Genomic DNA, 54,996 nt, shown 5'->3' with positions numbered 1-54,996 from the left:
GTTCCGCAAGCGGGCATTGCCGTCGCCGAAGGCGCTGGAGAAGGCCGGCGAGAAGTGGCGGCCGTATCGCACGGTGGCGAGCTGGTATCTGTGGCGCGTGCTGGATCAGCCGACCGCGTAGCGTGGTGAAGCCGCGTTCATCTGCCGCCACTGGAGTGACACGTTTGCTATGACATAATCCGCGCATGGCCCTGTTGTTTTCCAATACCGTCGACCGTACCCTCGAACGACTTCGTACCGCCTTCGTCGACACCGCCCGCGGCGCCCGCGAGGCGGTGGGCGCCCCGCTGCGGCCCGATCTTCCCGACGACGATGTTCCCCGGCTGAAGAGCCGCATCGACGCCTGCCTTGAAGGCAAGGGCGGCGAGACCGCACGCCGCGGCCGGGCCGCAGAATTGGGACAGGCCTACCTTTCGCTCTCGGCCACCGGCCGCAAGAAGTTCCTGCTGACCCTGGCGCGCGACTACGGCCTGCCACGAGAGGCGGCGATGAAGACCGTCGACAAGTGGCGCGCGGGCAAGGACCCCGCCCGGGCGCTGCGGCGCGAGCTGGAACCGCCGGCGGTGAAGCTGTTGCGCGAGTTCGTGGGCGTGCCGCAGGGCGTGAAGTTCGTGGTCGACCTACGCGCCGAGCTGCTGACGCTCGGGCGCAGCGATGCCGCGGCCAAGGCGCTCAGCGAGGATCTGCGCTCGCTGCTGGGCGCCTGGTTCGACGTGGCCTTCCTCGATCTCGTGCGCATCGACTGGTCCTCGCCGGCGTTGCTGCTGGAAAAACTGGTGACCTATGAGGCGGTCCACGCCATCCGCTCCTGGCGCGACCTCAAGAACCGGCTCGATTCGGACCGGCGCTGCTTTGCCTTCTTCCATCCGCGCATGCCCGACGAGCCACTGATCTTCGTCGAGGTGGCGCTGGTCGACGGCATGGCGGGCAACGTGCAGCGCCTGCTCGATGCGCGCGACGAGACGCACGATCCCAAGCGCGCCAACACGGCGATCTTCTACTCGATCTCGAATTGCCAGCAGGGACTGGCGGGCATCAGCTTCGGCAACTTCCTGATCAAGCGCGTCGCCGACCAGCTCTCGCGCGACCTGCCCAACATCAAGGACTTCGCCACCCTCTCGCCGATTCCCGGCCTGCGCCAGCACGTCGAGTACCGGTTCAAGACCGAAGGCGATGGCGCCCTCACCCAGACCGAGATCGCCTCGCTGGGGCCGGTGACCGACGAGGCCTACGGCGCCGCGGCCGTCCTCAAGCTGCTGGCGCGGCCGAACTGGTGGGAGGTGCCCGCCATCGACAAGGCGCTGCGCCCGATCCTGACGCGGCTCGCCGCCGTCTATCTCACCGCCACCGACAAGGGTCGCGCGCTCGACCGGGTGGCGCACTTCCATCTCGGCAACGGCGCCGTCATCGAGCGGCTGAACTGGCTGGGCGACACCAGCGCCAACGGGTTCAAGCAGTCCTACGGGATGATGGTGAACTACCGCTACAAGCTCTCCGACGTCGACGCCAACCACGAGGCCTACGCCGCCGGCAAGGTCGTCGCGAGCCGCGAGGTCCGAGCGCAGACGAAGGGGTGAGTGCGTCTTAGTCGGTGCCGATGCAGCCTAGCCCATCGGGCATCGGCCATTCGGTCGCGGGCGGCAGGTCGGGGGCATACCACCGGCGAATGCATTTATCGCTGATTGCGTAGCCCCAATTGACCAGCGCATTGCGCACTGCGTCGCCGGGGTCCGCAAGGCGCGTGCCGACGCGTGAAAGCACGGCGACGGCTTCCGGACGGCAGGCCAGGCCGCCGACGCTGTCGTATTTCGCGGGATTGGTCCCGATCGACCAGTAGGTGCCATTCGCCTGGCCGGCCGCGCGGCCATCGTCGAAATACTTGATGAGGGCCCGGCGGCGCAGCGAGCGAACCTGATTGTCTTCCACGTCCAGCACCCGCCGCAATTGTGCGTACCAGTTGCCATAGCCGCTGTCCTTGATGGCATGCGGCGCGCCGCCGTCGCTCACCAGCACGATCGGCCAGTCGTTGACGGGCTCCAGCCCGTGATTGTCGTAGACACCGCCATCGCTAAGCACGGCGCGGCTACGGACGAACGACGGCACGGGCGGCGGCACCTCGGTCCGGTCTGCGCGGGCGGGCCAATCGTCGATCGTGTAACCGCCGAGGTTGAGGGTCATGGGCGACAGCACAGGCGGGAACGCCGAGGACGCCGCGACCGCCCGCGCCAGCGAAAAGCGCGGCCTGTCGATCCGCCCGACGCGATAGTCCGCCATGTACGGCCGCGAGAATCGCCAGAGCGAACCGGTCGTCAGGTTCGTCGCGCAAATGATGAATCGCGGCCCCTCATCGCCCGGCAGGTCCTGCAGGGTGGCACCGTGGAACAATGCCCGGTCGTAAACCCATGAGACGAGGCTGGACACGAGCCGACCCTGGGTGAGGAAACCGACTGTCGCGCAGTACCAGTCCATCGAGTGGCGCGAAAAGCGCAGTATGCCGTCGACATAGGCGTCGTTGAAATTGGTCGCGACACCCCTCGCCCAGGTGAGGCGCTTCCAGACCAGGCCGAGATACGCAGCCGATATCGAGCCGCCGGAAACGCTGGAAACCCGGCTGACCTGCTGCAGCAGGCCGAGTTCATTCAGCCGGATCAGTACACCGGTATGAAAGAGCATGGCGCGATAGCCGCCTCCGGAGAGGGCGAGTGCGATACCCGTGCGCTGTTGCGTCTGAACCGGCGCGGATTCTTCGAAAGCCATGGGCTGATCCTTGCTGGGTTGCACTTCCAATCCAGGGTGCCATTCGGAATGGACAGCCAGCAAGCGGCAACGGGGGCACAATTCGCCCCCGCGGCGACAGCGCTTCGCCCGAGCGTTGCCGGTAGGTGACGGCCTACTTGTTCAGATACTCGAGCTTGAGGCCCGGGCGCGGCCACTCGAAGCTGACCAGTTTGCCCGTCATCGACAAGGTGGCGTAGGCGGTTCGCAGGTCCGTGCCCCCGAAGCAGACGTTGGTGACCATCGCATCGGGGAACTTGTACTGCGTCACCGACTGGCCGTCGGGCGAGATGTCCGAGACGGCGCCGGTGATCAGGGTGGCGACACAGATGTGGCCGGCGGAATCGACCGCCAGCGAATCGAACATCTGGTAACCGCCGAGCCCCGCCACCACCCGGCCCTTCTCGCCGCGATAGGGCCCGTTAGCATCCTTGATGACACCCGGCGCCGACAGATCGAAGGCCCAGAGGCGGGCGGTCGGCGTCTCGACGACGTAGAGCGTCCTGCCGTCGGGCGAGAGGCCGCAGCCGTTGGGCCGCTCCAGCGGAAACACCTTCTGCTCGATCTTCGAGCCGTCGGCGCGGGCGTAGTAGACCGCCCCGCGATCGTTGTCGTACTCGCGCGTCTTACCCAGGTCGGTGAACCAGAAGCCGCCGGCATCGTCGAACACCAGGTCGTTCGGCCCATTCAGCTTGCGGCCGTCACAGCTGTCGTAGAGCGTCTCGAACTTTCCGGTCTCGGGATCGACCACCTGGATCGAGCCGCCTTTGTAGGAGACCGGCTGCGTGCCGGGAAACAGGCGGCCGTCGGGCCGCTCGATCCAGTTGAAGCCGCCATTGTTGGTCACATAGATCTTGCCGCCGGGCCCCATCGCCGCACCGTTCGGGCCGCCGCCCAGCTTGGCGATGATGTGCTGCTTGCCGTCCGGCGTGACCCTCGTGAGCGTCTCGCGCGCGATCTCGACCAGGATGACCGAGCCGTCCGGCATCGCGACCGGGCCCTCCGGGAACTTGAGGCCCGAGGTGATCTCCTTGAACGGCGTCGTCATGGTCGTCTCTCCCGTGGTTCCTGTCGTTTCTACTTGCCCTTGAAGGCGGGCTTGCGCTTGGCGAGGAAGGCCGCGACGCCTTCCTTGAAATCCTCGCTCTTGCCCAGCTCGCGCTGAAAATCGCGCTCGACGTCGAGCTGCTGGGAGAGCGTGTTGCCACTGGCGCGGTTCATCGCCTCCTTGATGCGCGCGAGAGACATCGTCGGTCCGTCCGCGAGGCGCCGGGCGAGATCGCCCGCCGTCTTCATGAGGTCGGCATCCTCGACCACGTCCCAGATCAGGCCCCAGTCCCTGGCCTGCTGCGCGCTGATCTGCGGCGCCAGCATGGCCAGCGCCCGCGCCCGCTGCTCGCCCACCAGGCGCGGCAGGAACCAGGTGCTGCCGCCGTCGGGCAGCAGGCCGATGCGTGCGAAGGCCTGCAGGAAGGAGGCAGACTTGCCCGCAATGGCGATGTCGGAGGCGAGCGCGAAGCTCATGCCGACGCCGGCGGCCGGGCCGTTCACCGCCGCCACGATCGGCTTCGGCACGCTGCGCATCAGGCGGATCACGGGGTTGAAGAACTTGTCGAGCGCCTCGCCCGAGTCCGACGTGTTGCCCCGGTCGGGATCGGCGAGGTCGGCGCCGGCGCAGAAGCCGCGGCCCGCCCCGGTCAGCAGCACTGCCCGCACCGATGTGTCGGCCGCCAGCTCTTCCCAGCACTGCTTCAACTCGGCGATCATCTTGCGCGACACGGCGTTGAGCCGGTCAGGCGCATTCAACGTCAGCGTGGCGAGACCGTCTTCCTTGGCGATCTGGATCTTCTCGTAGGTCATCTGATTCTCGTCTCTCAACGTCCGGTGAAATTGGGTGCACGCTTGGCGAGGAAGGCCGCGACGCCCTCCTTGAAATCCTCGCTCTTGCCGAGTTCGCGCTGGCGGTCGCGTTCGAGGTCGAGCTGCTGGTCGAGCGTGTTGGTGGCGGCCGCGTTGATCGCGCCCTTGATCGCCGCATAGGAGCGGGTCGGGCCGGTGGCGAGCTTCCCGGCGATCTTGCCGGCCTCGTCCATCAACGCCGCGTCGTCGACCACCTGCCAGACCATGCCCATGCGCGCCGCCTCCTCGGCCGGCACCGACGTGCCGAGCATTGCCAGCGCCCGGGCACGGGCATCGCCCACCGTATGCGGCAGGAACCAGGTGCCCCCCAGGTCGGGGATCAGCGAGATGCGGACGAAGGCCTGGTCGAAGCGGGCCGAGCGCGCGGCGATCACGATATCGCAGGCGAGGGCGAGGTTCGCACCGCCGCCGGCCGCCACGCCGTTCACCGCGGCGACGATCGGCTTCGGCAGGTCGCGCATGGCGCGGATCATCGGGTTGAAGATGCGGTCCATCGCGGCGCCGACGTCGCGCGGCCCCGAGGCCCCCGCGTCACCGGGACCGCCGGCTGCCAGGTCGGCGCCGGCGCAGAAGCCGCGGCCGGTACCGGTCAGCAGCACGGCACGTACGGCATCGTCTTCCCGGGCACGTTTCAGCTCGGCGTTCATGACGTCGATCAGTTGATGGCTCATCGCGTTCAGCCGCTGCGGGCGGTTGAGCGTGAGGGTCAGCACACCGCCCTCGAGGGCGGACAGAACGGGCGTTTCTTCCATGACCACAAGACTGGCATGGCCGAATCGGCCGCGCCATCCGGTCGCGTCGCATCGCGGCATTCGCTACCTTATCCGGAAGACATGGCCACGATCCTCATCCTGGTCGGCACCGAGTCGGGCAATGCCCAGATGGTGGCCGACGCGCTGCAACCCGTGCTGGCGAGTGCCGGACACGTGGTGGACGTCACCGACAAGGCGGCAACCGCCGCCGACCTGCAGGCGCACGACGTGCTCCTCGTGGTCTGCGCGACCCACGGCTCGGGCGACATCCCGACCAACATCCTGCCGCTGGTCGAGGCGCTGCAGCGCGACAAGCCCGACCTGTCGGGCCACCGCTACGGCGTCATCGCGTTGGGCGACATGACCTACCAGGACACGTTCTGCGGCGGCGGCAAGAAGGTCGACCAGGCCCTGGAGGTCTGCGGCGCTCGCCGGGTCGGCGACCGTCTCGAAATCGATGCCTCCGAGCAGCCTTTGCCCGACGAGGAAGCCCTCACCTGGATCGAAGGCTGGAAGACGAAGGTCTGAGCCTCAATCCGGCAGCGTGAAGATCTCCACCGGCTCGCGGACACCGCGCAGGCGGTGCTTGCCAAGCGACTTCATGGGGCGCGGGCAGTCCTGGTTGAATTCGGCAGAGGCGCAGACGCGGACGCCAAGGGCCTTGGTCAGGCCCTCCAGGCGGGAGGCACGGTTGACGGCGGAGCCGATGACGGTGAAGTCGAGCCGGTCCTCCGTGCCAATGTTGCCGAAGGTCACCGTGCCGACATGCAGGCCGATGCCGAACCTGATCGGCTCGGCGCCACCCGTGGCACGCGCTTCGTTGGCGGCTTCTGCATCGTCGATCAGCTGGCGCGCGGCATCGAGCGCGGCCGCCGTCACCATCGGCATGAACAGCGCATCCTCGGCCGGGAAATAGGCCATCACGCCGTCGCCGATGAACTTCAGGATCTCGCCACCATGCTTGGCGAGCGCGTCGCCCACCAGTTGGAAATAGTTGTTCAGCAGTTCGAGCACCTGGTCGGGCGGCAGCCGCTCGTTGAGGCCGGTGAAGTCCCGCAGGTCGGAGAACCACAGCACGGCCCGGATCTCCTCGCCGTCGCCGCGGCGGATCATGCCGTGCAGGATGCGCTCGCCGACCTGTCGTCCGAGATAGGTCTGGGCGACGGTCTGGGCGACGCTCTCCTCGATGTACATCTCGGTCACTGCGCCGATCATGTCGACGAGTCGCGTCAGGTCGTCGATATCGGCCTCGCTGAAGCCGCCCTTGCGATCGGTCGCGAAGGCCACGACCGGCAGCGGGCCGTCGCGGCGGACATGCATCGGCAGCGAAAAGTAATCGGTCCCGCCGCCGCTCCGAACCTCGTGCAGCACCTCGTGGTGGCGGTCGGTCAGGTCGTCGAGCCGGTAGCGGACCGGGGCACCGCCCTCCCGCACCTCCTTGAGGGGACTGCCAATATAGGCCGGCGTGAACTGTACGCCATAGGCGCGGGCGATCGTCTCCACCTTGTCGCCGCGGCGCCACAGATAGCCCATCGCCTGCAGTTGCGGATGGACGAGCTGCAGGCCGATATAGGTGCGCCAGACCGGGATGCCGGCCTCGAGCACGCGCTTCATCAGCTGCTCGAAGAAGGCCTCCGGACGCCGCACGAGCCGGCCTTCACGCAGCAGCCACTTCTCGACCGGCAGCAGGCGATCCGCTGCCGGTGTGGTCACGGGAGACGTCTCGCCGCTCAGGAGCCGCTCACGACGGCAGCGACTTCCTCGCCGGAGGTGCGGAAGACGCGATTGGCCGAGACGTCGGCGATCTTCTCGATATTGTCGGCCACGTCCTCGATGGTCGGCGCGCGGCCATCGATGCGCAGCCCCTCGGCCTCGCGATACTCGATGCGCGCGAAGGTGCCGGCGCCGGCGCTCCAGATGTCGCCGGTGCGCTGGCACTGCTCGCTGCACAGATAGGCGACCATCGGCGAGACGAACTCGGGCCGCAGCTTGGCCAGCGCCTCGGGCGTCATCAGGCTCTCGGTCATGCGCGTGGCGGCGATCGGCGCCAGCGCGTTCATCATGATGTTGTACTTCTGGCCCTCGAGCCTGAGCGCATTCATGAAGCCAACGACGGCGAGCTTGGCGCCGCCATAGTTCGACTGGCCGAAGGTGCCGTAGATGCCCGAGTTCGACGAGGTCACGACCACCCGGCCATAGGCCTTGGCACGCATGATCGGCCAGGCGGCATGGGTTACATAGGCGGTGCCGAGGAAGTGGACCTTCACGACGAACTCGAAATCCTCGGTCGTCATGTTGTGGAAGGTCTTGTCGCGCAGCACGCCGGCATTGTTCACCACGATGTCGACCGTGCCGAAGGCATCGACGGCGGTCTTCACGATGTTGGCAGCGGTCGCGGCCTCGGCGACGGAATCGTAGTTGGCGACGGCGACGCCACCGGCCGCCTTGATCTCGTCGACCACCTTGTCGGCCGCGGCGTGGCCGCCCCCCTTACCATCGACCGCGCCACCCGGATCGTTCACGACCACCTTGGCGCCGCGGCTGGCCAGCAGGAGCGCGTGCGAACGGCCGAGCCCGTTACCCGCGCCGGTGACGATGGCAACGCGATTGTCGAAGCGGATTGTCATGTCTGTCCTCTACTCTTTCCTGAGAATCACAACCGAGGCCACGGCCTCTTCCATGCCGATCACGCCGCCGCCGTTTTCGGCGAGCGCGACTTTTGCTCCTTCAACCTGGCGCGCGCCAGCCTCTCCGCGCAGCTGCGTGGCGAGCTCGGCCAGCATCGACAGGCCGGTGGCGCCGACCGGATGGCCCTTCGAGACGAGGCCGCCCGAGGTGTTGACCGGCAGCTTGCCGCCGGGACCGGTGGCGCCCGATCCGACGAACTTGCCGCCCTCGCCCTCGGGGCAGAAGCGCAGCATCTCGCACTGGTAGATCTCGCAGAAGCTGGTGGCGTCATGCACCTCGGCGACATCGATATCCTCTGGCCCGAGGCCCGCCATCCGGTAGGCCTTGTCGGCGGCCGCGCGCGTCAGGCCGGGCTCGTCGAGGTTGCGGTACATGCCGCCGGAGAACCCGACGCCCGCGATCTTCACGGCGCGGTCCTGCACGTCCTTCGGCTGCTTCGCGAGATACTCCGCCGAGCACAACAAGGCCGCGGCCGCCCCGTCACCGATCGGCGCGCACATGGCGCGGGTCAGCGGGAACGACACGGGCCGGTCCTCCAGCACCGACTGCGGAGTCATCTGGAAGCGGTACTGCGCCTTCTCGTTCAGCGCGCCGTAATTGTGGTTCTTGGCGGCGCCGGCCGCGATCTGAGCCTGGGTCGTGCCGTACTTCCACATGTGCCACTTGGCCTGCATGGCGTAGGTATCCATGAAGATCGTGCGGTCATCACCCGGCTTGAATTCGGAGCCGACCATCTTGCCCACCCGGTTCATCTCCTCGACCAGCCGGTCGTGCTGGCTGGTGATGTAGCCCTGGTTGAAGAGGCCGGCCGTGCGCTCGGGCGCTTCCGGGCTGAACAGCTTCTCGACGCCGAGGCAAAAGGACAGCTCGTGGGTGCCGGCCAGCACATCCTTCCAGGCGCCCATGAAGGCGGTCGAGGCGGTGGCGCAGGCATTCTCGACGTTGAACATCGGCACCCGCGCCGGGAACAGCCCCTCCTCGACCAGCGGCTGGAAAAGCGCCTGGCCGCGGATCGAGTTCTGGCCCCAGAAGCCCATGCCGCAATTGCCCAGCCAGCCGGTTTCGATGTCGCTGCCCTTGTCCAGGCCGGCATCCTCCAGGGTGCCGAGATAGGCCTCACGCGCCAGGTCGCCGAAGCTCAGGCCGGGGTGCTTCTTGAAGACGGTCGTATAGGCGCCGATCACGTAGACGTCGCGCATGGGGCGGTTTCCTCAGGTTGGCTTTGGCCGCATTTGAGCGTATCCAAACGGCTTACGCTAGGAGAACGAACATGGCTGTAGCGGCCCAGGCGAAAGCCCTCAACGTCGATGCCACGATCGCCGAGCTGAAGGCGCTTTTCGGCGACCGGGTCAGCACCGCGCACGCCGTGCGCGAACAGCACGGCAAGGACATTTCGTATCACGAGGCGCACCTGCCCGACGCCGTGGTTTTCGCCGAATCGACCGAGGAAGTGCAGCAGATCGTCCAGCTCTGCGCCCGCCATAAGACGCCGATCATCCCCTTCGGGACCGGCACCTCGCTGGAAGGCCATATCAGCGCCCCCAACGGCGGCATCTCTCTCGACGTCAGCCGCATGAACAAGATCCTGCAGGTCAACGAGGCCGACCTCGACGTGGTCGTGCAACCCGGCGTCACCCGCAAGCAGCTGAACGAATACCTGCGCGCAACCGGCCTGTTCTTCCCCATCGATCCCGGCGCCGACGCCTCGATCGGCGGCATGACCAGCACCCGCGCCTCGGGCACCAACGCGGTGCGCTACGGCACCATGCGCGAGAACGTGCTGTCGCTGCAGGTCGTGACTCCCGACGGCCGGATCATGCAGCTCGGCCGCCGCTCGCGGAAGTCGAGCGCGGGCTACGACCTGGTGAAACTGTTCGTGGGCTCCGAGGGGACGCTGGGCGTCATCACCGAGATCACGCTCCGCCTCTACGGCACGCCGGAATCGATGGTCGCGGCGACCTGCGCCTTCGACAGCCTCGAGGGCGCGGTGAACACGGTGATCCAGACCATCCAGTCCGGCATCCCGGTGGCGCGCATCGAGCTGATGGACACCTACACCGTCGACACCGTGAACCAGTATTCCAAGCTCACCCTGCCGCAGAAGAACCTGCTGCTGCTGGAATTCCACGGCACCGAGGCCGGCACCAGGGAACAGGCCGAGATGGTGCAGGCCATTGCCGCCGAGCATGGCGGTGGCGACTTCGCCTGGACCAACCAGGCCGAGGAGCGCAGCAAGATGTGGCAGGCCCGCCACGACGCGGCCTGGGCCGCCAAGGCCTACAAGCCGGGCTGGGGCATGTGGGCGACCGACGTCTGCGTGCCGATCAGCAAGCTCGCCGAATGCATCCTCGAGACGCAGAAGGACATCCAGGCCAACGGCCTCTACGCTCCGATCGTCGGCCATGTCGGCGACGGCAACTTCCATCTCACCATGATGGTCGACCCCAACGACCCGACCTACCTGCCCAGGGCCGAGGCATTGAACGACCGCATGGTCGCGCGCGCCCAGAATCTGGGCGGCACCTGCACCGGCGAACACGGCGTCGGCATCGGCAAGATCAAGTACCTGTACAAGGAGCACGGCGAGGCGATGTCGCTGATGCGCGCGATCAAGAAGGCGATCGACCCAGACAACATCATGAACCCGGGCAAGATCATCGGGCCGATCAACTGATCATCGCTGGGAGCGCGCCACTCCAGTGGCGCTCCTTTTTCAGACCATGACATGAGCGCCACTGGAGTGGCGCGCTCCCAGCAGAATCACCCGCCCGAGGCGACGACGCATTCCTTGACGCGCTTCCAGGCGGCGGGAGCGCTCTTGCCGAGGTTGACGTCGTCGCGATCCTCGCTGCCGCCCAGCAGCATGCTGTAGCCGCCTTTCGAGGCAATGATCTCGATGGCCGCCGGCGGCAGGATCGCCCACATGCGCTTCCCGTCGGCCTCGATCAGGAGGTCCCATTGCATGCCGTTCGCCGGTTCGCGCAGGGGGACGACGATGGAGTTGGGGAACTTGCCCTTGCGCCCTTCGGCGCGGACGCTGAGATAGGAGTGGCCGTCGGTGCGCATCGCCAGAATGTCGTCGCGGCCGCCGACGCGGCGGAAGGCGCGGCAGTTCGTGACGCCGCTCTGTTCCTTCACGCGCGTGAAGTTCCAGCTGTCGAAGCCCTTGCCGTAAGGCTGCGGGTTGTTCTGCGCCAGTGCAACCGACGACAGCCCCGCCAGGCACAGGCCCGCGAGTACGCTCTTTACTACCATCCACCCTCTCCCCCAGTGCGGGCGAATGGAAACCGACGAAGATCGTCATCGTCAACGCTACCCGGGGCCGCAGGAATCAAAAAAGGGCCGGCGGATGCCGGCCCTTTCATGTCAAACCAGACGCGCCTTACTTCGCGGCCTGGACCATGATCTCGACCTTGAGGCCGGGAGCCGCAAGCTTGGCTTCGACCGTCGCGCGGGCCGGGGTGTTGCCGGGGGAAACCCAGGCGTCCCAGACTTCGTTCATCTGGCTCCAGGTCGAGATGTCGGTCAGCCAGATGTTGGCCGAGAGCACCTTCGACTTGTCGGTGCCGGCTTCGGCCAGGAACTTGTCGACCTTGTCGAGGATCTGCTTGGTCTGGCCCTTGACGTCGGCGCTGGCGTCGTCGGCGGTCAGGCCGGCGAGATACACCGTGTCGCCATGGACCACGGCGCTGCTCATGCGGGCGCCGACGTTGATACGCTTGATGCTCATATTGTCTCTCCTCGATGAAGCCTGAAAAGCGGGCGGGACCTTAGCAGAGGCTAGATTGCCGCGACGACCATGATTTCGACCTTCATGTCCGGGTCGTTGAGACGGGCCTCGACGGTGGCGCGGGCCGGCGTATGGCCGGGCACGACCCAGGCGTCCCAAACTCTGTTCATGGCGGCAAAATCGGAGATATCGCTCAGCCAGATCGTAGCGGTCAGGATCTTCGACTTGTCGCTGCCGCCCTTGGCCAGCAGCGAGTCGATCTCGGCCAGCGCCTGCCGGACCTGGCCGGTGATGTCGAGGCTCGTATCCTCGGGGATCATCCCCGAGCAGTAGATGCGGTTGCCCAGGGTCACGGCCTCGCTCATGCGCGGGCCGACGTCGATTCGGGTGATGGTGCTCATGATCCGCCCGTCATAAAGCGCTCCGACCCCTCGCACAACGGATCGGAGCCGCACTCCGCGCTGCCCGCGCCGCCGGATCGCGTTACAGTCCCGGGAAGCCTACCGGAGAAACGCCATGACCATCCGCCGCCCCCTCGACGGGATGCTCGTCCTCGATCTTGGCCAGATCTACAACGGCCCCTATTGCGGCCTGCAGCTCGCCTTCATGGGTGCGCGCGTGCTCAAGATCGAGCCGCCGGAGGGCGACGTCGTGCGGCGCCGCAAGCGCGAGGTCGAACCCTATCCGCTGGTGATGCTGAACTCCAACAAGGAATCGGTCGTCCTCGATTTCAAGCAGCCGCGCGGCAAGGAGATCTTCCTCGAGCTCGTGGCCAAGGCCGACGTGCTGATCGAGAACTTCGCCGCGGGCGTCATGGACCGGCTCGGCCTCGGCTACGACGTGCTGAGCAAGATCAATCCGCGCCTCGTCTATGGCGGCAGTTCGGGCTTCGGCCTCGACGGTCCCTATCGCGACCTCGCCGCGATGGACGTCACCATCCAGGCAATGAGCGGCATCACCAATGCCACCGGCGATGCCGACGGACCGCCGACCAAGGCCGGCGCCGCGGTCTGCGACTTCCTGGCCGGCATCCATCTCTGCGCCGGCATCCTGGGCGCGCTGGTGCAACGCGAGCGCACGGGCAAGGGCCAGCGGGTCGAGGTCGCCATGCATGAGGCGGGCGCGATCTCGATCGCCTCGGCGCTGGGCGCGGTGATGGACGGCGACAAGAATGTGCCCGACCGCACCGGCAATCGGCATCCCGCACTGGCCATGGCGCCGTACAACACCTATCGCTGCCGCGACGGCTATGTCGCGATCTTCACCTCGGCCGAGCGGCACTGGGTATCGATGTGCGAGATGCTGGGCCGCCAGGATCTGCTGACCAATCCCGAGTTCGCGACGACTCCGGGCCGCGCGAAGAACATGGCCGTGATCGACGACATGGTCGGCGCCTGGACGCTCCCAAAGACAAAGGACGAGGTGCTGGCCGCACTCACCGAAGCGCGCGTCCCCTGCGCCCCGGTGAAGACCGCGCGCGAGGTCGCCTACGACCCGCATCTCGAGGCGCGCGGCTTCTGGGTCGATGTCGACCACCCGCGCCGCGGCAAGACCCGCGTGCCGATCTCGCCCATCCGCCTCCATACCGGCGGCAAGTCGGAGATCACCCGCCCGGCGCCGACCCTGGGGCAGCATACCGATGCGGTGCTGGGAGAATTGCTCGGCCTCGGCACCGGCGAGCTCGACAGGCTGCGCACGGATGAAGTCACCGTGCCGGTCACGGAACGGAAAAAGAAGTAACAAACGAAGAGGAAACGCCATGCCAATCATCGATTCCCAGGTCCACGCCTACGAGGCGAACACGCCGAAGCGGCCATGGGCCACGATTCCGAACTGGCCTCCGCACGTGACCGGCGACGAGATGGTGGCGGCGATGGACGCGGTCGGCGTCGACGGCGCGATCATGATCTCGCCCTTCGCGATGTACCGCTACGACGCCAGCTACGCCGAGGAGGTGGCGCGCCGTCACCCAACCCGCATGGCCATCGTGAAGCCGGTCGATCCCGATGACGAGAACGTCGCCGACGTGATCGCGAAGTGGAAGGAGACGCCGGGTGCGGTCGGCATCCGCATCTTCCTGCGCGAGGAGGAGAAGCGCGCCCCCGACCATCCCGGCCTCGACCGCATCTGCAAGGCCGCAGTCCGCTACGACCTGCCGCTCAACTTCCTGTTCTGGGGCCGGGTCGACGAAGGCATGCAGATCATCGACCGCCATCCAAAGACGCGGTTCATCGTCGACCATCTCGGCATCCTTCAGCCGCGCGTCCCGCCTGCGCCTGCCGAGCCCTGGGCCGACCTGCCGAAGATCCTCGACCTCGCGAAGCGGCCGAACGCGGTGATCAAGATCAGCGGCGCCTGCACCCTCTCGAAGCAGCCTTATCCGTTCCCCGACATCTGGGATCCGCTGAAGCGCATCTTCGACGCCTGGGGCTTCGAGCGCTGCCTCTGGGGCACCGACTGGACCCGCGCCTTCGCCGTCGTGAACTATGAGAACGCCGTGAAGCCGTTCCTGGAGACCAAGACGCTGAGCGACAGCGAGCGCGCCATGCTGATGGGCGGCGCCTGCACCAAGGCCTACGGCTGGTCGCCGAAGAGGTAGATCAGGCCGTCGAACGGACCAGCTTGCCCGGACGCGCGCCGGTCTCGACGCCCTTCTCGAAGATCGGCGTGCCGGAGCAGATCGTCATGTCGTAGCCGTCGACGCTCTGGACCAGGCGGCGGCCGCCGGCCGGCAGGTCGAAGATCATCTTCGGGCTGTGCAGGTTGAGGCCGTTGAAGTCGATGACGTTGACGTCCGCCTTCTTGCCAACCTGCAGGCGGCCGCGATCCGCGAAGCCGTAAAAGTCGGCGGTGCTGCTGGTCATGCGCCTGACCACGAACTCGAGGCCGAGGCGGGGTCCGCGCGTGCGGTCGCGGACCCAGTGCTGCAGCATCGAGGTGTTGAGCGAGGCATCGCAGATCACGCCGCAATGCGCGCCGCCGTCGGACAGGCCGAGGATGGTGTGCGGATCCTCGATCAGTTCGCGCACGACCTCGAGATCGCCATGCACGTAGTTGGTGACGGGGAAGTAGACCATGCGGTTTTCACCGCCAGTCAGGTAGTCATAGCAATATTCCTGCGGCGTCACGCCGGCGGCCTTGGCCAGCGCCTCGATGCTGCGCTCCGGCGCGGGCTCGTAGTCCGGCTTGTCGCCGAGCGGATACATGCGGTCCCAGCGCGTCGCGATCTGGCGCGACAGGGGCGGCAGCACCTCGAGCAGGCGCGGCGAGGCCTCCTGCGACAGGATCAGCCGGCGCACCTCGGGCGTACGCAGCCTGGCCAGCATCTCGGCCGGCGGCAGGTGGGCCAGCTCGGCATAGCCTTCGCGCAGGCCGAACGGATTGAGCGAGGTGTTGAGACCGAGCGTGAGGCCCACGGGACGTCCGGCGACCTGGGCATAGAGCGGCAGGTTGTCGGCGCGCGCGGCGCGCACGCCGTCCATCAGGCGCTTGTAGCGCTGCGGATCGTAGCTGCGATCGGTCAGCAGGAACCAGACCGGCCGGCCGCTGTGCCTGGCGACCTCGCGGATCCAGCTCCATTCCGCCTTCTCATCATTGAAATCGGACAGGAAGCCGAAGGTGCCGACGCCGGCGCGGCCCATCGCCTTGCCGATGGCGATCAGCTCCTCATGCTCGGCAAAGCGGCCGGGCACCAGGTCGCCGGCCAGGGTCTTGTGCTGGTCGCTGCGGCTGGTGGTGAAGCCGACGGCGCCGGCCTTCAGCGCTTCCTCGGTGAGCCGCGCCATCAGTTCGATGTCCTCGGCGGTCGCCATCTCGCGCTTGATGGCACGCTCGCCCATCGCATAGACGCGCAACGGATGGTGGGCGACCTGGGCACCGATATCGATGGTGCGCGGCAGGCGCTCCAGCGCATCGAGATATTCCGGGAAGCTCTCCCAGTCCCACTTGAGGCCTTCGGTCAGCGTGATGCCGGGGATGTCCTCGACACCCTCCATCATCTCGATCAGCGCCTTCTGGTGCTCGTTGCGCACCGGCGCGAAGCCGACGCCGCAATTGCCGAACACCAGGGTCGTGGCGCCATGCCAGGAGGACGGCGCCAGCACCGGATCCCAGGTGGCCTGGCCGTCATAGTGGGTGTGGACGTCGACCCAGCCTGGCGTGACCAGCCGGCCTTCGGCCTTGACCTCGCGCTTGCCCGGACCGGCCTTGCCGCCGACCCGGACGATCCTGTCGCCGTCGAGTGCGACGTCGCCCTGGAACGCCGGCGCGCCCGTGCCGTCGACGATGGTGCCGCCCCGGATGACGATGTCGTGCATGGCCCGTCCCGCTGTTCTGTAATGGGACGGTAAGACTTTCACACAAGGCCGGGCCCGGAAAGACCGGAGCCATGCGTTAGGGGCGTACTGCTATTCTGCCCGCAGCGTAATCCGTAGTGTCGTTCACCCACCACCTCATCCTGAGGAGGCCGCGCAGCGGCCGTCTCGAAGGATGGGCAACAGACGAGGTGCTCGTTCCCACCCTTCGAGACGCGGTCCGGTGGACCGCTCCTCAGGGTGAGGTGCTTTTTGGAAGCCTGATACTAAGACGCTAAGCGCGTTCGCGAATGTCGCTGAACTTCACCTTCGGGCTCTTCTCGGCGATGTACCCCAGCTCCCAGGCGTTGCGCGCGAGGAACACCGGGGAGCCGTCGCGGTCCTCGGACATGCCGCCGCGGTTGGCCGACATGAACTCCTCGAGGTCGGCCTTGGTCTCGGCCGAGATCCAGCGTGCGGTCTCGAACGGTGCGGGTTCGAGATCGATATGGACGTTGTACTCGGCCTCGACCCGGGTCTTCAGCACGTCGAGCTGCAGTTCGCCGACCACGCCCACGATATGGTCGCCGCCGATGACCCGGCGGAACACCTGCGTCACGCCCTCTTCCGCCAGGTCCTCCAGCGCGCGCCTGAGCTGCTTGGATTTCATCGGGTCCTCCAGCCGCACGCGGCGCAGGATTTCCGGCGCGAAGTTCGGGATGCCGGTGATCTTCAGCGTCTCGCCCTCGGTCAGCGTGTCGCCGACCCGCAGCACGCCGTGATTGGGAATGCCGATGATGTCGCCGGGCCAGGCCTCGTCGACGATCTCGCGCTCGCGGGCGAAGAACAGGATCGGCGAATTGACGGACAGCACCTTTGACGTGCCCATCTGCGTCAGCTTCATGCCGCGGCGGAACTTGCCGCTGCACAGGCGCAGGAAGGCGATGCGGTCGCGGTGGTTGGGGTCCATGTTGGCCTGGACCTTGAACACGAAGCCCGAGACCTTGGGCTCGGTCGGCTCGATCGGCCGCGGTTCGGCGGGCTGCGGCCGCGGCGGCGGCGCCCAGGCGGCGATCGCGTCGAGAAGCTCCTTCACACCGAAATTGTTGTAGGCCGAGCCGAAGAACACCGGCGAGAGATGCCCGGCGCGGTAACTTTCGAGATCGAACGCCGGATAGCCCGCGCGCACCAGCTCGACCTCTTCCGCGAAGTCGGAATCGGCGATCTGGTAGTTCTCGATCACCTCGCCGATCCGCGTCTTGTCGGTGTTGTCGAACACCAGCATGCGGTTGTTGGCGAGATCGTAGGTGCCCTTGAAGCTCTGGCCCGAGCCGGTGGGCCAGGTCATGGGCGAGACGTCGAGCGCCAGGGTCGAGGCGACCTCGTCCAGCAGCTCGATCGGGTCCTTGGACTCGCGGTCCATCTTGTTGATGAAGGTGATGATCGGCACGTCGCGCAGGCGGCAGATCTCGAACAGCTTGCGGGTGCGCGCCTCGATGCCCTTGGCGGCGTCGATCACCATCACCGCCGAATCGACGGCGGTCAGCGTGCGGTAGGTGTCCTCGGAGAAGTCCTCGTGGCCCGGCGTGTCGAGCAGGTTGAAGACGGCGCCGCCATACTCGAAATGCATCACCGAGGTGGTGACCGAGATGCCGCGCTGCTGCTCGATCTTCATCCAGTCCGAGCGCGCCCGCCGCGCCTCGCCGCGCGCCTTCACGGCACCGGCGACATGGATGGCGCCGCCGAACAGCAGCAGCTTTTCCGTCAGCGTCGTCTTGCCGGCGTCGGGATGCGAGATGATCGCAAACGTGCGCCGCAGCCCGGCCGGATGGCCGGCGAGACGGGCGTCGGAAGCTGGAAGAGCGGCGGAATCGGGCACTTTTACGGGGTCCTTCGGGGGTGGCGTGGGGGTAGCGGACGGGTCCGTTGGCGTCAACTCGTGAGGTTTGTTAGTACGGCGCCGGCTTTGACCGGCCGCGCCCTCCCAATGAAGGGGGCCGGGACCGAATGGATTGGAATCGATGGACGAGAAGAAGGCTGGCAGTACGCCAATCGCGCTACGCGTGCTGAAAGAGCTGGTGCTTCCGGTCGCGGGCGGTGTCGCTTACGGAACGCTCGTGGCACAGGCCAAGCAGATGCCGCTCGACGGCGTGACGGCGGGCGGGGTGGCGTTCTTCTGCGTCCTGGCGGCGCAGGGCCTGGTCCTGCGCGCCGCGCGGTCGGCGCGGAGTGAGCAGCAACCTGCCGCGCAAGCCGTGCCGGCTCCCGCGCCGGAGCCGCTCAAGCTGCCCGCACCTGAGAAAGCGCCGGAAAAGGAACCCGAGCCCGCGCCCACGCTCATCGCCACGCCCACGGTCGAGCCCATCGCCGAGCCTGTCGCGAAACCAGTCGAAGAGCCGGTCCCAACACCGGCTCCGCCGCCGCCTCCACCTGCGCCTCCGAAGCCCGCCCCCAAGCCCGCGAACGACTTCGTCAGCATCCGGGTCGGAATCGAGGAGCTTAAGGAACAAGGCGCCCTGCCCGAACCCGAGCCGGAAAAGCCGGAAGACGGCCAGCGCCCCCTCTTCCGCAACCTCGCCCACGCCCCCACCAAGCGGACGCCCGTCGAAGCGCTAGCGCCGAAACAGCTGCTCGACCTCAAGATGCCCTACCAGGCGGTGCTGAACGCCGCCGTGAACTTCGAACGCGAGGTCAAGCGCCAGGCCGACATGGAAGGCGACCGGACCGTCCCGCTCGAAAGCCTGTTCGAGGAACCGCGCTTCAACCTGTCGAAGGACCGACTGCGCCAGCTCGATACGCTGCGCCGCATCCGCAACAACATCCTCCACGGCTTCGAAACCCTGGTCGATCCGACCGAAGCCACCGCCCTCGTCGCCGCCTTCGACAAAGCAGCGACATGGTTCGATCCCGATAACATCGAGCCGGCGGAGCCCGCGAAGGCTGACGCCGAGACGCCCTCCGAGAACGAGGTGGAGAAGCCCGCTGAAGATGAGGCCGAGAAGGCTGTGAAGGCGGAGGAAGAAGAGCCGGCAGACGAAGGAGCAAAGGCCCCCGTCGAAGACGAGGCGGAGAAGCCCGCTGACGGTGAGGCCGAGGAGGCCGTGAAAGCGGAAGAAGAAGAGCCGGTGGACGAAGAAGCAAAGGCGCCCGTCGAAGACGAGGCGGAGAAGCCGGCTGACGGTGAGGCCGAGAAGGCCGTGAAGGCGGAAGAAGAAGAGCCGGCAGACAAAGAAGCGAAGGCCCCCGTCGAAGACGAGGCGGAGAAGTCCGAGAGGAATGAGTCCGGGAAGAAGGTCGAGGCGACCAAGAGCTGAGAGTTTGCGAGGGCTCAGCGGGGGACTAAACTCCCGCCCATGAACCCCGACCAGCTCAAGACCTTCATCGGCAGCTTCTGGGACGACCAGATCCTGCCGTCTCTCACCGAATACATCCGCATTCCCAACAAGTCGCCGTCCTTCGACCCGAAATGGGAGGAGAACGGTTACATGGAGCAGGCGGTCACCTTGATGACCGACTGGGCGCGGCCGCATGTGGCCGCCTTCGCGGGCGCGACAATGGAGGTGGTGCGGCTGCCGGGGCGCACGCCGCTGATCTTCATCGAGATACCGGGGGATGACAACGACGACACCGTCCTGCTCTACGGCCATCTCGACAAGCAGCCCGAGATGAAGGGCTGGGCCGAGGGCATGGGGCCGTGGATCCCGGTGCGCAAGGACGACAAGCTCTACGGCCGCGGCGGCGCCGACGACGGCTACGCGATCTATGCCTGCTTCGCCGCGTTATTGGCGCTGCAGCAGCAGAAGGTGCCGCGCGCCCGCTGCGTCATCATGATCGAGGGCTGCGAGGAATCGGGCAGCTACGACCTGCCCTTCTATGTCGATCACCTGCTCGACCGGATCGGCGACCCGTCGCTGGTGGTCTGCCTCGATTCGGGTTGCGGCGACTGGGACCGGATGTGGCTCACCACGTCGCTGCGCGGCATCGCGGCCGGCACGCTCAAGGTGCGCGTGCTGAACGAGGGCGTTCACTCGGGCGACGCGTCGGGGATCGTGCCCTCCTCGTTCCGGATCACGCGCGCGCTGCTGACGCGGCTGGAGGACGAGGCGACCGGCGAGATGAAGCTGCCGGAGCTGTTCGTGCAGATCCCGCCGCAGCGCATCGCGCAAGCCTCGGAAGCCGCGCGCGTGCTGGGCGACGAGGTCTATCGCAAGTTCCCCTTTGCCGGCACGACCAAGCCGATGGTCGAGGATCTCGGCCAGATGGTGCTGAACCGCACCTGGCGGCCGCAGCTCGCGACCGTGGGCATGGCGGGCTATCCCGAGCCGGTCGACGCCGGCAACGTGCTGCTGCCCTACACCGAGGCCAAGATCAGCGTGCGCACGCCGCCGACGCTCGACGCCAAGGAGGCCGTGAAGGCCATGAAGAAGGCGCTGGAGTCGGATCCGCCCTATGGCGCGACCGTCGAGTTCGACGCCGGCGAAGGCGGCCAGAGCGGCTGGCACGCGCCGCCGCTGGCGCCGTGGCTGGAGACGGCGGTGAACGAGGCCTCGCAGGAAGCGTTCGGCGAGCCGGTCGCCTACATGGGCGAAGGCGGCACGATCCCGTTCATGGGCATGCTGGGCGACAAGTTCCCCAAGACGCAGTTCGTGATCACGGGCGTGCTCGGCCCGCATTCGAATGCGCATGGGCCGAACGAGTTCCTGCACATTCCCACGGGGAAGAAGGTGACCGTCGCGACTGCGCTGATGATCGCGGCGCACTACGAGAGGAAGAAGAAGTAGCCTTTCTTCCTCCTCTCCCCCCGATAGGGGGAGAGGCTGGGTGAGTGGGCGACGCAACCCGTGTACCCCCCTCACCTAACCTCTCCCCCTATCGGGGGAGAGGAACATGAATCAGGAACTAAGTTCCTCGCGCAGCATCTCGAGTTCCAGCCATTCCGTCTCGGCGGCCTCGATTTCGGCCTGGGCGGCGCCGATTCGGGTGGTCCTGGCCTGGAAACCCTTGGGATCGCGGCGGTAGAGGTCGGGATCGGCCAGCGCCTGCTGCAGGGTCGCGACCTCGGCCTGCAGGGCCTCGATCTTCTTCGGCAACTCGACCAGGGCGCGTTCGCGCTTGTAGCCGAGGCGGGCCTTGGCCGGGCCGGCCGGCTTCGGCGCGGCGGCCGGCTTGTCCTTGGCGCGTGACGGCGTGACGCCCGTGGGCTCTGGGCGCGGGCCGCGCTGGGCCACGTAGTCGCTGTAGCCGCCGGCATATTCGACCGCCGTGCCGTCGCCTTCGAGCACGATGGTCGAGGTGACCAGCCGGTCGAGGAAGTCGCGGTCGTGGCTCACCAGCAGGACGGTGCCGTCATAGTCGTCGAGCGCTTCCTGCAGCAGGTCGAGCGTGTCGGCGTCGAGATCGTTGGTCGGCTCGTCGAGCACGATCATGTTCGACGGCGCGGCCAGCGCCTTGGCGAGCAGCAGGCGGTTGCGCTCGCCGCCCGACAGGGTGCGCACCGGCTGGCGCGCCTGCTCGTCGCGGAACAGGTACTCGCGCAGGTACGTCATCACATGGGTGAGATGGCCGCGCACCAGCACATGGTCGTTGCGGTCGGCCAGCGTCTCCCACGGAGTCTTGTCAGGATCGAGGCCGATGCGGCGCTGGTCGATCACCACCGGCATCAGGTTGGCGCCGAGCTTCACCGTGCCGCTGTCGGGCTCCAGTTCGCCCATCAGCATCTTGAGCAGCGTCGTCTTGCCGGCGCCGTTGGGTCCGATCAGGCCGATGCGGTTCTTGCGGAAGATGCGCGTCGAGAAATCCTGGACGATGACCTTGTCGCCCCAGCGCTTGGTGATGTTGCGCGCCGTGACGACCAGCGCGCCCGAGGCCTCGGCGCTGCCGGCCTCGATGGTGGCGCGGCCCACCGGGCCGATCTGCTGGCTGCGCTGCTGGCGCAGTGCCGCCAGCGCGCGCAGGCGGCCTTCGTTGCGTGTGCGGCGGGCGCGGATCGACTTGCCGGCCCATTCGGTCTCGCGCTCGATCAGCCGGTCGAGCTTGTGCCGCTCGGTCGCCTCGCGTTCGAGGATGTCGTTCGACCAGGCCTCGAACTCGCCATAGCCCTTGTCGAGGCGGCGCACGATGCCGCGGTCGAGCCACAGCACGGCGCGCGTCAGGTTGGTGAGGAAGCGGCGGTCGTGGCTCACCAGCACATAGGCGCCGCGCCACTTCGAGAGCTTGTCCTCCAGCCACTCGATGGTCGGCAGGTCGAGATGGTTGGTCGGCTCGTCGAGCAGCATGACGTCGGGCTCGGCGATCAGCACGCGCGCGAGCGCCGCGCGCCGTGCCTCGCCGCCCGACAGGGTGGTCGGATCGCGATCGCCGGCCAGCTTCATGTCGTCGAGGATGGCGGCGACGCGGTAGTCGTCCGGCCCCAGCGAATCGGTGAGCGCCGAGGCGACATAGGCGCCGACCGTGGCGTGGCCGGTGAAGTCCGGCTCCTGCGGCAGGGTGGCGACCGTCGCGCCGGGCTGGGCGAAGCGCTCGCCGGAGTCGGCGATCGGTGCGCCGGCCAGGATGCGCAGCAGCGTCGACTTGCCCGCGCCGTTGCGGCCGACCAGCGACAGGCGCTCGCCCGGCGCGATGCCGAGATCGACGCCGGCCAGGATCGTCTGGTCGCCGAGATGGAAACGGATGTCGCTGAGCGCGAGGAGGGGCGGATCGGCCATGGGAGCGGGCTGTATTGGCCGAACCTGTCCACATCGGCAAGGGCCGCAGCCGCGCTATGGTCGCGCCATGCTCGTCGTGGGGGAGCCGAAGCGGATCGACCGTGCCATCAGGCGCCTGCAGGGCGCGTTGCAGGGCGTTCCCGCGCGCGGCGTGCGACTGACCTGGCGCGGCGGCGAGTTGCGCACGACCATCCATTGGGCGCGCGACGATGCCTTCTGGTGGGCCTTCGAGCCGCGCCGTGCGCGCGACGCCCTGGTGCTCGGCCACGCCCCCGAGCCGCCGCCGCCGCGCGAGAGCATCACCTGCGAGATCAACCTGCCGCGCACCGGGGCCGACCGGAAGCTGGCGGGCATGATCGTCGAGGATGCAGCCGGGGCCCTCTATCTCGCCCATTCCGGGCGCATGGGCGGAGCGCGGCCCGGGCAGAGCAAGGATGGGTTCCGCGAATTCCTGGCCGACGGTGTGTGGCGGTCCGTGGAGTGGCCCGATGGCGAGGAGAGCGAGGCGCTGATCGTGGCGCCGCTCGACAGTCCCCGCCTCACCCGGCTGCTGGGCCGCTTCGTCGACGCCGTGCGCCGCTACAAGGCGGGCGGTGCGGCACCGCTGCAGACGGCGCTCTGCACCGATCCCTCGACACGCCTCCCGCCGGCCGCCGCCTGCGATCGCGCGCTGGTCGATGCCGCCCTCTACGAGGAGCTCACCAAGCGCGGCGTGTTCGGCGGCACGACCGATCTCTTCTCGGTCGGCGCCGACGGGCCGCGGCCGCTGTTCGGGCTGATCGCCGACGGCCAGCCCGAGGAGGTGGCGCTGGCGGTCGGCGCCCTGGCGCTGGCGGCCGCGCGGCTGGGCACGAAGGTGAAGCCGATCCTCGTCGCGCCGCTGGATCTGCCCGGCGTGGAGAACGGCGCGCTCGCCTCCCTGCCCTTCCCCTGCGTGCGCTTCCAGTGGCGGGGGGCGCGGGCGGTGTTTGACGGGCTGGACGACGCGCTGGCATGAAGAGCCCCTCATGGTGATGGGCCTCACGACGGGACTCTGGGTCAGCGCGCAGATCAGGCTCTGCGACCGCGCCTTCATTCCGGCCGCCGTCGTGCGGCGCGGCGATCCGGATGTCGGCACGGTGCTGCTGAAGATCAACCGCTTCGAGGCGGGCGTGACCGTCTTCACCCAGACCAGCACGCTCGGCGACGAGCCCGCGTGGAGCCGCGGCACGGGCCCCACGCCCGTCACCGAGCCAGAGGCCGACGCCTACATCGCCCGCCAGGTCGCCCGCGATCCCGACCTCTGGGTCCTCGAGATCGAGGACCGCAAGGGCGAGTACAAGATGGTCGGGAAGATCGTTTAGGCCGAGCGAAGCTCGCCCTATTGCGGGCCCAGCACCGTGGTCGGATCGATCGTCTTGCCGGCGCGGCGGACCTCGAAATGGAGCTGCGGCTCCGCGGTGCCGCCGGAATTGCCGACCTTGGCGATGGTCTGGCCCTTCTTGACGACGTCGCCCTTCTTCACCGCCAGCGACTCGTTGTTGCCATAGGCGGTGATGTAGCCGCCGGGATGCTCGATCAGCAGCAGGTTACCCATGCGGGCGACCTCGCCTCCGGCATAGACGACCCTGCCGCCCTCGGCCGCCTTCACGGGCGTGCCCTTGGCGGCGGCAATGTCGATGCCGTCGTTCTTCTGGCCGCCCGAGGTGCCGTAGCCCGAGACGACCTTGCCGTGAACCGGCCAGATCATCTTTGCAGCCGGCGGTGTGGCTGCCACGGAAACCGGCTTGGCGAGCGGCGTCGGCTCGCCGGCGGGCGCGGCGGAGCGCGGCGCCTCGCCCTGGCTGGTGCCTGGCGGCGGCGCCAGGCCCTCGCGCTTCACCGAGGAGGGCGCGTTGGGATTGGCCGCGGCGGTCTGCTGGCTGGCGGCCTCGCCGTAGCTGTCCTGGACGAAGCGGGCGCCCGGCATGGCGAGCGTCTGACCGGGCTTCAGCGTATAGGGCGCCTTGAGGTTGTTGCGGTCGATGATGGTCTGCGACGGCACACCGTAGCGGCGCGACAGGCCATCGACCGTGTCCTTGTCCTTCACGACATAGACGGGAACGGCGTTGGGCCCGGCGGCGGAGCCGGGATATTCCATGGTGCCTTCGCGGGCACCCATGACGGTGTTGCAGGCGCCGAGCGCGACCGACAGCACCGCCATTGTACCCAGCGTGTGCATGCGGCCGGCCCATCGCGAGGGGAAGCGAGGGGCGTTCTTCATGCTTCCATACTACTGCATTGGGATTCTGGCGGGAATAGGAGCCTCGGAGGGTCGTTCGTTCTTCGACGCTCTCGGACATTCCCCTGGGCAATGTCCTGTCGCTCCTCGGGCTGAGCTTCGCTCAGCCCTGACCCAGGACCGGCAACGGCCCCGCGACCAGCGGCACGAAGCGCACCGGCATCAGCGTGTCGCGCTGCAGGCCGCGCTCGCTCTTGACGATGCGCTCGACGACCTGCGCCGTGGGATCGCGGCCCACCGGAACGATCAGGATGCCGCCGACGGCGAGTTGGTCGATCAGCGCCTGCGGACGTTCCTCGGCGGCGGCGGTGACGATGATGCGGTCGAACGGCGCCTGGCCGGGCCAGCCCTTACTGCCGTCGTTGATGTCGACCACGACATTGTAGATGCCGAGGTCGAGCAGCAGCCGCTCTGCGGCCTTGGAGAGCGGCTTGAAGCGCTCGACCGAATAGACGCGGCGCGCGAGTTTCGCCAGGACCGCCGCCTGGTAGCCCGAGCCGGTACCGATCTCGAGCACCTTCATGCGCGGGCCGACCCGCAGCGCCTCGGTCATGGCCGCGACCACCAGCGGTTGGCTGATCGTCTGGCCGAACGCGATGGGCAGGGCCGTATTCTCCCAGGCACGCTCCGCGAAGGTCTGCGTCACGAAGCGCTCGCGATCGACCGAGGCGATCGCCGCCAGCACGTTCTCGTCCGTGATGCCCGAATTGCGCAGTTCGGCGATCAGGCGCTGCATGGCGGGGACGTTCACGGGGCGCCCTCTAGTCGAGGTCGACGGGCTGCGCCTCGAACTCAGCGACGAGCTTGCGGCGCATGCTCTCGTGGGTCAGGTCGAGGTGCAGCGGGGTCACCGAGATGTGGCCCGAGCGGACCGCGGCAATGTCGCTCGCCGCGTCGATCTCGCTCTCCTGCGGGGCGTAGCCGATCCAGTAGTAGGTGCCGCCGCGGGGATCCTTGCGCTCGATGATGTGACCGCCGAAGCCGCGCGTGCCGGTGTGCGTGACCCGCACGCCCTGCACCGAGCCCGCCACGACATCGGGGAAGTTGACGTTGACCAGCACATTGCGCGGCCAGTCGAGCGCGAGCACGCGGCGCGCCACGGCGGCGCCGTGGGCCGTCGCGGTGCCCCACTTCACCGGATGGTCGTGCATATGCGCCTGGCTGAACGCGATCGACGGGATGCCCAGCAGGCAGCCTTCCATGGCCGCGGCGATGGTTCCCGAATAGGTGACGTCGTCGGCGATGTTGGTACCGCGATTGACGCCGGAGAGGACGAGGTCGGGCCTGCGGTCCTTCATCAGGTGCCTGGCAGCGAACAGCACGCAGTCGGTCGGCGTACCGTCGACCGCGAACTTGTGTTCGCTCACCTCGCGCGCACGTATCGGCCGCGACAGAGACAGCGAATGGCCGGCCCCGCTCTGGTTGACCTCGGGCGCCACGATCCAGACGTCGCTCGAGAGCTGCGTGGCGATCTCGACCAGTGCCTCGAGGCCGGGAGCATGGATGCCGTCGTCGTTGGTGACGAGGATGCGCGCCTTGGCGAGGTTGGCGACCTTCATTTCCGGGTGGGCGCCGGAATGAGTTCGAGGCCGCCCATGTAGGGGCGCAGCACCTCGGGGACTGTCACCGAGCCGTCCTCGTTCTGGTAGTTCTCCAGCACCGCGACCAGGGTGCGGCCGACGGCGAGAGCCGAGCCGTTCAGCGTGCACAGGAACCGCGTGCCCTTCCCTTCCTTCGGCCGATAGCGCGCGTTCATGCGACGGGCCTGGAAGTCGCCCATGTTCGAGCAGCTCGAAATCTCGCGATAGGTGTTCTGGCCGGGCAGCCAGACCTCGATATCGTAGGTCTTGCGCGACCCGAAGCCCATGTCGCCGCCGCACAGGACGACGGTGCGATAGGCGAGCCCGAGCCGCTTCAACACCTGCTCGGCGCACTCGGTCATGCGCTCGTGCTCGGCGGCGGACTGCTCGGGCGTGGTGATGCTCACCAGCTCGACCTTGGGGAACTGGTGCTGGCGGATCATGCCGCGCGTGTCCTTGCCGGCCGACCCCGCCTCGGAGCGGAAGCAGGGCGTGAACGCCGTGAAGCGCAGCGGCAGTTCCTTCTCCTCCAGCATCATGTCGTTCACCAGGTTGGTGAGCGACACCTCGGCGGTGGGGATCAGCCAGAAGCCGTTGTCGGTGTGGAACATGTCCTCGGCGAACTTCGGCAGCTGGCCGACGCCATAGACGGCGGTGTCCTTCACCAGCAGCGGTGGATTGACCTCGGTGTAGCCGCCCTCGACCGTGTGCAGGTCGAGCATGAACTGCGACAGCGCGCGCTCCAGGCGTGCGAGATGGGCCTTCAGGAACACGAACCGCGCCCCGGAGATCTTCGCGGCGGCGGCGAAATCCATGTTGCCGGTCGCCTCGCCCAGCGCCACGTGATCCTTCGGCGGGAAGCCGAAGTTGCGCTGGTTGCCGACCCGGCGGATCTCGACATTGCCGGTCTCGTCGGCGCCCTCGGGGACGTCCTCGAACGGCAGGTTGGGCACGACCTCGAGCCGGATCCGCAGCTCCTCGTCGAGCCGGCCGGCCTCGCTCTCGCCGTCCTTCAGGCTCTGTTCGAGCGAGGCGACCTCGGCCATCAGCGCGTCGGCATTCTCGCCCTTGCGCTTGGCCATGCCGATCTGCTGGCTGAGCGCCTTGCGCTTCGCCTGGATGGCCTCGCTGTCCGAGATGGCGGCGCGGCGGCGCCTGTCGATCTCCAGGATCTCGGCCGAGAGCGGCGCGAGACCGCGCTTCTTCAGGCCGGCGTCGAACGCCTCGGGGTTCTCCCGGATGAAACGTATGTCGTGCATGGCTAGTTGCCGGCCCCCTCGCCGGCCTTGGTGGCTTCCTCGGCCTTCTGCTCGGCCTCCTCGGCCGCCTTGTCCGCGGCCGCGCGCTTCCGCTCGATCACGCCACCGATCAGGATGCTGATCTCGTAGAAGGCCATCAGCGGCACCGCCAGCGCGATCTGGCTGACCACATCGGGCGGCGCCAGCACGGCGGCGATGACGAAGGCCACGACGACGGCGTAGCGGCGCTTGGACTTCAGCCCCTCGGTGGTGGCGATGCCGACCTGGATCAGCAGGGTCAGCAGGACCGGGACCTCGAAGGCGAAGCCGAAGGCGAAGACGAGCTGGAGGATGCGTTCGAGATAGTCCGACGATCTCAGCGTCTTCTCGATGTCGGGCGGCGCATACTGCGTCAGCATGAAATTGATCACGTACGGCAGCACGATGTAATACATCAGCGCGCAGCCGGCATAGAACATGAACGGCGTGGCGACCAGGAACGGCACGAAGGCGCGCTTCTCGTGGCGATAGAGTCCCGGCGCAACGAACAGCCAGATCTGCACCGCGATCAACGGGAAGCCCACGATCAGCGCCACGAAGGCCGACAGCTTCACCGTGACGAAGAAGAACTCGAAGATGTCGAGGACGATGACCTTGTAGCCGTCGGCCAGCGCCGGCTGGATCAGGAACGAGAAGATCGGCTTGGCGAAGTAGAACGTGACGAAGAAGACCGCAAAGAAGCAGATCAGCGCATAGATCAGGCGCTTGCGCAGCTCGATCAGGTGATCGAGCAGCGGCATCGGCTTGTCGTCTTCAGGTCCGTCGAATGCCTGGGTCACGGATCACGTCGCAGCATGGGAGCCGCGTTATGCCGCCCTTTGGCGCGCAATTCAAAGTGCAAGTTGGCGCTCAGCCGGCCGCAACGGCCTTGGCCGGCTTCTCTTCGGCTGCAGGCACGGCCTCGGATGCCGCAGCCGGGACCGCCGGAGCAGCCTCTGCCACCACCGGTGTGGCCATATCCGGCGCCGGTTCTGCAGCGATCTGGGGGGCCGATTCCGGCTCGACCAGGGGATTGTCGGCCAGCGGGTTGTCGAACTGGGACTTTGCCTCGCTCATGGCCTTCTCGCCCTCGGCCATGCCCTCCTGGATCGCGTTCTTGATCTCACGCGTCGGGTCGAGCGCCTGCAGGTCGAGGCCGGGAGTGCCCGTGAGCTGCTTCTTCACGTCATCAAGGTCGGCCTGACGCACCATTTCATCGACATGCCCGCGGAATTCCGAGGCCATGCCGCGCATCTGGGCCATCCACTTGCCCCAGCTGCGCAACATGCCGGGCAGTTCCTTGGGGCCGATGACGACGAGCGCCACGACCGCAATGACCAGTAGCTCAGGACTATCGATGCCGAACATGGCCGTTCAGGCCCTCACGTCGCCGCTCTAGACCTTGGCGGCGCTATCCTGGTGGTGGACCGTTCCGCCCGGCGGAGTGGTCGTCGCCTGGGCCGAGATCGGCTTGGCGCTGTCGCCCGGCTGCGTCCCCGGCTGAGCCTGCGGCGGTGTCTCTTCCTGGCTGCCCCCGACGCCCTTCTTGAAGGCCGAGAGGCCCTTGCCGAAGTCGCCCATGAGCTGCGAGACCTTGCCGCGACCGCCGAACAGCAGCAGCACGACGGCCAGCACGATCAGCCAGTGCCAAATGCTGAAGCTTCCCATTTCACAATGCTCCCAAGATCGATTGCAATCGGCGTGTCGATTTACGTGAGCCGATTATGGCACCCGTTCCGAAGCCCCGGCAACCTGTCGAATAAGGCGCTTCCGGGGCGTCAGCGCCCGGGTTCCGCAGGGCTTTCCTCGACGGCGAGAGGCTCGTCGGCCTCGTCCTCCGTCGGCTCAAGCGGCAGATCGGGCTCGTCGGGCCTGAATATGGGGGGCTGCGAGCGGGCATCCAAGAGCCCGGCGGCCTTCAATTCCTCATGGCCGGGCAGATCGTCGAGGCTCGGCAGGCCAAAATGTTCGAGGAAGAAATCGGTCGTGCCCCACGTCACCGGCTTGCCGGGCGCCCGGCGGCGGCCCATCGGCTTGATCCAGTTCTGTTCGAACAGCAGGTCCAGCGTGCCCTTGCTCAAACCCACGCCGCGGACCTGCTCGATCTCGGCGCGCGTCACCGGCTGGTGATAGGCGATGATGGCCAGCGTCTCGACCGAGGCCCGCGACAGTTTGCGCGTCACCGGCTTCTCGATCTTGAGCTTCTCGGACAGGTCGGGCGCCGTACGGAAGGCATAGCCGCCCGCCACCTGCACGAGGTTCACGCCCCGCCCGGCATAGAGTTCCGCCAGATCGGCCAGCAGACGCTTCACGTCGGCATCGTTGGGCAGGCGGTCGACCAGTTCCTTCTCGCCGAGCGCCTGGGTGCCGGCGAAGATCAACGCCTCGAGCAGGCGCAGATGCTGGGCATGATCGGGCGAAGCGACGTCGGTGACGTTTTCACCGGTCGCCTGCGCGACAGCTTCCGCCCCCGCAATGGCCGAGACCACGACGGCCTCGGCGGCGACAGTCTCTATGACGGCGTCGGCAGACGTTTCGACCGGTTCCGACGCTTCTTCCAGGGTGTCGGGCTTCGCAGGCTTGTCGTCGCCGCCTTCGTCGTCGTCGTCCTCGTCGTCGTCGTCCTCATCGTCCTCATCGTCGTCGTCGTCGCCGGAATCGTCATCGTCCCCCGACTCGTCGTCGTCCGACTCCTCGTCGTCATCGGCCTTTTCTTCTTCGGCCTTCTCCGCGTCGGCTTCAGCTTTCTCCTCGGCGGCCTTTTCCTCGTCGGCGGCCTGGTCGCGGACGGGCTCGAGCGTGTCGGGCTCCTCGACGGCAGGATTGGCGTTTTCGATGTCTGACATGGCGGGAACCGTCACTGCTGCTCGGTACGTTTACGCAGATGGATGGGGCCGAAACGCTCGCTCTGGCGCAGCTCGATCTGACCGTCCTTGGCGAGCTGCAGGCCGGCCACGAAGGTCGCAGCGATCGCCGAGCGGCGGCGGGCCGGATCGGTGAGGCCGGCCGGCAGGAAGGCTTCGAGCGACTGCCAGTCGATGGCTATGCCTAGCATGCGCCCCAACCGCTCCGCCGCCTCCTCGACCGAGAAGAACTCCATCGGCTTGATCTGGTAGGTGTCGGCGTCCTTCGGCCGGACCTGCGAGCCGTAGGCGCTCAGCAGGTCGTAGAGCTTCACGTCCCAGACGGCGCGACGCACGACCACGATGCCCTCGGGCTGCCCGCGCGAGAAGATGTCCCGGCCAAGCTGCGGCCGCGCCATCAGGCGCGCACCGGCCTCCTGCATCGCCTCGAGGCGGCGCAACTGCCATTGCAGCGCATCCGCCATCTCCTGGCCCGACGGTTCCTCACCGGCGGGCGGCTCCGGCAGCAGCAGCCGCGACTTCAGGTAGGCGAGCCACGCCGCCATCACCAGATAGTCCGCGGCCAGCTCCAGCCGCATGCGGCGCGCCTGGTGGATATGGGCCAGGTACTGATCGACCAGCGCCACCATCGAGATCTTGCGCAGATCGACCTTCTGGTCGCGCGCCAGGCTCAACAGCAGGTCGAGCGGGCCCTCGAAGCCTTCCAGATTGACGATCAGCTCGCCCTCGCCCGGCGCGATCACGTCCGGCCCCCCGGCCGCAAAATTGTCGGCGGCGGCAGCCGTGTCCGCGGCAACCGGCGCCGGAGTCGCTTCGCCTTGCGCAACGGCGCCGGCGGCGGCGGGTGCGTCCTCAGGGGGCGGGCTGGCGGGTTCGGTCATGCAGTCCCGGTTTAGTCAGCGGAAGCGCCTGCCGCCACATGATTTGGCCGCGCCTTATCCCCATTCGGGCAGGAGTTCGGCCATCCGTCGGGAAGCGTCTGCCAAGCCCCTGGGGCCGGCCGGGTTGCGATGTCGGGAGAGAAAGCCGCGGCCTTCCTGGAAACGCCGACCGGCAACCACCGTCATGGCACCGGCGCGGCCCGCGATCTCGACCATCTCGGGCATCTTGCCGTTGCAGTGGAGGGCGATGTCGCAGCCGGCGGCCAGCGCACGCGCCGCCCGCTCGCCCAGCGACCCGCCGAGCGCCTGCATCGAGAGATCGTCCGAGAGCAGCAGCCCATCGAAGCCGATATGGGTCCGGATCACGTCCTGCACGCTCCCTGCCGAAACAGTGATGCAGTCTTTCGCGTCGATCGCCTCGAACAGCAGGTGGCCGGTCATCGCCCAGGGCAGATCCGAGAGCAGCTTGAACGGCACGAAGTCGGTCCGTTCCAGCTCGGCGCGCGAGGCCGTGACCCTCGGCAATGCCTCGTGGCTGTCCACCGTGGCGCGGCCATGCCCGGGAATGTGCTTGATCACCGGCATCACACCCTCGGCCAGCAACCCTTCGGCCGCCGCGCGGCCCAGCGCGGCCACGGGCTCAGGCCGGTCGGCATAGGCGCGATCGCCGATCACGGCATGGGTCTCGGGGAAGGCGATGTCGAGCACGGGCAGGCAGTCGACGTCGCAGCCGATCGAGGCCACGTCGGCCGCGAGCAGCCGGGAATTGAGCCGGGTCGCCTCGAGCCCCGCGTCGGGGTCGCGGGCGTAGAGCTCGCCCAGCAGCCGGGCCGGCGGCGCCTTGCGCCAGGTCGGCGGACGCAGCCGGGCGACCCGGCCCCCTTCCTGGTCGATCAGCACGGGGGCGTCGGCGCGCGCCACGCAGGACCGCAGATCGTCGACCAGCCGGCGCGTGCCCTCGATCGTGCTGACGTTGCGGGCGAACAGGATGAAACCCAGCGGATCGACGTCGCGGAAGAAGGCGCGCTCCTCCGCCGACAGCTCGGTCCCGGCGCAGCCCAGGATCAGGGCGCGCGGCCGGCTCATGCGTGTGACCTCACCGCGCGGGCGGGACCGAGACGCAGTCGGCCTTGCGGGCCTTCAGCGAAGCACAGACGGAATGGGCCTGCTTCTCGTCGAGCGGACCCGCCTGCACGCGATACCACACGCCGCGTTCGCCGAGATCGACGCGGACCGCCTGCATGCGCAGGTTTGCCAGTTGCTCGCCGTGCGCGCTCTGCAACCGCGCCCAGGTCGACTTGGCGACGTCCTCGTTCTTCACCGAGGCGACCTGGATACGCCAGCCGCCGGTCGGGCCGGACATGTTCTCGATCAGGCTGGCGATACTGGGCCCGCTTTCGGTCGTGGCCGGCGTATTGGTCGCCGGCTGCACGTTGGGCGGATTGGCCGGCACCTTCGGCTCGTTCGCGGCTGGTGCCGGTGTGGGACCGCCGGTGGTCGAGGCCTGCTGCAGCGGCGTCGGCGTCTTGGCCACTTCCGCCTCCTTCGGCGGCGAAGCCGGCAGCGGCAGGCCGTTGGGCGGCAGCTTCGGCGTCACCGCGACCGGCAGCAGCTTCTCGGGTTGGGCGGGCACGGCGCCCGGAGCGATGCGGTTGAAGACTTCCTTGTCCTGGTTGGGCACCACCAGGCCACCGGCATTCTCGGGCTTGATGCGGGCGGGGGTGGTCGGCGCCTGCACGACCAGCGGCTCCAGTCCCCTGCCGCCCGCCTTGACGTCCTGGTTGTGCGCCCACCAGACCACCGAGCCGAAGCTCGCGATGGCGGCGACCGAGACCATCACCGTGAGAATCTGGCCGCGGCGTCTGTTGACCCGCATAAGCAACGAGTCCCGCGGCGGCGGCGGAATTGAATCGGGTTCATGCGCGACGGGCCGAGGCGGAGGATCGAGCCGCACAGCTACCGACTCGTTGGGCCGGTAGATCGTTGGTCCGTCGCCGGAGGGGGGCCGGCGAACATGCATTTTTTATCTCATTTCCTCGACGGGTGTTACGCCGAAGACCTTTAAGCCTGATCCTATCACAAATCCGATTCCCTGTACCAACGCCAGTCGCGCCCGCGTGAGATCGGCGTCGCCTTCGATCACGAAACGCAGGCCCGGCTCCTCCCGTCCCCGGTTCCAGTGGGAGTGGAAGGCGGCCGCCAGGTCGTAGAGATAGAAGGCGATGCGATGAGGCTCGTGCGCCACCGCCGCCGCTTCGACCTGGCGAGGCCACTGGGCGATCATGCGGATCAGCGCGAGCTCGCCCGCGTCGGAGAGGCGGTCGAGCGGCGCGCTGGCGAGACCCTCGATCGCAATGCCCGCAGCCGTCGCCTGGCGCATCACGGAGCGCGTCCGCGCATGGCCATACTGGACATACCAGACCGGGTTGTCGCGTGACTGTTCGGTGGCCTTCACAAGGTCGAAATCGAACGGCGCGTCGTTCTTGCGCGTGAGCATGGTGAAGCGCACGACGTCGGGTCCGACCTCGTCGAGGAGATCGCGCAGGGTCACGAAGGTGCCCGCGCGCTTGGACATGCGCACCAGCTCGCCATTGCGCATCACACGCACGAGCTGACAGAGCTTCACGTCGAGTTCGCCCTGCTTGCCGGTGATGGCGCTGACCGCCGCCTTCATGCGCTTGACGTAGCCGCCATGGTCGGCGCCCCACACGTCGATCATGTCCGCGAAGCCCCGCCGGTGCTTGTCGTGATGATAGGCGATGTCGTTGGCGAAGTAGGTCCAGCTGCCGTCCGACTTCTTGAGCGGCCGGTCGACCTCGTCGCCAAACTGGGTGGCGCGGAAGAGCGTCTGCTCGCGGTCTTCCCAGTCGTCCGGAAGCTGACCCTTCGGCGGCTCGAGCCGGCCCTGGTAGATGAGGCCCTGCTTCGTCAGCTCCTCGAAGGCGCGGTCGACGGCGCCACTCTCAACGAGTGCCCGCTCCGACGAGAAGACGTCGATATGGACGCCCAGAGTCTCGAGGTCGGCCTTGATCTCGGCCATCAGCGTGGCGATGGCGAAGGCCCGCATCTCCGGCAGCCAGTCGGCCTCCGGCTTGCCGATCCAGCGCGCGCCGTCGCGCCTGGCGATCGCGGCGCCCACTTCCTTGAGGTACTCGCCGGGATAGAGTCCCTCGGGGATCGAGTCGATCGTCTCACCCAGTGCCTCGCGGTAGCGGAGGTAGGTCGACTGGCCGAGCTTGTCGACCTGGGCGCCGGCGTCGTTGATGTAATATTCCTTGGTTACGTCGTAACCCGCCTTGTGCAGCAGGTTGGCGAGCGCGTCACCCACGACGGCGCCACGCGCATGCGCGACGTGCAGCGGTCCCGTCGGGTTGGCCGACACGTATTCGACGTTCACCTTTTCGGCCTTGCCCATCGTCGAATCGCCGTAGGCAACCCCGGCCTTCAGGCAGTCGGCGAGACGCGCGCGCCAGAAGCCGTCGGCGATCTTGAGGTTGAGGAAGCCCGGCCCCGCCACCGTCCCATCGACCACGTCGGGATTGGCCTTGAGGCGGACGAGCAGCGGCTCGGCGATGTCGCGCGGCTTCTTGCCCGCGGCCTTCGACAGGACCATCGCAGCGTTGGTCGCGATATCGCCATGTGCCGGGTCGCGCGGCGGCTCGGCGGTGATGGCGGAAAAATCCAGCTTTTCGGGCAGTTCGCCCGCGGCCTGCATGGACTGGAGGGCCGCGACGATCTCGCCGATGAAATGACGGTAGGGATTCATGGGGCGGGTATTGCCGAATCCGCGCCTTTTGTCATCCGGACGCACGCCCGGGAAGATCACGAATAAAGGTCGAACAGCCGCCGGTGCTCGTCGAGGGCGTAGCGGTCGGTCATGCCGGCGATATAGTCGGCGACCACGCGGGCGCGGGCATGGGTCGCCGCCTGCTCGGCCTTCTCGCGCCACGGGGAGGGCAGGCAGTTGGGCTCGGCGAACAGCAGTTCGAACAGGTCGACCACGACGCGGCGCGCCTTGGAGTGCGAGCGGTTGAGCTTCCAGTGCTCGTACATGCGCGTGTAGAGGAAGCGCTTCACGGTCCTCTCGGTCTCGGCCATCCTTTCCGAGAAGGCCACGACGGGCCGTCCCAGGGCACGGATGTCGGCCACCGATTTCGGCGCGGCTTCCGTCAACCGGCGCCGCGACTCGGCCACCACGTCCTCGACCATGGCGTTGATCACGCGGCGCACCGCCTCGTGGATCAGGCGAGTCTGGTCGATGCCGGGATACTTGTCGCTCACCAGCGAGAACATCTCGCCGACCAGCGGCAGGTCGAGCAGGTCCCCGACCTCGAACAGGCCGGCCCGCAGCCCGTCGTCGATGTCGTGGTTGTTGTAGGCGATGTCGTCGCTGAGGGCGGCGACCTGGGCCTCCGGCCCGGCATGGCCATCGAGTTCGAGGTCGTGGTCCTGGCAGTATTCGACGATGGCCGCCGGAAGATCCGCCAGCGCCCGTCCCGGCTTCAGCAGCGGCCCGTTATGCTTCACCGCGCCCTCGAGGGCCTCCCAGGTGAGGTTCAGCCCGTTGAACTCGGCATAGCGGTCCTCGAGCTTGGTGAGGATGCGCAGGGTCTGGGCGTTGTGGTCGAAGCCGGCATAGGGCGCCATGACTCCGTGCAGCGCCTCCTCGCCGGCATGGCCGAAGGGCGTATGGCCGAGATCGTGCGCGAGCGCCACGGCCTCGCCGAGATCCTCGTCGAGGCGCAGCACGCGGCAGATCGTGCGCGTGATCTGGGCGACTTCCAGGGAATGGGTGAGGCGCGTGCGGTAGTGATCGCCTTCATGGAACACGAAGACCTGCGTCTTGTGCTTCAGCCGCCGGAAGGCCGTCGAATGGATGATACGGTCGCGGTCGCGCTGGAACGGGCTGCGGCTCGGCGACTCCGCCTCGCGATGATAGCGCCCCTTGCTCTGCCACGGCAGCGTCGCATAGGGCGCCAGCGCCTCGTGTCGCCACATCTCCTCGGCCAAACGCGGTCCTCCTGCAGGGCCCGCGTTCTACGCCGTCCGGAGCGGAATGGCTACTTGACGAGGGTTACCGGCACCTTGGAGTGCGCGATCACATCCTGCGCGACCGAGCCCAGCAGGACGCCGGAGAGACCGGTATGGCCGCGCGTGCCCATCACGACCAGGCCCGCGCCCAGCTTCCGGACGAAGTCGGCGACGATCTCGCCCTGACGGCCGACGCCGACATGCTTCGTCGCCGCCACGGAGGCCTTCTGGGCCAGCGCCAGCGCCGAGGCCAGGGCCTTCTCGCCCTCTTCGCGGTGATAGGAATCGATCTGTTCACGCGAGACGAAGGTCGAGACAGCACCGCCGACGCTCGGCTGCACGTTCAGGAGATGCAACTCGGCCGCACAGCCGGTCGCGACCATGTCGAGCGCATGCTGGACCGCACGATCGGAGGTCTCCGAACCGTCGACCGCGACGAGGATGGCATTGATCTTGTGCATTTCCCCTACTCCTTGCCCTTGTCGGCCGCGAGGTCCACCGGATCCTGTTCCCGGTGCTTCTGCTTTGCTCGCTGCTGAAGGAAGTAGCCGACCGCGACGACCAGCACCGCACAGCCGACTTCGAGGATCGTCTTGGCATGCGGGGTAATTGCGGTGAGCTTGGCGGCATAGCCCGGGTCGGTGGCCAGCACCTCGCCCGCGATCCAGCCTAGCAGCGCACCGCCGGCAATGACGATGACCGGGAAGCGGTTGAGCAGCGCCATGATCAGCGTGGCGCCGAATACGATCAGCGGGATGGAGATGATGAGGCCCAGCACCATCAGCGTCGTGTCGCCCTTGGCGGCGGCGGCGATGGCGATGGCATTGTCGAGGCTCATCACGGCGTCGGCGATGATGATGGTGCGGATGGCCGCCATCAGCGAGCTGGCCGCCTTGACGCCGTCCTCGCCCTCTTCCTCTCCCTGCACCAGCTTGACGCCGATCCACAGCAGCAGCAGGCCGCCGCAGAGCTTCAGGAAGGGGATCGACAGCAGATAGTCGACGATAAGGACGAACAGGATTCGCAGCAGGATGGCGCCGCCGCTGCCGATGATGATGGCGGGCCGCTGGTGCTTCTTTTCCAGGTTCCGGCAGGCCAGCGCGATGACGAGGGCATTGTCGCCCGACAGGATGATGTTCACCAGAATGATCTGGGTCAGACCGCTCCAGAAAGCGGGCGTCAGCTCAAATCCCATTGTGCAACGGTCCCCGTACCATTTTCCCCGCGTGCCCTGTTTCCGGGCAGCGCGCGCTTCTATGCTTCGGCCGAAGGTGTTAGTGCAGCCCTCCCGTAGGGGCAAGCCAAACCGGACAGGATCCAGGGACGAAATCGCATGGCGGGAAGCGCGGGCTACAACAGGATGTTCCCCGTCTCGTGGACGGAATTGCATCGCGACGCCCGGGCGCTCGCCTGGCGGCTGGCCGACCTCGGGCCGTTCAAGGGCCTGGTCGCGATCACCCGCGGCGGGCTGGTCCCGGCGGCCATCGTGGCACGCGAACTGAATCTTCGGCTGATCGATACGGTCTGCTGCTCGACCTACGACCGCATGGAGCGCGGCGCCAAGGTCGAACTACTGAAGGGCACGTCCGCCGAGCAGGACAAGGGCAAGGGCTGGCTGATCATCGACGACCTGGTTGACACAGGCGTCACCGCCCGCGCCGTCCGCGCCATGCTGCCGGAGGCCCATTTCGCCACGGTGTATGCAAAGCCCGCCGGCCGGCCGGTGGTCGACAGTTACGTCACCGAAGTGAGCCAGGATACCTGGATCCTGTTCCCGTGGGACCAGGAGGCCGTCATGGCCAAGACCATCATCGAACTGAAGGGCGACGCCAAGTGAGGCACGCCGCGGCCCCCATCTCCATTGTCATCCCGAGCGCAGCGAGGGACCTTCCCTGCGCCAACCTAAAGGTCCCTCGCTACGCTCGGGATGACAGTGGGCGGGACATTACAATGTGCGCCGAATCTGGAGCCAGCCAATGAAGTGCTACGTCATCCCCGCGCCCAAAGGCATCGAGTCGCTCACCCTGGTCGAGCGGCCGGAACCGACACCCGGGCCTCGGCAGGTTCTCGTGCGGGTCAAGGCGACGTCGCTCAACTACCGTGACCTGCTCACCATCGAGGCGCAGTACGCACGGTCGGCGCCCAAGCCGGACCTGATCCCGCTGTCGGACGGTGCGGGCGAGGTGGTCGCGGTCGGTCCCGGGGTCAGCCGCGTGAAGGTCGGCGACCGGGTCGCGGGCTGCTTCATGCAGCGCTGGTTCGGCGGCGCCATCAGCGAGAGCGCGATGCCCTCCGCCATGGGCGGCGCGATCGACGGCATGCTGACCGAGTTCGCCGTGCTGGAAGAGGAAGGTGTGGTGAAGCTGCCGGCGCATCTCAGCTACGAGGAGGGCGCGACCCTCCCCTGTGCCGCCGTCACGGCCTGGAACGCCCTGGTCGAGGTCGGCCACCTCAAGGCCGGCGACACCGTGCAGATCCAGGGCACCGGCGGAGTCTCCATCTTCGCGCTGCAGTTCGCGAAGATGTTCGGCGCGCGCGTCATCGGCACCTCGAGCTCTGCCGCCAAGGCCCAGCGCCTGAAGCAGATGGGGGCCGAGGCGGTGATCGACTACAAGGCGACACCGGACTGGGATCAGGAAGCGCTGAAGCTCACCAATGGCCGCGGCGCGGACATCACGGTCGAAGTCGGCGGCGCCGGCACCCTGCCGCGCTCCTTCATGGCGACGCGGCTCGGCGGCTCGATCGCGGTGATCGGCCTCCTGTCGGGCATGGCGACGCTCGATCCGATGCCGATCCTGCGCCGCAACCTCAAGGTCCAGGGCCTCTATGTCGGCAGTACGCAGATGTTCGAGGCGATGAACCGCGCCATCGAGGCCAACGGCCTCAGGCCCGTCATCGACAAGGTGTTCCCGTTCGCCGAAGCCCCGGCCGCCTACCGGCACCTCAAGAGCCAGAAGCATTTCGGCAAGATCGTCATTTCACACGCCTAGGAAGCAAATCTCATCATGATCAAGCGCCGTCTGTTCAGCGCCGGCCTGCTGGCCGCACCCTTCGTGAAACCCGCCTTCGCCCAGAACGCACAATCGGCCTGGCAACCGTCCGGCCCCATCAAGATGGTCGTGGCCTATCCGGCCGGCGGCCCCACCGACGTGATCGCGCGCATCGTGGCGGCCGACATTTCCGGCCCGCTCGGCCAGCAGGTCGTGGTCGAGAATATTTCGGGCGGCGCCGGCGCCATCGGCACGCGCGCCGTCGCCAAGGCCAAGCCCGACGGACAGACGATCACCTTCGGCAACAACCAGACGCACGGCAACAACATGTTCATGCTGAAGGAGCCGGGCTACGACGCGGTGAAGGACTTCGCCCCGCTGGCCGGCGCCGGCGCCTTCGAGCATGTCTTCGTCGTGCGCAAGGACCTGCCGGTGAAGAACATCCAGGAGTTGATCGCGCTCGCCAAGTCCAAGCCCGGTGAGCTGAACTACGGCTCCACCGGCATCGGCTCGGGCTCGCATCTGTCGACCGAACTGTTCATGGCGCGCACCGGCACCAAAATGACCCAGGTGCCCTATCGCGGCGCGCCGCCGCTGGTCCAGGACCTGGTCGGCGGCCGCATCGACATCTCCAATTCGACGCTGCCCAGCGTGCTGGCGCAGATCAAGGCCGGCACGATCCGCGCCATCGCGATCGGCAGCGCCAAGCGCAATCCGCATCTCCCCGACGTGCCGACGCTCGAGGAGCAGGGCGTGACTGGCGCCAACGCCTCGTCCTGGGCCGCCTTCTTCGCGCCGGCGGGTACGCCGCAGCCTGCGCTCGACCGTCTCTCGGCTGAGATCATGAAGAGCCTGAAGAAGCCCGAGGTCGTCGAGAAGATCGACAAGCTCGGCTTCACCGTCGAGCCGCGCGATCCGGCGGAGTTCAAGCCGTACCAGGAGCGGGAGATCGCGACCTGGGTGAAGATCGCCAAGGACGCCGGGATCGAGCCGGGAGAATAGGCAGCACCATGAAGAACCTCTGGTCCGACGACGACGCCCAGCAAGCCATCGCGAGCCACGCCGCCAAGGGCATCGGCGAGGACCTGGCCCTGCGGGTCTACACGACGCGCCTGCTGGGCGGCGAGCCGAAGCTGGTGCTGCACGGCGGCGGCAACACCTCGGTGAAGACGCGCATGGCCGACGTCACCGGCCAGCCGCTCGACGTGCTCTGCGTGAAGGGCAGCGGCTGGGACATGGGCACGATCGAGGCGCCCGGCCTGCCCGCCGTCCGCCTCGCGCCGCTGCGCGAACTGCAGGGGCTGCAGGCGCTCAGCGACGAGGACATGGTGAACGTGCAGCGCGCCAACCTGCTCGACAGCAAGGCGCCCAATCCGTCGGTCGAGACGCTGCTGCACGCCTTCCTGCCGCACAAGTTCATCGACCACACCCACTCCAACGCCGTGCTGGCGCTGACCGATCAGCCCGATGGCGCCGCGCTGGCGGCCGATCTCTACGGCAAGCGCGCGGCGCTGGTGCCCTACGTCATGCCGGGCTTCGCGCTCGCCAGGAAGACCGCAGAGATCGCCAGGGCCAACCCCGACGTCGAGGGTTTGATCCTGCTGAAGCACGGCATCTTCACGATGGGCGCCACCGCCGAGGAAGCCTATGTCCGCATGATCGATCTCGTGACCCTGGCGGAGCAGCGTCTCGCCAAGGCCACGCGCAAGATCTTCCCCGGCGCCACGTTGCCCACGAAGCCGGCGACGGCGGCGGAGGTCGCGCCAATCCTGCGCGGCCTGTTCTCGCTGCCGGCCAAGGAAGGCGGCCGCGAAGCCGCGCAACGCTTCGTGTTCGAGTTCCGCAGCTCGCCGGAGATCCTGGCCTACGTGAACGGCAAGGAAATCGCGCGTTACAGCCAGCAGGGTCCGGTGACGCCCGACCATGCGATCCGCACCAAGAACGTGGCCTTCATCGCGCCGGCGCCGGAGGCCGGAAAGTTGGACGCCTTCAAGAGCGAGGCCAAGGCCGCGCTCGAAAAGTTCGCGGCCGACTATCACGCCTACTTCATGCGTTACAACGGCAAGCAGGTCACGGCGAAGAAGGAACTGGATCCGATCCCGCGCGTCGCGCTGGTGCCGGGTGTCGGCCTGTTCGGCATCGGCAACAGCTCGAAGGACGCGAAGATCGCAGCCGATCTCGCCGAGACGACGGTGGCGGTGATCGCCGACGCCGAGCGGCTGGGCACTTACGAGTGCATTCCCGAGCCCGACATCTTCGACATCGAATACTGGTCGCTGGAACAGGCGAAGCTGAGTGCCGCGGCCGAGAAGCCGCTGGCGCGGCGCATCGTCGTCGTGACCGGCGGTGCCTCGGGCATCGGCGCGGCAACCGCGGCCGCCTTCGCACGCGAGGGCGCCGAGGTCGCGGTGCTCGACCGCGACGTCTCCAAGGTGAAGGGTTTCGGCGTCGCCTGCGACGTGACCGATCCGAAGTCAGTGCGCGCCGCCTTCGACAAGGTCGCGGCTACCTTTGGCGGCGTCGACATCGTGGTCTCCAACGCGGGCGCCGCCTGGCAGGGCCGCATTGGAGACGTCGACGATGCCGTGCTGCGCCAGAGCTTCGAGCTGAATTTCTGGGCCCACCAGAGCGTGGCGCAAAACGCTGTCCGCATCATGCGCACCCAGAACCTCGGCGGCTGCCTGCTGTTCAACACCTCCAAGCAAGCGGTAAATCCGGGACCCGACTTCGGGCCCTATGGACTCCCGAAGGCGGCGACCCTGTTCCTGATGCGCCAGTACGCGCTCGACCATGGCGCCGACGGCATCCGGGCCAACGCGGTGAACGCCGACCGCATCCGCACGGGTCTCCTGACGGACGAGATGATCGCACAACGGTCCAAGGCGCGCGGCCTCAGCGAGGCCGACTATATGGGCGGCAACCTGCTCGGCCTCGAAGTCACGGCCGACGACGTTGCGCAGGCTTTCGTTTCGCTGGCCAAAGCGGCGAAGACGACGGGCGCTGTCACGACCGTGGACGGTGGTAACATCGCGGCCGCCCTGCGCTAGGGCTCCTCACCCAAGGGAGGTCCCGTTGCCGATCGAGATGCGTCCGCTCCAGCCGCTGCAGCCCCTCTTCGCCGCCGAGATGACCGGCATCGATGCGACGCGGCCGCTGACGCCGGCCGATGTCGCGAAGATCGAGGCCGGCATGGACAAGTACGCCGTGCTGGCGCTGCCCGGGCAGGATCTGACCGACGAGCAGCAACTCGAGTTCACGAAGAACTTCGGTCCGCTGCAGGTGGGCGCCAACACGGCCATCCCTACGACCGACATGCGCCTGCACACCGCCTTCGCGGATGTCTCGAACCTCGACAAGCAGAACAGGAAGCTGGAGCGGGACGATCGCCGCCGCATGGCCGCACTCGGGAATCGGCTCTGGCACTCCGACGCCACCTTCCGCATCGTGCCAGCGCGGTACTCGCTGCTGAGCGGCCGCATCGTGACGCGCGACGGCGGCAACACCGAATTCGCCGACATGCGCGCCGCCTACGACGCGCTCGACGAGGCGACCAAGGCCGAGATCGAGGATCTGGTCTGCGAGCACTCGCTGATCTACTCGCGTGGCCAGCTGGGCTTCACCAACTTCACCGACGAGGAACGCCACAGCATGAAGCCGGTGCTGCACCGGCTGGTGCGCACGCACCCGGTGACGGGCCGGAAGTCTTTGCTCCTGTCGGCCCACATCGGCGCCATCGTCGGTTGGCCGCGCCCCGAGGCCATGGCCTTCATCCGCGACCTGATGGAGCACGCAACCCAGCCGCAGTTCGTCTACGTCCACCGCTGGACGAAGCATGACTTCGTGATCTGGGACAACCGCACGACTATGCACCGCGTCCGTCGGTTCGACGATCTCAACATCGTGCGCGACATGCGCCGCACCACGACCATGAGCGAAGGCCCGACGGTGCCGGGGCAGCAGGCGGCTTAACAATAGCCAACGTCACAATAGCCGTCGTCTCGACCGGAGCGCCCCCTCGGAATACCTCGGGGCAGGCTCCGTCGCGCAGCGGAGAGACCTTCGCGCCACCAAAAGCCGCCAAATCGCAGAGAGAAGATCTCTCCACTACGCCGCGCTTTGCGCGGCTCCGGTCGAGATGACGGTCAACGCCCCTCGAACTCCGCATCCTTCTTCGGGATCAGATCGTACGGCAACGCAAAGCCCGCCATCGCCTTGATGCGGTCGCGCCACGCCGCGAGATTTGGCCGCGAATCGATCGACAGGCCGCCTTCGTGGGCGAAGACCATGCGACCCCAGCAGCCGATGTCGGCGATCGAGCAGGCATCGCCCACCAACCACTCGCGCCCGGCCAGCGACTGGTCGGCGAAGTCGAGCGCCGCCTCGGCCTGCGGGCGGAAGAAATTCACGATGTCCTGCGACACGTCGGGACGGAAGCGCGCGAAGTGGCGAACCCGGGCCACGTTGGTGATGGCGTCATTCTCCCACGAAAGCCACTCGCGCGCCTGCCAGCGATGCTGCTCGGTCTTCGGCTCGAAGTGCCCGGTCGTGCGCGCCAGATAGTCGAGGATCACGTTCGACATCACCAGGGTGAGCCCGCGATGGCGCAGCACCGGCACCTGGCCGTAGCGGTTGATCGCGAGATGCGCGGCTTCCTTCTGCACGCCGTTCTTCAGGTTGACCGTGCGAAACGAGAACGGCAGGCCCGAGAGCGCCAGGAAGAGCATCGGCTTGTAGCTGGAACTCGACGTGAAACTGCCGTGCAGAACGAGGCGCTCGTCGGTCATGGGAACTCCTCTGGAATTGGCCGGAGGCAATTCGTACTCTCGCCCGTCCTCGGAGGAAACGAACATGACAGCGCTCAAGCGCCGGAAGGTCGGGAAGACGAAGCTCGAAGTCACCGAGATCGGGCTGGGCGGAGCGCCGATGGGCGGTTTCCGCGCCACGATTTCCGATGCGGAGGCGGTGCAGCTCACCAACGACGGGTACGATTCCGGCATCCGCTACTTCGACACCTCGCCGTTCTACGGCTACGGCCGCAGCGAGCTGCGCATGGGTGCTGCGCTGCGGGAAAAGCCGCGCGACAGCTACGTGCTCTCGACCAAGATCGGCCGCATCCTGCACGTGCGGAAGCCCGGCGAGGCGCTGCCCAGGGACTTCCGCGAGAACGGCCTGCCGGGCTTCGTGCCCCAGTTCGACTACACCTATGACGGCGTGATGCGCTCGCTGGAGCACTCGCACCTGCGGCTGGGGATCGACAGGATCGATATCGCGCTGGTGCATGACGTGGATTTCTGGACCATCAAGGACCGCGCCCTCCTCGACGAGCGCTTCAAGACCGTCATGGACTCCGGCTTCCGGGCACTCGACGAGTTGCGCAAGGCGGGTGTCATCTCCGCGATCGGCGTCGGCATCAACGAGAGCGACACCAGCACGCGCTTCATCAAGGCCGGCGACTTCGACTGCATGCTGCTGGCCGGGCGCTACACGCTGCTCGAACAGGGCGCGTTGGAGGAATTCCTGCCGGAGTGCCTCAAGCGGAACGTCTCGGTGATCCTGGGCGGGCCGTACAATTCCGGCATCCTGACCGGCAACGTGAAGACGGGCGCGACTCACGACTATGTCGCCGCGCCCCAGCACCTCGTCGACAAGGCGCAGAAGATCGAGGCGGTGTGCCGACGGCATGGCGTGCCGCTCGGCGCCGCGGCGATGCAGTTCCCGCTGTTCCATCCCGCTTTCTGTTCCGTCATCCCCGGCGCGCTCAGCGTCGCGGAGGTGAAGCAGAACGTGGCCCATATGGGCGTGAAGATTCCGGTCGAGCTGTGGAGCGAGCTCAAGAGCGAGAAGCTGCTGGATCCGGCGGCGCCGACGCCCAACTGAGGAAACGAAAATGAAGATCGTCGACGCGCAGATCCATATCTGGTCGCAGACCGTCACGCCGCCCTCGGGCCTGCACCGCAAGGTCGAGAAGTTCACGGCCGAGCAGGCACTGAAGGAGATGGACGAGGCCGGCGTCGATGCCGCGCTGATCCACCCGCCCTACTCCTGGGACCCGACTTCCAACCAGCTCGCCCTCGATGCCGCGAAGAAATATCCCGACCGCTTCGCGGTGATGGGCCAGTTCCCGCTGGAAGCACCCGAGAGCCGCGAGCGCATCAAGGGCTGGCGCAAGCAGCCCGGCATGATGGGCCTGCGCTGGGCGTTGCTGCAGCCGGCCGAGCAGAAATGGCTGAACGACGGTCTGCTCGACTGGGTGTGGCCGGCCGCGGAGCAGGAGGGAATCCCGGTCGCCACGATGGGCGGCATCTTCCCCGACAAGTTCCGCGAGATCGCCGAGAAACATCCCAATCTCAGGATGATCGTCGATCATTGCGGCCTGAACCGTCACGGCCAGGACGAGGAAGCCTTCATCCATCTCGACAAGCTGGTGGCAATGGCGAAGCTACCCAACGTCGCGGTCAAGGCGACCGGGGCGCCGCATTATTCGACCAAGGGCTATCCGTTTCGGAACATCCAGGACGGGCTGCACCGCATCTTCGACGCCTTCGGCCCCAAGCGCTTCTTCTGGGGCACCGACATCACCCGCATGCAGTGCACCTACCGCCAGTGCGTGACCTTCTTCACCGAGGAGCTGCCGTGGCTGAAGGGACGCGACCTCGAGGACGTCATGGGCCGCGGCCTGTGCGAATGGATCGACTGGAAGCTGAAGTTCGACTGAGGGTCCCAGCAACATAGTCCCGTCGTCTCTCCGCTACGCGCCTGCGGCGCTCCGGTCGAGACGACGGGACTGTTACTTCAGCGGCAGGATCTGCCCGCGAATTTCACCGTCGGGGTACTTCTCCGTCAGGACGTTGACGTACCAGAGACCGGCGAGCACCTCCCTCGCCTGCTGCTCGGTGAGCGTCACGCCGTCGTTCACAGTGGAGCGGTCGGCATAAAAGGGCACGTCGATGGGAACGACCTGCACGGCATTCTGGCCGGGCGCGGCGGGGCCGTAGAGGCCGGCCTGGCGCACCGGGCCGCTCAGGCGCACCAGATTGATCTTGTATTCCAGCACCCGGGTCGAGGGCCGATAAGTGGCCGCGAAATAGCCCTCGCCCCTGCTGTCGGTGGCCGGCACCACGCGCGTACCGCTCAGGTCCGCGCGCAGGTCGGTCTGCGGCAGGTTGGGCTCGCCCATGTTGAACGAGCAGGCCGAGGCCGCGAGCAGCAGGCCGAGGGACAGGCCAGAGGACAGGATCGTGCGGCGGAACGGGAGGCTCATGCTTCTAGTCTACGTCGCCAACCGCTCCGGCGTCCCCGCTCCCCGGTCACGCCTTGTGGTGCACCGGCGCCCGGCCGTACACCGGCGTCGGCAGGCCCTCCTGGCGCGCCTTGAGCTGCAGCGCCAGGAAGATCGAGTAGAGCCGGGACTGCATCAGGTTGCCGCCGTGGAACCACAGGTTCTCCTGCGCCGTCGGCTTCCACATGTTGCGCAGCTCGCCTTCCCAGGGGCCGGGATCCTTGGCGGTGGCGGAGCCCAGGCCCCAGCACTTGCCGACCTTGTCGGCGACCTCGGGCGAGATCAGCTCGGCCGCCCACTGGTTCATCGAGCCGTAGCCCGTCGCATAGACGACGAGGTCGGCCTTCAGCTCGGTACCGTCGTTCAGCACGACGGAGTCCTCGGTCAGGCGCTCGATCTCGACGCCGGACTTGAGCTTGATGCGCCCGTCGGCGATCAGCTCGGACGCGCCGACGTCGATGTAGTAGCCGGAGCCGCGGCGCAGATACATCAGGCCGATGCCGGTATTGTCCTCGCCGAAGGTGAGCTTGAAGCCCGCTTTCTCCAGTCGCGCATAGAAGTCCGCATCCTCGTGCCGGATCCGCTCCATCACCGGCTGCGCCACCGTCGGAAGGGCGGCGTACGGCATCGAGGCCGTGGTGAGGTCGGCGATCTCGGTGGTGATGCCGGAGGCCACCGCCTCCTCCGAATAGAGCGGCCGGTTGCGCGCCAGCGTATCGGCGCGCACGACCAGGGTCGGCGAGCGTTGCAGCAGGGTGACGTCGGCACCGTGCTCCCACAGGTCGGCCGCGATGTCGTGCGCCGAATTGTTGGAGCCCACGACGACGCACTTCTTGCCGGTCCAGCCCTCGCCGCCTGGATGCTGGCTGGAATGATGCTGTCTGCCCGTGAATAGCTCGGCCCCCGGGAACTTCGGAATCTCGGGGAAGCCCGACATGCCCGTCGCGATCACGAGCTGCTTCGGCTTGAGCGTCACCTCCTTGCCGTCACGTTCGACGACGACGGTCCATTCACCCCTCGCCTCGTCGAACGACGAGCTCTTGCATGTGGTCGACGACCAGTAATCGAGCTCCATGATCTTCGTGTAGGACTCGAGCCAGTCGCCCATCTTGTCCTTGGGCGTGTAGATCGGCCAGTGGTCGGGGAACGGCAGGTAGGGCAGGTGGTCGTACCAGACCGGGTCGTGCAGGCAGAGCGACTTGTAGCGGTTGCGCCAGGCATCGCCCGGACGGGCGTTGCGGTCGACGATCAGGGCCGGAACGCCGAGCCGCTTCAGTCGCGCACCGAGCGCGATGCCGCCCTGCCCGCCGCCGATCACCAGCACGTAAGGCTGGCGCTCGTAGCCCAGTTCCCTGGCGTCGGCCTTGCGGCGATCGGTCCAGGTCACGCGGTCCTTGAAGGCGCCGTGCTGCGTGCCGTGCTCGCGCGTCGGTCCCTTCTTCTCCTCGAAGCCCTTCAGCTCCATCAGCGCCGTGAAGAAGGTCCAGGCCTTGCCGTCCTTCAGGCGGACATGCCCCGTGCCGCGGCCCTGCGCGGTCTCGAAAGTGAACCAGCCCTCGCGGTCACCCGCCAGGAAGGACTCCGGCCGCACTTCGGCCAGTCGCGCGGCCAGCATCTCGGCGATTGCCGGTCGCCCTTCCAGCGTGACGATATTCCAGGTGAAGGACAGGAGGTCGCGCCAGTAGCCATCTTTGGCAAACAGGGCGGCCGTGGCGACGGCATCGCCGCGTTTCAGGGATTCGGCGAAGCTTGCGAGCCAGTCGGCGGCAGCGGATGAGGGGGTGTTGGCTTTCATGACGCGCATTGTAGCCAAAGAAAACCGCCGTGAGGCGCAGACGTTTCCGCACATCGAGGCGATGCGGTACTGATCCAGAGGGATCGCGTCGGCCATTCCCACGGGCATTGGGAATCGCTAAACATCCGCCATGCATCCCCGGGCGATCCCGACGCGCCAAGCGACACGAATTACGGTCCCGGCCTGATCCTCAGGCCGGGCCGTCGCTTCGTGTTGGATCAATCGTTGCCGTGCAACGCGCTTCAGGGATCAAGCCTGTCATGTCATCCCCCAGACCCACTCTGCACATGCTTTGCGGCAAGATCGCCGCGGGCAAATCCACCCTGGCCGGTCGCCTGGCGCGCGCACCGGCAACCGTCCTTCTCAGCGAGGACCAATGGCTGGCGCGCCTCTACCCGGATGAAATTGCGTCGCTGGCGGACTACGCCCGCTGTTCGGCGCGCCTGCGCGACGCCATGGGCGCTCATGTCGAAACGCTGCTCCGGGCCGGCCTGTCGATCGTGCTCGACTTCCCCGCGAACACCGTGGCCAACCGGCAATGGATGCGGTCGCTCTTCGAGAATGCCGGAGCCGATCATCGACTCCATTTCCTCGACCTGTCCGACCAGGTCTGTCGGGCGCGCCTCTCTCACCGCAATGCCAGCGGCACGCACGAATACGAGGTGAGCGACGCCGAATTCGACGCCTTCACACGGCATTTCGTCCCTCCGTCCAAGGAGGAGGGCTTCGAGACAATCGTCCATCGGGAGCTCTAGCCGCGGTGAAAACCGGGAAGCCGGACCGGCCGGCTTCCTCAGCGGCCGAAAGGCAGGACGGGATCAGCAATCGCAGAGCGGCTCGATGTGCGATGTAAATGCGGTGAGGTCGCGTCAGTCGCATTCGCCTTCAGGCCGCGCCATTGCAGCGTCGGCGTCGCCACACTGCATCGCGGACGCCTCCCCGCAATCACCAGCCTGATTCATCGTCATCCCATTGCGACGGCTGTGCGGCCGGCGCACTCTGGAAAACGGATGCCCCCAGAAAGATGGGGCACCAGGAGGTCGCGCGATGAAATACGACGTGATTTCAGCGGATGGGCATATCGACCTGATCTGGCTGCCGCCGGATCTCTTCACCAGCAACGCGCCTGAGTCGATGAAAGCGCGCATGCCGCATGTCGTCGACGGACCCAAGGGACCGGAATGGACGAGCGCCAACGGTGCGAAGTTCGGCCTCGTGAACGGCATGGGATCCGCCGGCCGTGAATACGTGCCGGGCATCATCCATCGCTCCGACCGCATGGCCTCGACCGGCCTCTACGACGACGGCAAGAAGGGCATCCGCCGCCTGACCGAGGTCGATCATCGCCTCAAGGACCAGGACCGCGACGGCGTGCAGGCCGAAGTGCTCTACGGCGTGCTGGGATCGAGCGGCCGGCTGAACGACCCGGAAGCCGCGATCGTGATGCTGCGCATCTACAACGACTGGCTCCACGATTTCTGCAAAGCTGCGCCCGACCGGCTGATCGGGCTGGCCAATATCCCGAACTACGACATGGAAGAGTCGGTCGCCGAGGCGATGCGCTGCGCCAGGCGCGGCGTGAAAGGGCTCGACATCGCCAACCGCCCCGACATGACGCCGCTCTGGGACCCGTTCTGGGAGCCGCTGTGGAAGTTCGGCCACGAGACCGGTATCCCGCTGCACTTCCACACGATTGGCGGCCGCTCGCCCGACGTCACGAAGTTCACACCCGAGATCCAGCGCCGCATCTTCGCCGTGCACATCACCGGCTTCCAGATGCACATGAGCACCATGCTGATGGGCCTGATCTATTCCGGCGCCCCGGCGCGCTATCCCAACCTGAAGATCGTGATCGGCGAGGCCGGGCTCGGCTGGATTCCCTACGTGCTGCAGCACATGGATCTCGAGTGGGAGGACCAGTTCCAGGACCTCGACCTCAAGATGAAGCCCTCCGAGTACTGGCACCGGCAGTTCTATGCGACCTATCAGACCGATCCGGTCGGCATCGAGCTGCTGCGCCATCTCGGCGAGGACAATGTCATGTGGGGCTCGGACTATCCGCACCCCGACGGCATCTGGCCGGACAGCCAGGAATTCATCGCCCGGGAACTGACCGGCGTCTCGCCCGAGGCGAAGCGCAAGATCGTGCGCGACAATGCGATGAAGCTCTACGGGCTTGCCAACTGAGATGCCTCGGGAGGGCGGAGCGGCGCGCACCGCCCTCCTGATCGTCTTCGCGATGCTGGCTTTCGCCGGCAACTCGCTGCTCTGCCGCATCGCGTTGCGCGACACCTCGATCGACGCGGCGAGCTTCACCTCCGTCCGCCTCGCGTCGGGCGCGCTGGTTCTCTGGATCCTGCTGCGCGTGCGGGGCAGGCAGCCGCTGGCGGCGGGAAGCTGGCCGATGGCCGCCATGCTCTTTGCCTACGCGGTCTGCTTCTCCTTTGCCTATCGCGATCTCACCGCCGCGACCGGCGCGCTGCTGCTGTTCGGCGCGGTGCAGCTCACGATGACCGGCTACGGCCTGTTCAAGGGCGAGCGGCTGGCCGGGTTGCGGCTCGTCGGCGTGCTGGTGGCGGTCGCAGGGCTGGTCTGGCTGCTCTTGCCCGGCCTCTCGGCGCCGCCGGTCATCGCAGCGGGGCTCATGTTGGCGGCCGGTCTTGCCTGGGGCGTCTATTCCCTGTTGGGCCGTGGCGCCGGCGATCCCACGGCGGCCACCGGCGGCAACTTCATCCGCGCCGTGCCCTTCGCCGCCGTCCTCAGTCTGGCCGCGGCGACCCATACCAGCCCAGACCAGACGGGCCTTCTCTACGCCGTCGCATCGGGCGCCGTGACCTCGGGCCTGGGCTATGTGCTGTGGTACGCCGCCCTCCCGGCGCTGTCCGCCACCTCCGCGGCGACAATCCAGCTTTGCGTCCCCGCCATTGCCGCGCTGGGGGGCGCAGTGCTACTCGCCGAGCCCATCACCGCCCGGCTGCTGATCGCGTCGGCGGCGATCCTGGGCGGCATTGCGCTCACCATCCGCAGGAAAAGCTGAAAGTACGGGAAAGCATGTTCGAGGTTGCCGATCGTCTGAAGAACGTGAAGGTGTCGGCCTCGGCCGCGATGACGCGAAAGGTGCGCGATCTGCGCGCCCAGGGCGTCAAGATCGTGGGCCTGTCTTCGGGCGAACCCGATTTCCCGACCCCGGCGCATGCCATCGAGGCTGCGCATGCGGCCGCGCTGGCCGGCGAGACCAAGTATCCGCCGCAGGACGGCATCAGGCCTCTCAAGGAGGCGATCCAGCGAAAATTCAAGCGCGACAACGATCTCGACTATGCGCTGGACGAGATCATGGTCTCCAACGGCAGCAAGCAGATCATGTACGACGCGCTGATGGCGAGCGTGAACCCCGGTGACGAGGTCATCATCCCCGCGCCCGGCTGGATCTCCTATGCCGACCAGGCGGTGATCGCCGGCGCGAAGCCCGTGCCGGTCTCCTGCCCGGAGAACAACCAGTTCAAGCTGCGCGCCGCCGACCTCGACGCCGTCATCACGGCGAAGACGCGATGGGTCGTGCTGAACTTCCCCAACAATCCGACGGGCGCGGTCTGCTCGCCGGCCGAGATGCGCCAGATCTGCGACGTGCTCCTGAAGCACCGACACGTGCTGGTGATGGCCGACGACGTCTACGAGCACCTGGTCTATGGCGACGCGACGTTCAGCACGGTGGCCCAGGTCGAGCCGGCGCTGAAGGACCGCACGCTCACCGTCAACGGCGCGTCCAAGGCCTATGCCATGACCGGCTGGCGGGTGGGCTTCGCCGGAGGTCCGCGGGCGATGATCGCGGCCATGACCAACATGCAGGGCCAGATCGGCTCGGGCATCTCCACCATCAGCCAGGCCGCCGCCGTTGCCGCCCTCAATGGACCCCAGGAGCTGCTGAAGGAGCGGGCCGCCGACTACCATAAGCGCCGCGACGAGGTCGTCGGCATGCTACGCGCCGCAAAGGGCGTGACCTGCCACATGCCGGAGGGCGCCTTCTACGTGTTCCCCAACATCGCGGGGTGCATCGGCAAGACGACGAAGGGCGGCAAGCGGATCGCCAACGACACCGACTTCGTCACCGCGCTGCTCGAGGAGAAGCATGTCGCGACCGTGCAAGGCGCGGCCTACGGCATGAGCCCCTACTTCCGCATCTCCTATGCCACCGACATGGCGAGCCTTCGCGAAGGCTGCACGCGCATCCAGGAATTCTGCGCCGAACTCAGCTAGGGGCAAAATCTTCGCGACTAGAGTGCGTTGATTTCCCTGACCTTGGCGGTGAGGCCGAGCTTGCGGTTGCAGAGCGGCCAGTGCCAGGTCTCGCCCTGCTCGAACATCACCCAGGACGTCAACGCCGCAGCCTTTTCATAGTCCTGCGCCGCCTCGATGGCTTCTTTCGGCGTGAGGACCGTACCGTCACGACGCTGCTGCAGGGTGATGTAGGTGCGCGCCGTGTACTGGAAGCGGCCGTGATAGGAACCGCGTCCGCCGGTGATGCGGGTCGAGTGCGGTCCCCAGCTTCCGCTTTCGCAGACCGCAAGCGACTGCACGACCTCGTCCCTGCGCGCCTGGACGTACTGCTCGTGCTCCGTCGGACCTTGCGGCACGGCGGCGGTTTCGGTCGGCTTCCTGGCGCATCCCGGCCCGACGCAGAGGGCGGCGAGCAGGAGCGGTTGGAGGGCGGTTCGAATAATGTTCACGGCGCGCCATTGATCACACGATTTTATCCCCAGGGTAAACCCCGGCCGGCCGCCGCCGCAGGGGGCGATGTTGCGGTGCCGCGAGCGCAATCGTGTCATGACGGACCTCGATAAAATGCCGGCTACGCTGGCTTTAAATCCCTCCTCGCACCCAAGGACGCCGGGCGCGCCGATCTCCGCGGCATGGCAGAGCCGCATCGCTTTCGTGTACCAATTGTAACGGTGCAGGCAGCTTTCAGGCTGCAACGCCCGGATGAGTCTCGATCCAGTGCCGCGCGATCTCCTCGCGCGTCGCCACCCAGACCCTGGGCTTCGATGCCACATAGTCGAGGAAGCGCGCCAGGGTCGCGGCGCGGCTGGGCCGGCCCGCGAGACGGCAGTGCAGGCCGATCGACATCATCTTCGGCGCGCGCGCGCCCTCGGCGTAGAGCACGTCGAAACTGTCCTTCATCGCCTGCAGCCAGCCATCGCCCGAGCTGAAGCCCGGCGGCACGCCGAACTTCATGTCGTTCACTTCCAGTGTGTAGGGAATGATCAGGTGGGGCTCGTCGCCGACCTTCACCCAGTACGGCAGGTCGTCGGAATAGGAGTCGCTCGAATAGAGGAAGCCGCCATGCTTGACGACCGCTTCGAGCGTGTGGAGGCCGAAGCGGCCGGTGTACCAGCCGACCGGGGCCTTGCCCGCGCTCTGCTCGATCGCCTTCACCGCCTTCCTCATATGATCGAGCTCCTGCTCGAGCGTGAAGTCCTTGTAGTTGATCCAGCGCCAGCCGTGGCTCGCGACTTCGTGGCCGGCCTCGGCCATCGCCTTGCCGGCGGCGGGGTTGAGTTCCAGTGCGCGGCCGACCGCCCATGAGGTGAAGCGCATATTGCGCTCCTGGAAGAGCCGCAGGATGCGCCAGAATCCGGCGCGGCTGCCATACTCGTACATCGACTCGGTCGAGAGATCGCGGCCGCCGACGATGGGCGTTCCACCCGGCGTCTCGGTGAGGAAGACCTCGGAAGCGGGATCGCCGTTCAGGATCGTATTCTCCCCGCCCTCCTCGTAGTTCAGCACGAAGCTCACCGCGATGCGGGCGTCGCCCGGCCACTGCGCGTGCGGCGGGTTGGGTCCGTAGCCGATCAGGTTGCGGTCGAGATGGTTGTGCATGGGGTCCCCGGGAAAACGCTGACGCCCAGGTGTCGGGCGATTGAAGGGCGACTATGGCGCGGCTATAGCTCGCGCGACAAGCTTGTGGAGGCGAGATGGGCGCGGCCGAAGCGATCCGGGAAGAGCGTCTGTGGCGGCGGCACGCCGACATGGCGAAGCTGGGCGGAACGCCCAAGGGCGGCGTGAACCGGCAGGCGCTCTCGGCCGAGGATGCGGCGGCGCGCAACCTGCTCGGCGCCTGGGCCCGGGCGCGCGGCTTTTCGATCTCGACCGACGCCATAGGCAACCTCTTCGTGCGCCGCGA

General features: G+C 67.2%; 54 protein-coding genes and 1 pseudogene (1 of these 55 only partly in view). 22 read left to right on the top strand and 33 right to left on the bottom strand.

Features of this window, described 5'->3' with window-relative positions; all coding sequences use genetic code 11:
* On the top strand, positions 1 to 121 hold the final stretch of the coding sequence (locus Q0Q48_RS09960; protein WP_295136996.1) for a DNA-3-methyladenine glycosylase. Its footprint begins 518 nt before the window's first position; only the last 121 of its 639 coding nucleotides appear in the window; the start codon falls outside the window, past its left edge; it ends in the stop codon at positions 119 to 121.
* A 64-nt stretch (positions 122 to 185) separates the two neighbouring features.
* The gene (locus Q0Q48_RS09955; RefSeq protein ID WP_295136993.1) at positions 186 to 1,577 is read left to right on the top strand and encodes a malonyl-CoA decarboxylase family protein; all 1,392 of its coding nucleotides are present in this window, start codon (positions 186 to 188) and stop codon (positions 1,575 to 1,577) included.
* Between the two features lie 7 nt (positions 1,578 to 1,584).
* Here the strand turns inward: Q0Q48_RS09955 and Q0Q48_RS09950 are convergent, their stop codons facing one another.
* From Q0Q48_RS09950 to paaG, 4 genes are all read right to left on the bottom strand, one after another.
* A complete protein-coding gene (locus Q0Q48_RS09950; protein WP_295136991.1) occupies positions 1,585 to 2,781 on the bottom strand; it encodes a patatin-like phospholipase family protein in 1,197 nt (398 codons plus the stop codon).
* Between the two features lie 109 nt (positions 2,782 to 2,890).
* On the bottom strand, positions 2,891 to 3,823 hold the full coding sequence (locus Q0Q48_RS09945; protein WP_295136989.1) for an SMP-30/gluconolactonase/LRE family protein: 933 nt from the start codon (positions 3,821 to 3,823) through the stop codon (positions 2,891 to 2,893).
* A gap of 29 nt (positions 3,824 to 3,852) precedes the next feature.
* Complete coding sequence (locus Q0Q48_RS09940) at positions 3,853 to 4,635, bottom strand: enoyl-CoA hydratase-related protein (RefSeq protein WP_295136987.1); 783 nt, start codon at positions 4,633 to 4,635, stop codon at positions 3,853 to 3,855.
* Positions 4,636 to 4,649: 14 nt separating this feature from the next.
* Entirely contained in the window at positions 4,650 to 5,447 is a 798-nt protein-coding gene (paaG, locus tag Q0Q48_RS09935; protein ID WP_295136985.1) for a 2-(1,2-epoxy-1,2-dihydrophenyl)acetyl-CoA isomerase PaaG, read from the bottom strand.
* Positions 5,448 to 5,528: 81 nt separating this feature from the next.
* Between paaG and Q0Q48_RS09930 the strand changes: the two genes are divergently transcribed.
* Complete coding sequence (locus Q0Q48_RS09930; RefSeq protein WP_295136983.1) at positions 5,529 to 5,975, top strand: flavodoxin domain-containing protein; 447 nt, start codon at positions 5,529 to 5,531, stop codon at positions 5,973 to 5,975.
* 3 nt (positions 5,976 to 5,978) lie between these two features.
* Here Q0Q48_RS09930 and Q0Q48_RS09925 read toward each other — a convergent pair whose 3' ends face one another.
* The 3 genes from Q0Q48_RS09925 to Q0Q48_RS09915 are packed head-to-tail and all read right to left on the bottom strand — an operon-like array spanning position 5,979 to position 9,334.
* A complete protein-coding gene (locus Q0Q48_RS09925) occupies positions 5,979 to 7,160 on the bottom strand; it encodes an adenylate/guanylate cyclase domain-containing protein (protein WP_295136981.1) in 1,182 nt (393 codons plus the stop codon).
* A 17-nt stretch (positions 7,161 to 7,177) separates the two neighbouring features.
* Entirely contained in the window at positions 7,178 to 8,074 is an 897-nt protein-coding gene (locus Q0Q48_RS09920; protein WP_295136980.1) for an SDR family NAD(P)-dependent oxidoreductase, read from the bottom strand.
* A gap of 9 nt (positions 8,075 to 8,083) precedes the next feature.
* The gene (locus tag Q0Q48_RS09915) at positions 8,084 to 9,334 is read right to left on the bottom strand and encodes a thiolase family protein (RefSeq protein WP_295136979.1); all 1,251 of its coding nucleotides are present in this window, start codon (positions 9,332 to 9,334) and stop codon (positions 8,084 to 8,086) included.
* A gap of 71 nt (positions 9,335 to 9,405) precedes the next feature.
* On the opposite strand from Q0Q48_RS09915, the gene Q0Q48_RS09910 reads away from it, so the two are divergent.
* Complete coding sequence (locus Q0Q48_RS09910; RefSeq protein WP_295136978.1) at positions 9,406 to 10,809, top strand: FAD-linked oxidase C-terminal domain-containing protein; 1,404 nt, start codon at positions 9,406 to 9,408, stop codon at positions 10,807 to 10,809.
* Between the two features lie 86 nt (positions 10,810 to 10,895).
* Here Q0Q48_RS09910 and Q0Q48_RS09905 read toward each other — a convergent pair whose 3' ends face one another.
* The 3 genes from Q0Q48_RS09905 to Q0Q48_RS09895 all read right to left on the bottom strand — a co-directional run bounded on the left by Q0Q48_RS09905 (position 10,896) and on the right by Q0Q48_RS09895 (position 12,266).
* The gene (locus Q0Q48_RS09905; protein ID WP_295136977.1) at positions 10,896 to 11,390 is read right to left on the bottom strand and encodes a hypothetical protein; all 495 of its coding nucleotides are present in this window, start codon (positions 11,388 to 11,390) and stop codon (positions 10,896 to 10,898) included.
* Positions 11,391 to 11,517: 127 nt separating this feature from the next.
* Positions 11,518 to 11,865: a RidA family protein gene (locus tag Q0Q48_RS09900; protein ID WP_295136976.1), complete on the bottom strand. Its 348-nt coding sequence runs from the start codon at positions 11,863 to 11,865 to the stop codon at positions 11,518 to 11,520.
* Between the two features lie 50 nt (positions 11,866 to 11,915).
* Entirely contained in the window at positions 11,916 to 12,266 is a 351-nt protein-coding gene (locus Q0Q48_RS09895; RefSeq protein WP_295136975.1) for a RidA family protein, read from the bottom strand.
* Positions 12,267 to 12,381: 115 nt separating this feature from the next.
* Between Q0Q48_RS09895 and Q0Q48_RS09890 the strand changes: the two genes are divergently transcribed.
* Positions 12,382 to 13,605, top strand: coding sequence for a CoA transferase (locus Q0Q48_RS09890; protein ID WP_295136974.1), 1,224 nt, complete (start codon positions 12,382 to 12,384; stop codon positions 13,603 to 13,605).
* Between the two features lie 19 nt (positions 13,606 to 13,624).
* Positions 13,625 to 14,464: an amidohydrolase family protein gene (locus Q0Q48_RS09885; protein ID WP_295136973.1), complete on the top strand. Its 840-nt coding sequence runs from the start codon at positions 13,625 to 13,627 to the stop codon at positions 14,462 to 14,464.
* A gap of 1 nt (position 14,465) precedes the next feature.
* On the opposite strand, the gene Q0Q48_RS09880 is transcribed toward Q0Q48_RS09885, so the two are convergent.
* Together Q0Q48_RS09880 and Q0Q48_RS09875 are read right to left on the bottom strand one after the other, a co-directional pair.
* Positions 14,466 to 16,181, bottom strand: coding sequence for an amidohydrolase family protein (locus Q0Q48_RS09880; protein WP_295136972.1), 1,716 nt, complete (start codon positions 16,179 to 16,181; stop codon positions 14,466 to 14,468).
* 271 nt (positions 16,182 to 16,452) lie between these two features.
* Positions 16,453 to 17,976, bottom strand: coding sequence for a peptide chain release factor 3 (locus Q0Q48_RS09875; RefSeq protein ID WP_295137609.1), 1,524 nt, complete (start codon positions 17,974 to 17,976; stop codon positions 16,453 to 16,455).
* 202 nt (positions 17,977 to 18,178) lie between these two features.
* Between Q0Q48_RS09875 and Q0Q48_RS09870 the strand changes: the two genes are divergently transcribed.
* Both Q0Q48_RS09870 and Q0Q48_RS09865 read left to right on the top strand, forming a co-directional pair.
* Positions 18,179 to 19,471 (top strand): hypothetical protein, encoded by a 1,293-nt coding sequence (locus Q0Q48_RS09870; protein WP_295136971.1) that lies wholly within the window; start codon positions 18,179 to 18,181, stop codon positions 19,469 to 19,471.
* A 39-nt stretch (positions 19,472 to 19,510) separates the two neighbouring features.
* Positions 19,511 to 20,938 carry a M20 family metallopeptidase gene (locus Q0Q48_RS09865; protein ID WP_295136970.1) on the top strand — a complete coding sequence of 476 codons (1,428 nt, stop codon included), beginning with the start codon at positions 19,511 to 19,513 and terminating at the stop codon, positions 20,936 to 20,938.
* A gap of 111 nt (positions 20,939 to 21,049) precedes the next feature.
* Here Q0Q48_RS09865 and Q0Q48_RS09860 read toward each other — a convergent pair whose 3' ends face one another.
* Positions 21,050 to 22,861, bottom strand: coding sequence for an ATP-binding cassette domain-containing protein (locus Q0Q48_RS09860; protein WP_295136969.1), 1,812 nt, complete (start codon positions 22,859 to 22,861; stop codon positions 21,050 to 21,052).
* Between the two features lie 67 nt (positions 22,862 to 22,928).
* Between Q0Q48_RS09860 and Q0Q48_RS09855 the strand changes: the two genes are divergently transcribed.
* Positions 22,929 to 23,858, top strand: coding sequence for a hypothetical protein (locus tag Q0Q48_RS09855; RefSeq protein WP_295136968.1), 930 nt, complete (start codon positions 22,929 to 22,931; stop codon positions 23,856 to 23,858).
* Positions 23,859 to 23,868: 10 nt separating this feature from the next.
* Complete coding sequence (locus tag Q0Q48_RS09850; protein ID WP_295136967.1) at positions 23,869 to 24,204, top strand: DUF1491 family protein; 336 nt, start codon at positions 23,869 to 23,871, stop codon at positions 24,202 to 24,204.
* A 17-nt stretch (positions 24,205 to 24,221) separates the two neighbouring features.
* Here the strand turns inward: Q0Q48_RS09850 and Q0Q48_RS09845 are convergent, their stop codons facing one another.
* The 15 genes from Q0Q48_RS09845 to Q0Q48_RS09775 form a co-directional block, all read right to left on the bottom strand.
* The gene (locus Q0Q48_RS09845; protein WP_295136966.1) at positions 24,222 to 25,103 is read right to left on the bottom strand and encodes a M23 family metallopeptidase; all 882 of its coding nucleotides are present in this window, start codon (positions 25,101 to 25,103) and stop codon (positions 24,222 to 24,224) included.
* Between the two features lie 121 nt (positions 25,104 to 25,224).
* Positions 25,225 to 25,857 carry a protein-L-isoaspartate(D-aspartate) O-methyltransferase gene (locus Q0Q48_RS09840; RefSeq protein ID WP_295137607.1) on the bottom strand — a complete coding sequence of 211 codons (633 nt, stop codon included), beginning with the start codon at positions 25,855 to 25,857 and terminating at the stop codon, positions 25,225 to 25,227.
* A 25-nt stretch (positions 25,858 to 25,882) separates the two neighbouring features.
* Entirely contained in the window at positions 25,883 to 26,680 is a 798-nt protein-coding gene (gene surE / locus Q0Q48_RS09835) for a 5'/3'-nucleotidase SurE (RefSeq protein ID WP_295136965.1), read from the bottom strand.
* Entirely contained in the window at positions 26,677 to 27,960 is a 1,284-nt protein-coding gene (serS, locus tag Q0Q48_RS09830; protein WP_295136964.1) for a serine--tRNA ligase, read from the bottom strand. The genes surE and serS overlap by 4 nt, the downstream gene beginning before the upstream one ends.
* Before the next feature lie 2 nt (positions 27,961 to 27,962).
* Positions 27,963 to 28,778 (bottom strand): twin-arginine translocase subunit TatC, encoded by an 816-nt coding sequence (gene tatC, locus Q0Q48_RS09825; protein WP_366915276.1) that lies wholly within the window; start codon positions 28,776 to 28,778, stop codon positions 27,963 to 27,965.
* A 70-nt stretch (positions 28,779 to 28,848) separates the two neighbouring features.
* A complete protein-coding gene (gene tatB, locus Q0Q48_RS09820; RefSeq protein ID WP_295136963.1) occupies positions 28,849 to 29,346 on the bottom strand; it encodes a Sec-independent protein translocase protein TatB in 498 nt (165 codons plus the stop codon).
* Positions 29,347 to 29,373: 27 nt separating this feature from the next.
* Entirely contained in the window at positions 29,374 to 29,646 is a 273-nt protein-coding gene (locus Q0Q48_RS09815; RefSeq protein WP_295136962.1) for a twin-arginine translocase TatA/TatE family subunit, read from the bottom strand.
* A 110-nt stretch (positions 29,647 to 29,756) separates the two neighbouring features.
* Positions 29,757 to 30,824, bottom strand: a complete 1,068-nt coding sequence (scpB, locus tag Q0Q48_RS09810) for an SMC-Scp complex subunit ScpB (protein ID WP_295136961.1) — start codon at positions 30,822 to 30,824, stop codon at positions 29,757 to 29,759.
* An 11-nt stretch (positions 30,825 to 30,835) separates the two neighbouring features.
* Positions 30,836 to 31,723 (bottom strand): ScpA family protein, encoded by an 888-nt coding sequence (locus Q0Q48_RS09805; protein WP_295136960.1) that lies wholly within the window; start codon positions 31,721 to 31,723, stop codon positions 30,836 to 30,838.
* Between the two features lie 54 nt (positions 31,724 to 31,777).
* Positions 31,778 to 32,809, bottom strand: a complete 1,032-nt coding sequence (gene nagZ, locus Q0Q48_RS09800; RefSeq protein ID WP_295136959.1) for a beta-N-acetylhexosaminidase — start codon at positions 32,807 to 32,809, stop codon at positions 31,778 to 31,780.
* Between the two features lie 10 nt (positions 32,810 to 32,819).
* Complete coding sequence (locus Q0Q48_RS09795) at positions 32,820 to 33,599, bottom strand: SPOR domain-containing protein (protein ID WP_295136958.1); 780 nt, start codon at positions 33,597 to 33,599, stop codon at positions 32,820 to 32,822.
* Between the two features lie 147 nt (positions 33,600 to 33,746).
* Positions 33,747 to 35,489 carry an arginine--tRNA ligase gene (gene argS, locus Q0Q48_RS09790; protein ID WP_295136957.1) on the bottom strand — a complete coding sequence of 581 codons (1,743 nt, stop codon included), beginning with the start codon at positions 35,487 to 35,489 and terminating at the stop codon, positions 33,747 to 33,749.
* Positions 35,490 to 35,545: 56 nt separating this feature from the next.
* Positions 35,546 to 36,721: a deoxyguanosinetriphosphate triphosphohydrolase gene (locus Q0Q48_RS09785; RefSeq protein ID WP_295137603.1), complete on the bottom strand. Its 1,176-nt coding sequence runs from the start codon at positions 36,719 to 36,721 to the stop codon at positions 35,546 to 35,548.
* Positions 36,722 to 36,783: 62 nt separating this feature from the next.
* The gene (locus tag Q0Q48_RS09780; RefSeq protein ID WP_295136956.1) at positions 36,784 to 37,215 is read right to left on the bottom strand and encodes a universal stress protein; all 432 of its coding nucleotides are present in this window, start codon (positions 37,213 to 37,215) and stop codon (positions 36,784 to 36,786) included.
* A gap of 5 nt (positions 37,216 to 37,220) precedes the next feature.
* Positions 37,221 to 37,949: a TerC family protein gene (locus Q0Q48_RS09775; protein WP_295136955.1), complete on the bottom strand. Its 729-nt coding sequence runs from the start codon at positions 37,947 to 37,949 to the stop codon at positions 37,221 to 37,223.
* 138 nt (positions 37,950 to 38,087) lie between these two features.
* Between Q0Q48_RS09775 and gpt the strand changes: the two genes are divergently transcribed.
* From gpt to Q0Q48_RS09750, 5 genes are all read left to right on the top strand, one after another.
* On the top strand, positions 38,088 to 38,591 hold the full coding sequence (gene gpt / locus Q0Q48_RS09770) for a xanthine phosphoribosyltransferase (RefSeq protein WP_295136954.1): 504 nt from the start codon (positions 38,088 to 38,090) through the stop codon (positions 38,589 to 38,591).
* 139 nt (positions 38,592 to 38,730) lie between these two features.
* A complete protein-coding gene (locus Q0Q48_RS09765) occupies positions 38,731 to 39,744 on the top strand; it encodes an NAD(P)-dependent alcohol dehydrogenase (protein WP_295136953.1) in 1,014 nt (337 codons plus the stop codon).
* A 15-nt stretch (positions 39,745 to 39,759) separates the two neighbouring features.
* On the top strand, positions 39,760 to 40,746 hold the full coding sequence (locus Q0Q48_RS09760) for a tripartite tricarboxylate transporter substrate binding protein (protein ID WP_295136952.1): 987 nt from the start codon (positions 39,760 to 39,762) through the stop codon (positions 40,744 to 40,746).
* A gap of 8 nt (positions 40,747 to 40,754) precedes the next feature.
* Entirely contained in the window at positions 40,755 to 42,791 is a 2,037-nt protein-coding gene (locus tag Q0Q48_RS09755) for a bifunctional aldolase/short-chain dehydrogenase (protein WP_295136951.1), read from the top strand.
* Positions 42,792 to 42,828: 37 nt separating this feature from the next.
* On the top strand, positions 42,829 to 43,713 hold the full coding sequence (locus tag Q0Q48_RS09750; RefSeq protein WP_366915282.1) for a TauD/TfdA family dioxygenase: 885 nt from the start codon (positions 42,829 to 42,831) through the stop codon (positions 43,711 to 43,713).
* 173 nt (positions 43,714 to 43,886) lie between these two features.
* On the opposite strand, the gene Q0Q48_RS09745 is transcribed toward Q0Q48_RS09750, so the two are convergent.
* Complete coding sequence (locus Q0Q48_RS09745) at positions 43,887 to 44,528, bottom strand: glutathione S-transferase family protein (protein WP_295136949.1); 642 nt, start codon at positions 44,526 to 44,528, stop codon at positions 43,887 to 43,889.
* Positions 44,529 to 44,592: 64 nt separating this feature from the next.
* Here Q0Q48_RS09745 and Q0Q48_RS09740 point away from each other — a divergent pair, with 64 nt between their 5' ends.
* Together Q0Q48_RS09740 and Q0Q48_RS09735 are read left to right on the top strand one after the other, a co-directional pair.
* Complete coding sequence (locus Q0Q48_RS09740; RefSeq protein WP_295136948.1) at positions 44,593 to 45,621, top strand: aldo/keto reductase; 1,029 nt, start codon at positions 44,593 to 44,595, stop codon at positions 45,619 to 45,621.
* Positions 45,622 to 45,631: 10 nt separating this feature from the next.
* Entirely contained in the window at positions 45,632 to 46,459 is an 828-nt protein-coding gene (locus Q0Q48_RS09735) for an amidohydrolase family protein (protein WP_295136947.1), read from the top strand.
* Between the two features lie 72 nt (positions 46,460 to 46,531).
* Here the strand turns inward: Q0Q48_RS09735 and Q0Q48_RS09730 are convergent, their stop codons facing one another.
* Entirely contained in the window at positions 46,532 to 47,005 is a 474-nt protein-coding gene (locus tag Q0Q48_RS09730; RefSeq protein WP_295136946.1) for a CHRD domain-containing protein, read from the bottom strand.
* A gap of 46 nt (positions 47,006 to 47,051) precedes the next feature.
* Positions 47,052 to 48,818 carry an NAD(P)/FAD-dependent oxidoreductase gene (locus Q0Q48_RS09725; RefSeq protein ID WP_295136945.1) on the bottom strand — a complete coding sequence of 589 codons (1,767 nt, stop codon included), beginning with the start codon at positions 48,816 to 48,818 and terminating at the stop codon, positions 47,052 to 47,054.
* A gap of 260 nt (positions 48,819 to 49,078) precedes the next feature.
* Between Q0Q48_RS09725 and Q0Q48_RS09720 the strand changes: the two genes are divergently transcribed.
* The 4 genes from Q0Q48_RS09720 to Q0Q48_RS09705 all read left to right on the top strand — a co-directional run bounded on the left by Q0Q48_RS09720 (position 49,079) and on the right by Q0Q48_RS09705 (position 53,072).
* A complete protein-coding gene (locus Q0Q48_RS09720; protein WP_295136944.1) occupies positions 49,079 to 49,573 on the top strand; it encodes an ATP-binding protein in 495 nt (164 codons plus the stop codon).
* 292 nt (positions 49,574 to 49,865) lie between these two features.
* Positions 49,866 to 51,005: an amidohydrolase family protein gene (locus tag Q0Q48_RS09715; protein WP_295136943.1), complete on the top strand. Its 1,140-nt coding sequence runs from the start codon at positions 49,866 to 49,868 to the stop codon at positions 51,003 to 51,005.
* A 1-nt stretch (position 51,006) separates the two neighbouring features.
* Positions 51,007 to 51,855, top strand: a complete 849-nt coding sequence (locus Q0Q48_RS09710) for a DMT family transporter (protein WP_295136942.1) — start codon at positions 51,007 to 51,009, stop codon at positions 51,853 to 51,855.
* Positions 51,856 to 51,869: 14 nt separating this feature from the next.
* Positions 51,870 to 53,072 carry a pyridoxal phosphate-dependent aminotransferase gene (locus Q0Q48_RS09705; RefSeq protein WP_295136941.1) on the top strand — a complete coding sequence of 401 codons (1,203 nt, stop codon included), beginning with the start codon at positions 51,870 to 51,872 and terminating at the stop codon, positions 53,070 to 53,072.
* Between the two features lie 17 nt (positions 53,073 to 53,089).
* On the opposite strand, the gene Q0Q48_RS09700 is transcribed toward Q0Q48_RS09705, so the two are convergent.
* Together Q0Q48_RS09700 and puuE are read right to left on the bottom strand one after the other, a co-directional pair.
* Entirely contained in the window at positions 53,090 to 53,542 is a 453-nt protein-coding gene (locus Q0Q48_RS09700) for a hypothetical protein (RefSeq protein WP_295136940.1), read from the bottom strand.
* Between the two features lie 235 nt (positions 53,543 to 53,777).
* Positions 53,778 to 54,692, bottom strand: a complete 915-nt coding sequence (gene puuE, locus Q0Q48_RS09695) for an allantoinase PuuE (RefSeq protein WP_295136939.1) — start codon at positions 54,690 to 54,692, stop codon at positions 53,778 to 53,780.
* A 95-nt stretch (positions 54,693 to 54,787) separates the two neighbouring features.
* On the opposite strand from puuE, the pseudogene Q0Q48_RS09690 reads away from it, so the two are divergent.
* Positions 54,788 to 54,996: pseudogene (locus tag Q0Q48_RS09690) on the top strand (Zn-dependent hydrolase); the annotation flags it as partial.

It is taken from the genome of uncultured Reyranella sp., from assembly GCF_945957355.1.
Classification (GTDB): domain Bacteria; phylum Pseudomonadota; class Alphaproteobacteria; order Reyranellales; family Reyranellaceae; genus Reyranella.
This window is presented reverse-complemented; position numbering and strand designations above follow the sequence as displayed.

Excerpts from the sequence above, each read along its gene's own strand:
- Q0Q48_RS09955 (WP_295136993.1), top strand. The coding sequence starts at position 186 with ATGGCCCTGTTGTTTTCCAATACCGTCGACCGTACCCTCGAACGACTT.
- Q0Q48_RS09945 (WP_295136989.1), bottom strand. The coding sequence starts at position 3,823 with ATGACGACGCCGTTCAAGGAGATCACCTCGGGCCTCAAGTTCCCGGAG.
- Q0Q48_RS09940 (WP_295136987.1), bottom strand. The coding sequence starts at position 4,635 with ATGACCTACGAGAAGATCCAGATCGCCAAGGAAGACGGTCTCGCCACG.
- paaG (WP_295136985.1), bottom strand. The coding sequence starts at position 5,447 with ATGGAAGAAACGCCCGTTCTGTCCGCCCTCGAGGGCGGTGTGCTGACC.
- Q0Q48_RS09930 (WP_295136983.1), top strand. The coding sequence starts at position 5,529 with ATGGCCACGATCCTCATCCTGGTCGGCACCGAGTCGGGCAATGCCCAG.
- Q0Q48_RS09920 (WP_295136980.1), bottom strand. The coding sequence starts at position 8,074 with ATGACAATCCGCTTCGACAATCGCGTTGCCATCGTCACCGGCGCGGGT.
- Q0Q48_RS09915 (WP_295136979.1), bottom strand. The coding sequence starts at position 9,334 with ATGCGCGACGTCTACGTGATCGGCGCCTATACGACCGTCTTCAAGAAG.
- Q0Q48_RS09910 (WP_295136978.1), top strand. The coding sequence starts at position 9,406 with ATGGCTGTAGCGGCCCAGGCGAAAGCCCTCAACGTCGATGCCACGATC.
- Q0Q48_RS09905 (WP_295136977.1), bottom strand. The coding sequence starts at position 11,390 with ATGGTAGTAAAGAGCGTACTCGCGGGCCTGTGCCTGGCGGGGCTGTCG.
- Q0Q48_RS09900 (WP_295136976.1), bottom strand. The coding sequence starts at position 11,865 with ATGAGCATCAAGCGTATCAACGTCGGCGCCCGCATGAGCAGCGCCGTG.
- Q0Q48_RS09895 (WP_295136975.1), bottom strand. The coding sequence starts at position 12,266 with ATGAGCACCATCACCCGAATCGACGTCGGCCCGCGCATGAGCGAGGCC.
- Q0Q48_RS09890 (WP_295136974.1), top strand. The coding sequence starts at position 12,382 with ATGACCATCCGCCGCCCCCTCGACGGGATGCTCGTCCTCGATCTTGGC.
- Q0Q48_RS09885 (WP_295136973.1), top strand. The coding sequence starts at position 13,625 with ATGCCAATCATCGATTCCCAGGTCCACGCCTACGAGGCGAACACGCCG.
- Q0Q48_RS09880 (WP_295136972.1), bottom strand. The coding sequence starts at position 16,181 with ATGCACGACATCGTCATCCGGGGCGGCACCATCGTCGACGGCACGGGC.
- Q0Q48_RS09870 (WP_295136971.1), top strand. The coding sequence starts at position 18,179 with ATGGACGAGAAGAAGGCTGGCAGTACGCCAATCGCGCTACGCGTGCTG.
- Q0Q48_RS09865 (WP_295136970.1), top strand. The coding sequence starts at position 19,511 with ATGAACCCCGACCAGCTCAAGACCTTCATCGGCAGCTTCTGGGACGAC.
- Q0Q48_RS09860 (WP_295136969.1), bottom strand. The coding sequence starts at position 22,861 with ATGGCCGATCCGCCCCTCCTCGCGCTCAGCGACATCCGTTTCCATCTC.
- Q0Q48_RS09855 (WP_295136968.1), top strand. The coding sequence starts at position 22,929 with ATGCTCGTCGTGGGGGAGCCGAAGCGGATCGACCGTGCCATCAGGCGC.
- Q0Q48_RS09850 (WP_295136967.1), top strand. The coding sequence starts at position 23,869 with ATGGTGATGGGCCTCACGACGGGACTCTGGGTCAGCGCGCAGATCAGG.
- Q0Q48_RS09845 (WP_295136966.1), bottom strand. The coding sequence starts at position 25,103 with ATGAAGAACGCCCCTCGCTTCCCCTCGCGATGGGCCGGCCGCATGCAC.
- Q0Q48_RS09840 (WP_295137607.1), bottom strand. The coding sequence starts at position 25,857 with ATGCAGCGCCTGATCGCCGAACTGCGCAATTCGGGCATCACGGACGAG.
- surE (WP_295136965.1), bottom strand. The coding sequence starts at position 26,680 with ATGAAGGTCGCCAACCTCGCCAAGGCGCGCATCCTCGTCACCAACGAC.
- serS (WP_295136964.1), bottom strand. The coding sequence starts at position 27,960 with ATGCACGACATACGTTTCATCCGGGAGAACCCCGAGGCGTTCGACGCC.
- tatB (WP_295136963.1), bottom strand. The coding sequence starts at position 29,346 with ATGTTCGGCATCGATAGTCCTGAGCTACTGGTCATTGCGGTCGTGGCG.
- Q0Q48_RS09815 (WP_295136962.1), bottom strand. The coding sequence starts at position 29,646 with ATGGGAAGCTTCAGCATTTGGCACTGGCTGATCGTGCTGGCCGTCGTG.
- scpB (WP_295136961.1), bottom strand. The coding sequence starts at position 30,824 with ATGTCAGACATCGAAAACGCCAATCCTGCCGTCGAGGAGCCCGACACG.
- Q0Q48_RS09805 (WP_295136960.1), bottom strand. The coding sequence starts at position 31,723 with ATGACCGAACCCGCCAGCCCGCCCCCTGAGGACGCACCCGCCGCCGCC.
- nagZ (WP_295136959.1), bottom strand. The coding sequence starts at position 32,809 with ATGAGCCGGCCGCGCGCCCTGATCCTGGGCTGCGCCGGGACCGAGCTG.
- Q0Q48_RS09795 (WP_295136958.1), bottom strand. The coding sequence starts at position 33,599 with ATGCGGGTCAACAGACGCCGCGGCCAGATTCTCACGGTGATGGTCTCG.
- argS (WP_295136957.1), bottom strand. The coding sequence starts at position 35,489 with ATGAATCCCTACCGTCATTTCATCGGCGAGATCGTCGCGGCCCTCCAG.
- Q0Q48_RS09785 (WP_295137603.1), bottom strand. The coding sequence starts at position 36,721 with ATGTGGCGACACGAGGCGCTGGCGCCCTATGCGACGCTGCCGTGGCAG.
- Q0Q48_RS09780 (WP_295136956.1), bottom strand. The coding sequence starts at position 37,215 with ATGCACAAGATCAATGCCATCCTCGTCGCGGTCGACGGTTCGGAGACC.
- Q0Q48_RS09775 (WP_295136955.1), bottom strand. The coding sequence starts at position 37,949 with ATGGGATTTGAGCTGACGCCCGCTTTCTGGAGCGGTCTGACCCAGATC.
- gpt (WP_295136954.1), top strand. The coding sequence starts at position 38,088 with ATGGCGGGAAGCGCGGGCTACAACAGGATGTTCCCCGTCTCGTGGACG.
- Q0Q48_RS09765 (WP_295136953.1), top strand. The coding sequence starts at position 38,731 with ATGAAGTGCTACGTCATCCCCGCGCCCAAAGGCATCGAGTCGCTCACC.
- Q0Q48_RS09760 (WP_295136952.1), top strand. The coding sequence starts at position 39,760 with ATGATCAAGCGCCGTCTGTTCAGCGCCGGCCTGCTGGCCGCACCCTTC.
- Q0Q48_RS09755 (WP_295136951.1), top strand. The coding sequence starts at position 40,755 with ATGAAGAACCTCTGGTCCGACGACGACGCCCAGCAAGCCATCGCGAGC.
- Q0Q48_RS09750 (WP_366915282.1), top strand. The coding sequence starts at position 42,829 with ATGCGTCCGCTCCAGCCGCTGCAGCCCCTCTTCGCCGCCGAGATGACC.
- Q0Q48_RS09745 (WP_295136949.1), bottom strand. The coding sequence starts at position 44,528 with ATGACCGACGAGCGCCTCGTTCTGCACGGCAGTTTCACGTCGAGTTCC.
- Q0Q48_RS09740 (WP_295136948.1), top strand. The coding sequence starts at position 44,593 with ATGACAGCGCTCAAGCGCCGGAAGGTCGGGAAGACGAAGCTCGAAGTC.
- Q0Q48_RS09735 (WP_295136947.1), top strand. The coding sequence starts at position 45,632 with ATGAAGATCGTCGACGCGCAGATCCATATCTGGTCGCAGACCGTCACG.
- Q0Q48_RS09730 (WP_295136946.1), bottom strand. The coding sequence starts at position 47,005 with ATGAGCCTCCCGTTCCGCCGCACGATCCTGTCCTCTGGCCTGTCCCTC.
- Q0Q48_RS09725 (WP_295136945.1), bottom strand. The coding sequence starts at position 48,818 with ATGAAAGCCAACACCCCCTCATCCGCTGCCGCCGACTGGCTCGCAAGC.
- Q0Q48_RS09720 (WP_295136944.1), top strand. The coding sequence starts at position 49,079 with ATGTCATCCCCCAGACCCACTCTGCACATGCTTTGCGGCAAGATCGCC.
- Q0Q48_RS09715 (WP_295136943.1), top strand. The coding sequence starts at position 49,866 with ATGAAATACGACGTGATTTCAGCGGATGGGCATATCGACCTGATCTGG.
- Q0Q48_RS09710 (WP_295136942.1), top strand. The coding sequence starts at position 51,007 with ATGCCTCGGGAGGGCGGAGCGGCGCGCACCGCCCTCCTGATCGTCTTC.
- Q0Q48_RS09705 (WP_295136941.1), top strand. The coding sequence starts at position 51,870 with ATGTTCGAGGTTGCCGATCGTCTGAAGAACGTGAAGGTGTCGGCCTCG.
- puuE (WP_295136939.1), bottom strand. The coding sequence starts at position 54,692 with ATGCACAACCATCTCGACCGCAACCTGATCGGCTACGGACCCAACCCG.